At 64.4% G+C, this 57,671-nt stretch carries 43 protein-coding genes (1 of these 43 running past the window's edge); 7 read left to right on the plus strand and 36 right to left on the minus strand.

The genetic code is table 11. From position 1 onward, the window contains the following. Nucleotides 1-441: 441 nt before the first annotated feature. A complete protein-coding gene (locus JFN93_RS23275; RefSeq protein WP_199386788.1) occupies nucleotides 442-1,731 on the minus strand; it encodes a homocysteine synthase in 1,290 nt (429 codons plus the stop codon). A 129-nt stretch (nucleotides 1,732-1,860) separates the two neighbouring features. Further along, nucleotides 1,861-3,354: a 4-alpha-glucanotransferase gene (gene malQ / locus JFN93_RS23280; RefSeq protein ID WP_199386789.1), complete on the minus strand. Its 1,494-nt coding sequence runs from the start codon at nucleotides 3,352-3,354 to the stop codon at nucleotides 1,861-1,863. A gap of 57 nt (nucleotides 3,355-3,411) precedes the next feature. On the opposite strand from malQ, the gene JFN93_RS23285 reads away from it, so the two are divergent. Then, a complete protein-coding gene (locus JFN93_RS23285) occupies nucleotides 3,412-3,633 on the plus strand; it encodes a hypothetical protein (RefSeq protein WP_199386833.1) in 222 nt (73 codons plus the stop codon). 223 nt (nucleotides 3,634-3,856) lie between these two features. Here the strand turns inward: JFN93_RS23285 and JFN93_RS23290 are convergent, their stop codons facing one another. From JFN93_RS23290 to JFN93_RS23370, 8 genes are all read right to left on the minus strand, one after another. After that, nucleotides 3,857-4,426 (minus strand): hypothetical protein, encoded by a 570-nt coding sequence (locus JFN93_RS23290; protein WP_199386790.1) that lies wholly within the window; start codon nucleotides 4,424-4,426, stop codon nucleotides 3,857-3,859. Nucleotides 4,427-4,498: 72 nt separating this feature from the next. Further along, nucleotides 4,499-13,741, minus strand: a complete 9,243-nt coding sequence (locus JFN93_RS25675; protein ID WP_236021939.1) for a chitobiase/beta-hexosaminidase C-terminal domain-containing protein — start codon at nucleotides 13,739-13,741, stop codon at nucleotides 4,499-4,501. A gap of 76 nt (nucleotides 13,742-13,817) precedes the next feature. Further along, nucleotides 13,818-14,171: a hypothetical protein gene (locus tag JFN93_RS23345; protein ID WP_199386791.1), complete on the minus strand. Its 354-nt coding sequence runs from the start codon at nucleotides 14,169-14,171 to the stop codon at nucleotides 13,818-13,820. Nucleotides 14,172-14,622: 451 nt separating this feature from the next. Continuing rightward, nucleotides 14,623-16,473, minus strand: a complete 1,851-nt coding sequence (ftsH, locus tag JFN93_RS23350; protein ID WP_199386792.1) for an ATP-dependent zinc metalloprotease FtsH — start codon at nucleotides 16,471-16,473, stop codon at nucleotides 14,623-14,625. A gap of 118 nt (nucleotides 16,474-16,591) precedes the next feature. Then, nucleotides 16,592-17,461 carry a CRISPR system precrRNA processing endoribonuclease RAMP protein Cas6 gene (cas6, locus tag JFN93_RS23355; protein ID WP_199386793.1) on the minus strand — a complete coding sequence of 290 codons (870 nt, stop codon included), beginning with the start codon at nucleotides 17,459-17,461 and terminating at the stop codon, nucleotides 16,592-16,594. Nucleotides 17,462-17,754: 293 nt separating this feature from the next. Further along, entirely contained in the window at nucleotides 17,755-18,495 is a 741-nt protein-coding gene (locus JFN93_RS23360; RefSeq protein WP_199386832.1) for a succinate dehydrogenase/fumarate reductase iron-sulfur subunit, read from the minus strand. Between the two features lie 23 nt (nucleotides 18,496-18,518). Continuing rightward, a complete protein-coding gene (locus JFN93_RS23365) occupies nucleotides 18,519-20,432 on the minus strand; it encodes a fumarate reductase/succinate dehydrogenase flavoprotein subunit (protein ID WP_199386794.1) in 1,914 nt (637 codons plus the stop codon). 9 nt (nucleotides 20,433-20,441) lie between these two features. Further along, the gene (locus JFN93_RS23370; protein ID WP_199386795.1) at nucleotides 20,442-21,107 is read right to left on the minus strand and encodes a succinate dehydrogenase cytochrome b subunit; all 666 of its coding nucleotides are present in this window, start codon (nucleotides 21,105-21,107) and stop codon (nucleotides 20,442-20,444) included. A gap of 458 nt (nucleotides 21,108-21,565) precedes the next feature. On the opposite strand from JFN93_RS23370, the gene tgt reads away from it, so the two are divergent. The 3 genes from tgt to mazG all read left to right on the plus strand — a co-directional run bounded on the left by tgt (nucleotide 21,566) and on the right by mazG (nucleotide 24,017). Next, complete coding sequence (tgt, locus tag JFN93_RS23375; protein WP_199386796.1) at nucleotides 21,566-22,678, plus strand: tRNA guanosine(34) transglycosylase Tgt; 1,113 nt, start codon at nucleotides 21,566-21,568, stop codon at nucleotides 22,676-22,678. Nucleotides 22,679-22,687: 9 nt separating this feature from the next. After that, complete coding sequence (locus JFN93_RS23380; protein WP_199386797.1) at nucleotides 22,688-23,107, plus strand: c-type cytochrome; 420 nt, start codon at nucleotides 22,688-22,690, stop codon at nucleotides 23,105-23,107. Nucleotides 23,108-23,225: 118 nt separating this feature from the next. Further along, complete coding sequence (mazG, locus tag JFN93_RS23385) at nucleotides 23,226-24,017, plus strand: nucleoside triphosphate pyrophosphohydrolase (protein WP_199386798.1); 792 nt, start codon at nucleotides 23,226-23,228, stop codon at nucleotides 24,015-24,017. A 349-nt stretch (nucleotides 24,018-24,366) separates the two neighbouring features. Here the strand turns inward: mazG and murJ are convergent, their stop codons facing one another. The 23 genes from murJ to JFN93_RS23495 form a co-directional block, all read right to left on the minus strand. Beyond that, on the minus strand, nucleotides 24,367-25,947 hold the full coding sequence (murJ, locus tag JFN93_RS23390) for a murein biosynthesis integral membrane protein MurJ (RefSeq protein ID WP_199386799.1): 1,581 nt from the start codon (nucleotides 25,945-25,947) through the stop codon (nucleotides 24,367-24,369). A gap of 350 nt (nucleotides 25,948-26,297) precedes the next feature. Continuing rightward, complete coding sequence (locus tag JFN93_RS23395) at nucleotides 26,298-27,872, minus strand: sulfatase-like hydrolase/transferase (RefSeq protein ID WP_199386800.1); 1,575 nt, start codon at nucleotides 27,870-27,872, stop codon at nucleotides 26,298-26,300. Continuing rightward, a complete protein-coding gene (locus JFN93_RS23400) occupies nucleotides 27,862-29,274 on the minus strand; it encodes a class I SAM-dependent methyltransferase (RefSeq protein ID WP_199386801.1) in 1,413 nt (470 codons plus the stop codon). The genes JFN93_RS23395 and JFN93_RS23400 overlap by 11 nt, the downstream gene beginning before the upstream one ends. After that, complete coding sequence (locus JFN93_RS23405; RefSeq protein WP_199386802.1) at nucleotides 29,275-29,457, minus strand: hypothetical protein; 183 nt, start codon at nucleotides 29,455-29,457, stop codon at nucleotides 29,275-29,277. A gap of 58 nt (nucleotides 29,458-29,515) precedes the next feature. After that, nucleotides 29,516-29,647 carry a hypothetical protein gene (locus JFN93_RS25860; protein WP_268898858.1) on the minus strand — a complete coding sequence of 44 codons (132 nt, stop codon included), beginning with the start codon at nucleotides 29,645-29,647 and terminating at the stop codon, nucleotides 29,516-29,518. Between the two features lie 355 nt (nucleotides 29,648-30,002). Further along, nucleotides 30,003-31,352 (minus strand): sigma-54-dependent transcriptional regulator, encoded by a 1,350-nt coding sequence (locus tag JFN93_RS23410; RefSeq protein WP_199386803.1) that lies wholly within the window; start codon nucleotides 31,350-31,352, stop codon nucleotides 30,003-30,005. Beyond that, nucleotides 31,345-33,255, minus strand: coding sequence for a sensor histidine kinase (locus JFN93_RS23415; RefSeq protein ID WP_199386804.1), 1,911 nt, complete (start codon nucleotides 33,253-33,255; stop codon nucleotides 31,345-31,347). The genes JFN93_RS23410 and JFN93_RS23415 overlap by 8 nt, the downstream gene beginning before the upstream one ends. Before the next feature lie 30 nt (nucleotides 33,256-33,285). Then, complete coding sequence (locus tag JFN93_RS23420) at nucleotides 33,286-34,449, minus strand: class II aldolase/adducin family protein (protein WP_199386805.1); 1,164 nt, start codon at nucleotides 34,447-34,449, stop codon at nucleotides 33,286-33,288. 75 nt (nucleotides 34,450-34,524) lie between these two features. Next, nucleotides 34,525-36,264, minus strand: a complete 1,740-nt coding sequence (locus JFN93_RS23425; RefSeq protein WP_199386806.1) for an aldehyde ferredoxin oxidoreductase family protein — start codon at nucleotides 36,262-36,264, stop codon at nucleotides 34,525-34,527. 18 nt (nucleotides 36,265-36,282) lie between these two features. After that, nucleotides 36,283-37,353, minus strand: a complete 1,071-nt coding sequence (locus JFN93_RS23430) for a mannose-1-phosphate guanylyltransferase (protein WP_199386807.1) — start codon at nucleotides 37,351-37,353, stop codon at nucleotides 36,283-36,285. Between the two features lie 133 nt (nucleotides 37,354-37,486). Further along, complete coding sequence (locus tag JFN93_RS23435) at nucleotides 37,487-37,840, minus strand: phosphomannose isomerase type II C-terminal cupin domain (RefSeq protein ID WP_199386808.1); 354 nt, start codon at nucleotides 37,838-37,840, stop codon at nucleotides 37,487-37,489. 49 nt (nucleotides 37,841-37,889) lie between these two features. Continuing rightward, nucleotides 37,890-38,720, minus strand: a complete 831-nt coding sequence (rfbD, locus tag JFN93_RS23440; RefSeq protein ID WP_199386809.1) for a dTDP-4-dehydrorhamnose reductase — start codon at nucleotides 38,718-38,720, stop codon at nucleotides 37,890-37,892. Nucleotides 38,721-38,741: 21 nt separating this feature from the next. Beyond that, on the minus strand, nucleotides 38,742-39,806 hold the full coding sequence (gene rfbB, locus JFN93_RS23445; RefSeq protein ID WP_199386810.1) for a dTDP-glucose 4,6-dehydratase: 1,065 nt from the start codon (nucleotides 39,804-39,806) through the stop codon (nucleotides 38,742-38,744). A gap of 165 nt (nucleotides 39,807-39,971) precedes the next feature. After that, nucleotides 39,972-42,035, minus strand: coding sequence for an LPS-assembly protein LptD (locus JFN93_RS23450; protein ID WP_199386811.1), 2,064 nt, complete (start codon nucleotides 42,033-42,035; stop codon nucleotides 39,972-39,974). Nucleotides 42,036-42,083: 48 nt separating this feature from the next. Further along, nucleotides 42,084-43,307: a folylpolyglutamate synthase/dihydrofolate synthase family protein gene (locus JFN93_RS23455; RefSeq protein WP_328754568.1), complete on the minus strand. Its 1,224-nt coding sequence runs from the start codon at nucleotides 43,305-43,307 to the stop codon at nucleotides 42,084-42,086. Nucleotides 43,308-43,420: 113 nt separating this feature from the next. Then, complete coding sequence (locus tag JFN93_RS23460; RefSeq protein WP_199386813.1) at nucleotides 43,421-44,887, minus strand: sensor histidine kinase; 1,467 nt, start codon at nucleotides 44,885-44,887, stop codon at nucleotides 43,421-43,423. 121 nt (nucleotides 44,888-45,008) lie between these two features. Further along, a complete protein-coding gene (locus tag JFN93_RS23465) occupies nucleotides 45,009-45,338 on the minus strand; it encodes a cupin domain-containing protein (RefSeq protein ID WP_199386814.1) in 330 nt (109 codons plus the stop codon). Between the two features lie 44 nt (nucleotides 45,339-45,382). Further along, nucleotides 45,383-46,012: a LysE family translocator gene (locus JFN93_RS23470; RefSeq protein WP_199386815.1), complete on the minus strand. Its 630-nt coding sequence runs from the start codon at nucleotides 46,010-46,012 to the stop codon at nucleotides 45,383-45,385. Nucleotides 46,013-46,136: 124 nt separating this feature from the next. Beyond that, nucleotides 46,137-46,988 (minus strand): acetyl-CoA carboxylase, carboxyltransferase subunit beta, encoded by an 852-nt coding sequence (gene accD / locus JFN93_RS23475; RefSeq protein ID WP_199386816.1) that lies wholly within the window; start codon nucleotides 46,986-46,988, stop codon nucleotides 46,137-46,139. Nucleotides 46,989-47,104: 116 nt separating this feature from the next. Further along, entirely contained in the window at nucleotides 47,105-47,923 is an 819-nt protein-coding gene (trpA, locus tag JFN93_RS23480; RefSeq protein ID WP_199386817.1) for a tryptophan synthase subunit alpha, read from the minus strand. A gap of 91 nt (nucleotides 47,924-48,014) precedes the next feature. After that, nucleotides 48,015-50,249: a methyl-accepting chemotaxis protein gene (locus JFN93_RS23485; RefSeq protein WP_199386818.1), complete on the minus strand. Its 2,235-nt coding sequence runs from the start codon at nucleotides 50,247-50,249 to the stop codon at nucleotides 48,015-48,017. A gap of 4 nt (nucleotides 50,250-50,253) precedes the next feature. Further along, nucleotides 50,254-50,613, minus strand: coding sequence for a cytochrome C (locus tag JFN93_RS23490; RefSeq protein WP_199386819.1), 360 nt, complete (start codon nucleotides 50,611-50,613; stop codon nucleotides 50,254-50,256). Nucleotides 50,614-50,693: 80 nt separating this feature from the next. Further along, complete coding sequence (locus tag JFN93_RS23495) at nucleotides 50,694-51,983, minus strand: cytochrome C (RefSeq protein WP_199386820.1); 1,290 nt, start codon at nucleotides 51,981-51,983, stop codon at nucleotides 50,694-50,696. A 467-nt stretch (nucleotides 51,984-52,450) separates the two neighbouring features. Between JFN93_RS23495 and JFN93_RS25865 the strand changes: the two genes are divergently transcribed. The 3 genes from JFN93_RS25865 to JFN93_RS23510 all read left to right on the plus strand — a co-directional run bounded on the left by JFN93_RS25865 (nucleotide 52,451) and on the right by JFN93_RS23510 (nucleotide 54,976). Further along, nucleotides 52,451-54,127 carry a cytochrome C gene (locus tag JFN93_RS25865; RefSeq protein ID WP_199386821.1) on the plus strand — a complete coding sequence of 559 codons (1,677 nt, stop codon included), beginning with the start codon at nucleotides 52,451-52,453 and terminating at the stop codon, nucleotides 54,125-54,127. After that, nucleotides 54,124-54,657 carry an epoxyqueuosine reductase QueH gene (locus JFN93_RS23505; protein ID WP_199386822.1) on the plus strand — a complete coding sequence of 178 codons (534 nt, stop codon included), beginning with the start codon at nucleotides 54,124-54,126 and terminating at the stop codon, nucleotides 54,655-54,657. Before JFN93_RS25865 ends, JFN93_RS23505 begins: the two co-directional genes overlap by 4 nt. Before the next feature lie 115 nt (nucleotides 54,658-54,772). After that, on the plus strand, nucleotides 54,773-54,976 hold the full coding sequence (locus JFN93_RS23510) for a DUF2905 domain-containing protein (RefSeq protein ID WP_199386823.1): 204 nt from the start codon (nucleotides 54,773-54,775) through the stop codon (nucleotides 54,974-54,976). Between the two features lie 278 nt (nucleotides 54,977-55,254). Here the strand turns inward: JFN93_RS23510 and hpnI are convergent, their stop codons facing one another. The 3 genes from hpnI to JFN93_RS23525 all read right to left on the minus strand — a co-directional run. After that, nucleotides 55,255-56,397 carry a bacteriohopanetetrol glucosamine biosynthesis glycosyltransferase HpnI gene (gene hpnI, locus JFN93_RS23515; RefSeq protein ID WP_199386824.1) on the minus strand — a complete coding sequence of 381 codons (1,143 nt, stop codon included), beginning with the start codon at nucleotides 56,395-56,397 and terminating at the stop codon, nucleotides 55,255-55,257. Between the two features lie 277 nt (nucleotides 56,398-56,674). After that, nucleotides 56,675-57,250: a class I SAM-dependent methyltransferase gene (locus JFN93_RS23520; protein ID WP_199386825.1), complete on the minus strand. Its 576-nt coding sequence runs from the start codon at nucleotides 57,248-57,250 to the stop codon at nucleotides 56,675-56,677. A gap of 196 nt (nucleotides 57,251-57,446) precedes the next feature. Beyond that, nucleotides 57,447-57,671, minus strand: the final stretch of a protein-coding gene (locus JFN93_RS23525; RefSeq protein WP_199386826.1) for an MMPL family transporter. Its footprint extends 2,421 nt past the window's final position; the window shows 225 of its 2,646 coding nt (coding positions 2,422-2,646); the start codon falls outside the window, past its right edge — the gene reads right to left on this strand; its stop codon occupies nucleotides 57,447-57,449.

The following is a 57,671-nucleotide window of genomic DNA, read 5'->3' on the forward strand; positions in this document are numbered from 1 at the left end:
GCTGACTACTTTGTTTGCATGAATTCACTGTCTACTATTTAGTTTTCAAAGACCAAGCCGCCGTTCGCGACAGACTCAGCAACTTACCCGAACTCGTTTCTGCTGTCAACGATTTTTTTCGATCGTTTTTCAACCGGTCGGGATATGAAGTTGTAAAGAGCAGTCATTACTGGAGTTTTCGTTCCGAAGAACAAAGCGTCCTGTGCAGCGGAAAGTGGTTATACCAAAACGACCGGGGGCGGTCAACGACAATATAGTTAATTTCTGCCAAGGGTCGAAAAAGAGAGCGCCCCCTGCCCTCACCCCGCCCGTCACGCGCCCCCCCCCTGAAGCAGGGGGGCCGCTGCGATCAATTCCAATCCACTTTGCGGCATCACTCCATTAAAAAAGCTGCCGGGGAGGTCTCCCCGGCAGCTTTTGGTTTATCCCGATAGAAGAGGATTACTGCTGCGCGGCCTGAAGCGCCTGCTCGATGTCGGCGATGATGTCCTTGACGTCCTCGATGCCGATCGAGAGCCGGATGAAGTCCGGACTTACCCCGGAGGCGAGCTGCTCCTCGGGGGAAAGCTGCTGGTGGGTGGTCGATGCGGGGTGGATCACCAGGCTCTTCGCGTCCCCGATGTTAGCGAGATGCGACAGGAGCTTCACGTTGTCGATGAACTTCTTGCCGGCTTCGAGCCCGCCCTTGATGCCGAACCCGATGATCGCACCGCAGCCGTTGGGGAGGTACTTCTTCGCGTTGGCGTGGTCCTTGTGGCTCGCCAGCCCCGGGTAGTTGACCCAGCTCACCAGCGGGCTCTTTTCCAGGTACTCGGCGACCTTCTGGGCGTTCTCCACGTGGCGCTGCATGCGCACGTGCAGGGTCTCGATCCCCTGGATGATCTGGAACGCGTTGAAGGGCGAGATGCAGGCGCCCATGTCGCGCAAAAGCTCGACGCGCATCTTGATGATGTAGGAAATGTTCCCCAGGGCGTCCCAGAACTTCAGGCCGTGGTAGGAGGGATCCGGCTCGGTGAATTCCGGGAATTTCCCGTTGTTCCAGGGGAAGGTGCCACCGTCGACCACGCAGCCGCCGATGCTGGTGCCGTGCCCGCCTAAAAATTTCGTGAGCGAGTAGACGACGATGTCGGCGCCGTGCTTGAGCGGCTTGAAGACGTACGGGGTCGCCGCGGTGTTGTCCACGATGTAAGGGATGCCGGCGTCGTGGGCGACCTTGGCGATCGCCTCGAAGTCGTCCACGTTGTTCTTGGGATTGCCGATCGCCTCGCTGTAGACCAGCCGGGTGTTCTCGTCGATCGCCCGGCGGATGTTTTCCGGGTCCGAAGAGTCAACGAACTTGACCGTGATGCCGAGCTTCGGCAGGGTGTAGTGGAAGAGGTTGTAGGTCCCGCCGTAGAGATAGCTCGTGGAGATGATGTTCTGCCCGGCTTGGGCGATGTTCAAAACGGCGTAGGTGGTCGCCGCCTGCCCGGAGGCGACCGCCAGGGCCGCGACCCCGCCGTCCAGTTCGGCGACCCTCTTTTCCAGGACGTCGGTGGTCGGGTTCATCAACCGGGTATAGATGTTGCCGAATTCCTTGAGGCCGAAGAGGTTTGCGGCGTGCTCGGCGTTCTTGAATACGTACGAAGAGGTCTGGTAGATCGGAACCGCGCGGGAAAGCGTAGTGGGGTCAGGAGTCTGACCGGCGTGAAGTGCGATGGTGTCGAAGCCTAAGGTCTTTTCATCTGCCATTGTGGTGTCCCCCATCCTGTTTATTACCAAATTGGTAAAGAACTATACAAGAGTATAGGACCCCTGTCAACAGCTTTCCAGTAAAGAACCTCTCACTACAAACTTTACCGACCTTCTAGGGACGATCGGTTAGAGCCGCTCGGGGAACCGTCCGTACAGCTCGGTCGCGGCGGCGAGCCGGGTAGCAAGCTTGGCCGAGAAGACGTCGCCGGGGCAGCGCCACCCCCAGTTTCCGGAAGCCACGCCGGGGACGTTCATCCTGGATGAGCTGGGGAGCTCCAAAAGGTCCTGCATCGGGATCACCGCGTAGTTTGCCACTGAGGCGAGCGCCGCGTTGATCATGTGCCAGACGATGTCGTTAGCCGGCCGGTCCAGATAGGTGAGCACCGCCTTCTGCTCCTTGGCTTTGAGACCCGAGAACCACCCGGCGGTGGTGTCGTTGTCGTGGGTCCCGGTGTAGACGACCGACTCCCGGACGTGGTTGTGCGGCAGATAGGGGTTGTCCGAACCGGAACCGAAGGCGAACTGGAGGATCTTCATCCCCGGAAAGCCGAAACGGTCCCGAAGCGCCTCCACCTCGGAGGTGATGACCCCCAGGTCCTCGGCGATGATGGGAAGCTCGCCGATGGCATTGCGCATCGCGTGGAACAGCGCATCCCCCGGCCCCTTGACCCAGTGCCCGTGCTCGGCGGTGGGGGCCCCGTGGGGAACTTCCCAATAGGCCTCGAAGCCGCGGAAGTGGTCGATCCGCACCATGTCGTAGAGGGAGAGGTCGTTCTTGAGCCGGGCCACCCACCAGCCGAAACCGTCGGCGGCCATCCGGTCCCAGTTGTAGAGCGGGTTGCCCCAGAGCTGGCCGGTCTTGCTGAAGTAGTCCGGCGGCACCCCCGCCACCACCGACGGCACCCCCTGTTCGTCTAAGTGGAACAGGTGCGGATTGGCCCAGACGTCGGCCGAGTCGAAGGCGACGAAGATGGGGAGGTCCCCGACGATGGAGATCCCCTGGGCGTTGGCGTATTTCTTCAGCTTGCGCCACTGGAGGAAAAACTGCCACTGCTGGTATTTCTGCTCCCCGATCAGGGAACCGAGCTGGTCGCTCCAGTCGGAAAGGGCCTCCGGCTCACGCTTCAGGATGGGATCGGGCCACTGGTTCCAGCTCATCCCCTCGAAGTGCGTCTTGAGCGCCATGAAGAGCGCGAAATCGTGCAGCCAGAAGGTGCTGTCGCAAAAGTGCCAGAAATCCTCCTTCCTCCTGCCGCTACCGGTGGCGAAGAACTGGGTCGCCGCCCGGCGCAGCGTGCCCCGCTTGTACTCCTCAACCGCCACGTAATCGATCCGCTCCGAGGTGAGGTCGGTCCGCAGCTCCTCGGGGGCGAGGTCCCCCTCCTCCACCAGGGTCTCCAGGGAGATGAGCAGCGGGTTCCCCGCAAAGGCCGAATAGCATGAGTACGGGGAGTTGCCGTAAGCGGTGGGGCCCAGGGGAAGGATCTGCCACAGCGACTGCCCCGCCTTGTGCAAAAAGTCCACGAAGCGGCGCGCCTGCTCGCCGAAGGAACCGATCCCCCCGTCACCGGGAAGGGAGGTTGGATGCAACAGGACCCCGCTTTTTCTCATTCTTGCCATGGGCACCTCGCGTTACGGATTTTTAAGAATCGCTACTATGCCATAAAAAAAGAGGGAATGAAACACGGTATTTGCCTTTACCGCGGACCGGCGGTGATGCTATACTCCGCCCCCATGGAAACGATAAAAACCGCCCTGTTCGAAACCCTGATGGAGCTCGCCGTCCCCAACGCGGAAGGCGGCTACACCTTCACCCTGGACGGGGAGACCTTCACCATCCAGGACACCCTGGAAATTACCGGGATCGCCACCAAGAAGGGGTACATCATCATCTATTAGCCCCTTTGCCCCCATCCTCACCCTTCTCCGCCGCAAGCTCGCGCACGCCCCTTGATGAGGGGACGCAGTACGCTCCATCCCCCTTCCTTCCGCATCATTCCCGCTTAAAAAAAAACCGGCCACGCACCTGAGCACGTGACCGGCATCCTGATGGCCCTCCGTTCCACTCCGTTTCGGGTTGCCCCGAACCTCTCCTCACCTCATGCCATCCATACCCGCCTGATTACTGAAACGTGGTGACAAAGTTCAGCTTGCAGTTCGGAACGTAACTCGTGTCGTGGCTGGGAGTATCCTGCCCGATCTTGAGGTACTCGGAAGAATCGGTCGGATTGGGGACCACCCAGGTAGAGGGGAGGGTCGGAGTACTCCCGGCGGTCGGGAGCTTGAAGATGATCTTGCCGATTTCAATCCCGTTTCCGACCGAGTTCATCCGTACGTTGAGCCCGCCGTTGTTGATCATGCTGACCCGCACCAGCCCGGTACTGGTATTGTAGGTGCCCGAGAAGTTCGACGCCGGGAGCACCACCGGCCCGGAGGGGACGAACGAGGCGCTGTACAGCGGAAGATTGCCGCTGGTGACCCCGGAGGCGGTGGATACGTTGGCCAGGACGCCGTTGGGAAGCTTGAATGAGGTGTCGACGGTCGCCACCCAGGCGCTGGTGGTCATGTTCCCGAACAGGTAGACCGTGGTTACCGCTTTAGAGGCCGGGGCGCTGCTGCCGCCGCCACCACCGCCACAACCGCTCATGATGGCAGCAAGGAAAAAAGTCACAGGGATCAGGTATCTCTTCATCTCGGTATCCTCCGGTTCGATGATTGATGGAGCGGGTCCCCTCCCCCTGCCGGAGGAGGGGACCTTTTTCTTTTACAGCGGGAACAGTCCGACCGCCCGGCGCAGCAGCACGTACACGTCGAGAAGGTCGATCTGGCCATCCGGTTGCGGGACGCCGTTCACGCTCGGAGCCACGTCGGCATGGGCGAGGTCAAGCGGTCCCGGGGTCACTTGGCCCTTGGCGATCTGCAGGGCCCGCAAGGCGCTCTGCAGGTAGCTGGTGGTCCCGGGGAGGAGGCCGTCCTTGGCCCCGTAGGTGATGCTGGCGGTCACCGGGAAGTAGAGGTGGCCGCCCCCGAGGGTGGCGTCGCGGAACCGTACGTAGATGGTCTTGGGCCCTTCACCCGGGGAGAGGGTCCACTGCTTGGTGGTCGCGTACGGCTCCTCGGTGGAGTAATTCACCCCGTCGCTGGAGAACTGCATGGTGGAGACCCCCTGCGGGTCGGTGGCGGCCAGGGTGAGGGTGACCACGTTGGAAGCGGTGGTTGTCGCACCGTTGTTGATCTTCACGCTCATCACCATGTCGGCGGTGTGCAGGGTCCAGGTCCCGGACTTGACCCCCTCCACGTTGCCGGCCTGATCCACGGAGAAGTACTGGATCGTGGTGTTGGCGGTCACCGAGATGGGACCGGTGTAGACCGCGGAGGCCTGGGTCGGGGTGGTCCCGTCGGTGGTGTAGTAAATCGTCCCCGCCTCGTTGGCGGTCAGGGTGACCGCTACCGGGCCGGAGGCATATTCGCCGGGGACCGGGCTCGCGGTGGTGATCGGGGTCACGGTATCGACAACCACCGATGCGGTGACCGGGTCGTAGAGGGTTCCCCCGCCGATGGAGGCGTCACGGAACCGGACGTAGACGGTCTTCGGACCGTCGCCGGGAGTGAGGGTCCAGACCTTGGTGGCCGCGTACGGTTCTTCCGCCGTGTAGACGGCGCCGTCGTTGGAGAACTGCATCGCCACGATCCCCACCGGGTCGCTCGCCTTGAGGGAGAGGCTCACCTGCGGGTTGTTGATCCGGGGCGCCCCGGTGTTGATGACGACGCTGGCGCTGAGATCCTGGCTGTGTACCGTCCAGGTCCCGGTCTTGACGCTTTCGACGTTACCGGCGGCGTCGACGGCGAAGTAGCTGATGGTGTTGCTCGTGGAGACGGAGATCGGCCCCTGGTAGACACTGGATGCGGTGGTGGGGGTGGTTCCGTCCACGGTGTAGTAGATGTTCGCCCCTTCGTTCGCGACCAGGGTCACCTGGACCGGTCCGGTGGCGTAGGTTCCGGCCACCGGCAAGGCGGTGGTGACCGGAGCGGTCTGGTCCAGGGTGATCGAGGCGGTCACCGGGGCATGCACGGTACCGGTGGGGAGCGCCTTGTCGCGGAACCGGGCGTAGACCTGCTTGATGCCGTCGCCGGCCGCCAAGGTCCAGGCCTTGGTCGTGGCGTACGGTTCCTCGGCGGAGAAGCTGACCCCGTCGTTGGAGAACTGCATGCTGGCGATGCCGGCCGGATCGTTCGCGGTCAGGTCGAGGGTAACCGCCAGGTTGTTGGTGACCGCGGCGCCGTTGTTGATGGTGACCGAGGCCAAGAGGTCGCCCTGGTCGATGGTCCAGGTGTTCGAGGTGACCGGGGAGCTGTTGCCGGCCAGGTCGACCGCCAGGTAGCTGACGGTGGTGGTGGCCGAAAGGGACAGCGGCCCAGTGTAGACGGCGGATGCGGTGGTCGGGGTGCTGCCGTCGATGGTGTAGTAGATGGTCGCCGCCTCGCTCGCGCTCAGGGTGACGCTGACCGGTGCCGAGGTATAGATGGCGGGCAGCGGTGTCACGGCGACCGTCGGCGGGATGGTATCCACGATGATGTTCGCGGTGATCGGGGTGTAGAGGACCCCGCCACCCAGCGAGTTGTCCCGGAACCTCACGTACACGGTCTTGAGCCCTTCGCCGGAGGCGAGGATCCAGTTCTTGGTGGTGGCGAACGGCTCCTCGGCGGAGTAGTTCACCCCGTCGTTGGAGAACTGCATGGCGGCCAGGCCGGTCGGGTCGGTGGCGGAGAGATTGAGCGTCACCCCGGCCTGGGTGGTACGTGCGGCACCGCCGTTGATCTGGACGCTCGCGGTCATGTCGTTGGTGTGGACCGTCCAGGTCCCGTGCTTCGCGGTTTCCACGTTACCCGCCGCATCGATGGCGAGGTAGTTGATGGTGCTGACGCTGGTCACCGGGATCGGGGCGCTGTAGACCAGCGAAGCCGAGGTCGGGGTGGTGCCGTCCAGCGTGTAGTAAATGGTGGCCGGCTTGTTGACGGTGAGGGTTACCTGCACCGGCGGGGCGGCATACACCCCGGGGACCGGGCTCGCGGCGGTCACCGGGACCGCGGTGTCGAGGATGATCCCGGCGGTGATCGGCGGGTAGAGAACCCCGCCGCCCAGCGTCGCGTCGCGGAAGCGGACGTAGACGGTCTTCGCGCCGTCGCCGGCCGACAGGATCCAGGACTTGGTCGCGATGGTCGCCCCGGCGGGGAACGGCTCTTCGGCGCTGTAGGTTACCCCGTCGTTGGAGAACTGCATGGTCGCCACGCCCACCGGATCGACCGCGGAGAGGTTGAGCAACACGGCGGTCGAGTTGGTGCGCAGCGCGCCGTGGTTGATCTGGATGCTCGCGGTCAGGTCGGCGGAGGCATGGATGGTCCAGGTGCCGGACTGCGGCGCCTCGACGTTGCCGGCGAGATCCACCGCGAAGTACTTGATGGTAGTGGTCGCCGCCACCGAGATCGGTGCGGTGTACATGGCCGACGCGGTGGTCGGGGTCGAGCCGTCCACGGTGTAGTAGATCTTGGCCGCTTCGTTCGCGGTCAGGGTCACCGGTACCGGAGCTGCGGCGTAGGTACCCGGGGCCGGGGTCGAGCTGACCACCGGAGCGATGGTATCCAGGGTGATGGTTGCGCTGAGCGGGCTGAAGAGCTTGCCGGCCGGCAGCGCGTTGTTACGGAACCGGACGTAGACCGTTTTCGGGCCGTCCCCGGCGGGGAGGGTCCAGTTCTTGGTGGTGGCGTACGGCTCCTCGGCGGTGAAGTTCGCCCCGTCGTTGGAGAACTGCATGGTGGCGATGGTGGCGCCGGACGGGTCGCTCGCGGCAAGGGCGAGGGTGACCGCCGTGCTGTTGGTCAGCGCGGTGCCGCCGTTGATGGTGATGCTCGCCACCAGGTTCTGGTTGCTCAAGGTCCAGGTCCCGCTCTTCACCGTTTCCACGTTGCCGGCGAGGTCCACCGCGAAGTACTGGATGGTGGTGGTCGCGTTGACCGGGATCGGTGCGGTGTAGACCGGGGAGTTGATCGTCGGGATCGAACCGTCGGTCGTATAGTGGATGGTCGCCCCCTTCTCGTTGGCGGTGAGGGTCACGGTTCCGGGCGAGGATGCGTAGATTCCCGGGACCGGCGAAGCGGAAGTCGCCGGCGCCACCGTGTCCACGGTGATGCTTGCCGTGATCGGTGCGTAGAGGGTCCCGCCGCCGGCGGTGCCGTCGCGGAACTTCACGTAGACGGTCTTGAGCCCGTCACCCGGGGTGAGCGTCCACTGCTTGGTCGTCGCGTAGTTCTCCTCGGCGGTGAAGTTCACCCCGTCGTTGGAGAACTGCATGGTGGCGATCCCGAACGGGTCGCTGGCGGCGAGGGTCAGGGTCACCGGCACGTTCTTGTTCAGGTAGAGCTGCCCACCGTTGATCGCAACCGACGCGGTAAGGTCGGAGGCGGGGATGTTCCAGGTCCCGCTCTTCACGGTTTCCGCGTTGCCGGCCAGATCGACCGAGAAGTAGCTGATGGTGGTCGTGCTGTTGATCTGGATCGGGGCGGTGTAGACCAGGGATGCGGTGGTCGGAGTGGTGCCGTCCAGCGTGTAGTAGGTGGTAGCCGGCTCGCTGGTGGTAAGGGTCACCGCGATCGGAACGTAGGTCCCCGGAACCGGGTTGGCTACCGTCAACGGCGGCGTGGTATCCAGGGTGATGCTCGCCGTAAAGGTGTAGAGGGCTCCGCCGCCGGCGGTGCCGTCGCGGAACTTGACGTAGACGGTCTTCTTGCCGTCGCCGGGGGTCAAGGTCCAGGCCTTGCCGGAGGCATACGGCTCCTCGGCGCTGTAGGTGATCCCGTCGTTGGAGAACTGCATCCCCACCACCCCATTGGGATCGGTGGCGCTCAGGGTCAGGGCGACGGCGGCGTTTTTGGTCTGGAGCGCGCCGTTGTTGATCGAGACGCTCGCGATCATGTCCGGGATGTGGAACTTCCAGGTTCCGGTATTTACCGGCTCCGCGTTCCCGGCGACGTCAACGGCGAAGTACTTCACCGTGGTGTCGGTGGTGAGGGTGAGCGGCGCGGAATAGATGGCCGAGGTCGTGGTCGGCGGGGTTCCGTCGATCGTGTAGTAGATCGTGGCCGGCTCGTTCGCGGTCAGGGTGACGTTGACCGGTGCCTGGGCGTAGGTGGCCGGGATCGGCGACGCGGTCGACACCGGCGCTACGGTATCGAGGACGATCGTGGCGGTGACCGGCGGGTAGAGCACGCCGGTGGGCAGTGCCAGGTCGCGGAACCGGACGTAGACGGTCTTCGGTCCGTCGCCGACCGGGATCTGCCAGATCTTGCTGGTGCTGTACGGCTCCTCGGCGGAGAAGGTCACCCCGTCGTTGGAGAATTGCATGGTCGCGATGCCGGCCGGGTCGGAAGCCGCCAGGGTGAGGTTCACCATGGTGTTGTTGGTCCGGGCCGCGCCGTTGTTGATGGCGACGCTTGCCACGAGGTCGGCGCCGTTCACCGTATAGGCCGCGGTTTTCACCGCCTCGGCGTTGCCGGCGAGATCGACCGCGAAGTACTTGATCGTGGTGGTGGCCGAGACCGGGACCGGGCCGGTGTAGACGGTCGAGGCGGTGGTCGGGACGGTTCCGTCAACCGTGTAGTAGATGGTGGCGGGCTCGCTGGCGGTCAGGGTTACCGTGCCCGGGGCGACGCCGTAGATCCCGGGGATCGGGCTCGGCGTGGTGACCGGGGCGACGGTATCCAGGATGACGTTCGCCGAAACCGGGGCGTAGAGCACGCCGATGCTGTCCCGGAACTTGACGTAGACGGTTTTCGGTCCGTCGCCGGCGGCGAGGGTCCAGGCCTTGGTGGTGGCGTAGGTCTCCTCGGCGGTGTACGTCGTCCCGTCGTTGGAGAACTGCATGGTGGTCACCGGGTTCGGGTCGGTCGCGGCAAGGTTCAGGGTGACCGCGGTGCTGTTCACCTGGGCCGCGCCGTTGTTGACCTTGACGCTCGCCACGAGGTCGGCCGGAGGGATGGTCCAGGTACCGGTCTTCACCGCCTCCGCGTTGCCGGCGAGATCGACGGCGAAGTAGTTGATGGTCGTGGTGGTGGCCACCAGGATCGGGGTCGTGTAGACGTAGGTCGTGGTCGAGGTCGAAGTCGGCGACGGGATCTGCGGAGTGGTGCCGTCCACGGTGTAGTAGACGGTTGCCGGCTTGCTCGTGGTGAAGGCGACCTGGGTCGGGCCGTAGGTTCCCGGCGCCGGCGAAGGGGTGGTCACCGGGGGCACCGTGTCGACGGTGATGGTCGCGGTGATCGGGGCGTAGAGGTACCCGCCGCCCAAGGACTTGTCGCGCAGCCGTACGTAGACGGTCTTGACACCGTCCCCGGCGGTGAGCAGCCAGGACTTGACGGCCGGGTTGCTCGGGAAGATCTCCTCAGGGGTCCAGACCGTGCCGTCGTTGGAGAACGACATGGTGGCGATGCCGACCGGATCCACGGCGTTGATGGTCAGATTGACCGCCGGGCTGTTGGTAAGCAGGGCGCCGTTGTTGATGGCGACGCTCGCCGCCGCATCGGGGGTATGGACCACCCAGGTGTCGGAGTGCACGGCCTCCTGGTTGCCGTTCACGTCCACCGCGAAGTAGTTGACCGTGGTGGTGACGTTGAGGACGATCGGCACCGTGTACTTGGTCGAAGCGGTGGTCGGGATCGTTCCGTCGGTGGTGTAGTAAATCGTTGCCGGCGGAGCGATGGTCGAGGCGGTCAAGGTTACGGTGACCGGAGCCGCGGCGTAGACGCCCGGCACCGGCGTCGAGACGGTGGCCGGCGGGGTCGCCGGCGGGACCACCACGTAGGCCAAGGTACTGGTGAACGGGGCCGCGGTCGGGCTGGTGCGCACGTCGACGGTGAGGGTGTAGTTGCCGACCGGGGTGGTGTCCATGAGCTGCCACTGGTTTTTGAGCGACCAATCCTGGACCAGGGTCTTGGTGGTCCCGGTGGTGAGCCAGAAGCGGTAGGAATAAACCGCGGTAGCAGAGGCACCGCTGCCGGTGGCGGTGAAGGTTACCTGGGTTCCAACCACGTGCGGGGTCGGCTTGTCCGGGGTGATGGTGAGCCCGGTCGGGTTGGTGAAGCCGTTGGTGGTGATGGTGCTGGAAACCAGCGGGGTCGAATCGCCGACGCTGTTGTAGGCGATGACCCGGTAGCGGTAGCGTGTGTTCGAGGCGACCGTGGAGTCGACGTAACTCGGGGTCGAGGTCACCAGGAACGAGGTGGTCCCCAACGCGACGTAGGTCCCCACGGTACCGGCACCGCCGCCGGTCACCGGAGCGCGTTCGATGCGGTAGGAGGAGGTGTCGGCCGCGTTATCGGTCCAGGCCAGGGTCACCTGGTTGACGCCCGGGCTTCCCGGGGTCACCGTCAGTGCGGTCGGCGCCGCCGGCACCGCCGTCGGGACGTTGAAGATCACCGGGCGCATGAAGTCGTTTTCCTCGTGCCCGAGGATGTGGCAGTGCCAAACGTACTCGAAGCCGAAGTCGAACATCGTGTTCGGCGTCGCCACCGGAAGTCCCGCCCCCTGGGTGTAGGGGTCGACGACGATGTTGATGGTCGAGTTGACCGTGGAGCTCGGGTCCAGCGGCCGGACGCTATGAGGGAGGGCGAACGGCAGGGTCTGCTTCTGCGGACGGAAGGCGACCACCACGTCCTCGAGCGGGTTCATCCGGACCGTTTCTTTCCAGCCGTACTCGTTGTCGTCCGGCAGACGGATGGCACCGTCCCAGCCGACCCGGTTGATGAGCTGGACGTCGAAGTGATGGAAGTGCACCGGGTGGGTGTCGACCCCGTTATGGGTGATCTTCCACATGGTTTCCTGCCCGTCGTTGGTGTACTCGGTGGCGAGGTCGGCGTAGCCCAGCGGCACCGTGGTCTGCACCGTGTTGTTGGTGAAGGGAAGCTCCACCCCCAGGGTGGCGTTCATGCGCCCCCAGGCATCCCACAGCTCCTGGATCGCCTTCGGGCGGAACGGGATCGTGGTCTGCAGCGGGGCCGGGTTCGCCGCGGTCGGGATCGGGGTGAGGGTGACCGAATAATCCTGGATCTTGGCGAGGATGTCGTTGGTGTAGGTGGTCCCGTAGGCGGCATTGAAGACGGTCTCCGGAACGATGGGGACCGGCTGGCTCGCCTTGAAGGCGGCCGGCAGCGCCGACTGCAGCGCGGCGAGGTTGAACGCGGGGCCGGGGGTGCCGTTCACCTGGAACTGCATCACGGTCCGGGTGTTCGGGCCGTAGCCGCGCAGGGTCGAGGGGGCGCCGCCGCTCGTGGTCTGGTCCACGTCGCCGGTGTAGTAGTCGTAGCGCGGATCGAACGCCGGGTTCGGGGCGGGACCGTCGTTGTAGAGGATGATCTTGGAGCCGGTCGGCACCGAGGAGAAATCGACGACCACGTCGGCACGCTCGGCGGGTCCCAGCATCAGGCCGCGGTTAAGGGTGTTGAGCACGACGATGTTGCGCCGGTTGTAATCGTAGCCGATCGGCTGGGGCGGGACCACCGCCACGTTGGGGAGAAAGCCCCCTTCGCTCCCGATCTGGTACCAGCTCGGTCCTGCAGTCAGCGGGTCGGGGACGCCGCCGTCCCGGCCGTCGGTGGGCCAGGTGGGGGGGAAGGTCGGGTTGGGGCCGGCCGGGACCATCTTCACCTCTTTGCCGGTCGGATCACCCGGATCGGCATAGAAGAGGCTCAGGTTGAGGGTTCGGTCGTTACAGGCGTTCAGGATCCGGAACCGGTACGCCTTGGGCTGCACCACCAGGTACGGATACGCGGTGCCGTTCACGATCGGGGTGTCCATGAAGGCTTCCGGGGTGGTCGACGGCTCGGGGATCTTGGCGTGCGCGGCATCGACGATCACCGGCGGCCAGAACCAGGGGCCGTAGTCCCAGCGGCCGAAGGGGTTGGCGCCTCCCGGGGAGTTCGGGTCCTGGTTCGGCTCGTAGACGTGCGGGAACCAGAGGTCGCCGTACTGGCCCCACTTGGTGGTGTCCCACTTGGAGTCCTGCACCGCGATGTTCTGGGGGACGAAGGTCCTGTCCTGGATGACGAGCGGGATGCCGTAGCGATAATTGCCGCCCAGGTTGGGGAGGACGCCGGAGTTGATCAGGTTGTCCTCGGTGGGATCGGTCAGAAGGTAGCCGGCCGCCTCACCCGCGTAGACGTTGAGCCGGGTGATGCCGTAGGAGTGGTCGTGGTAGAACATGAGCCGGTTGGACTGCTGATTGGTGTAGTAGAAGGTCATCTCACCCTGGCCGGTCGCCGGCATATCCGGGACGTCCTGGGTGCTCAGCCCCTTCTGGTACGGGGTGGAGTTCTCCCCCACCGGCACCGTCCACTGGTGCGGCGTGCCGTCACTGATCCAGGGGGTGTTGCCGCCGTGCAGGTGCAGGGTCCCCCGGTTCTGGGTGAACATCCCCGAGAAGTTGGTGAAGGCGGGAACGCTTCCGTTTTTGGCCGTGGTCACCACCGGCCCCCGCCCCGCCCCCATGAGCGAGGTGTCCACCGGGATGAAGAGGTTGCCGGCCGCCCCGGTCGGGAGCAGGTTGGTGAACTTCACCCGCACCGGCTTGTTCTGGCTCGCGATGATGAGCGGTCCCAGGTACTGGGCCCGCGAAGCCGCCGTGGCGCGGGTCCCCAGGGCAGGGTTCAGGTCGACGTAGCCGCGCAGCCGGGTCGCCTTGGGGAGGTCGGAGTGCATCTTCTTGGTGTACTCCACCAGACCGATCTCGTAGTAGTCATCGCCGTGCCCGGAGGGGTCGGTCATCTTGGTGGCAACCGGGATGTACTGCCCAAGATTGTTGGCGTTGGCAGCGCCCACCCCGGGGAGGGAGTCCACGAACTTGCGCAGCGCGGTACCGGTGGTCCCGCCTGACGGACTGTTCGCATAATAGGTCCCCCCGCCGGGACCGGCAGTGGCCGTGGATACCCAAACGGAAAGGACCGCCATTACAATGAACAAACTCAGGGTTCTCCGACAGTCGATCTTGAACATGTGACACCTCGTGTGATACGTCGGTTATGGTAAAAAATGCCGACTAATTCTGCTTATCCTGCGTGATCAGCTTGGCCCGTTCCGCCCGGGCCGCCTCCAGGTCCGCCGGGTTGGGGCGGCGGTGGCGCGACCAGGGCGCCATCTGCGGCGGCTGGTACGACTGCACCGTCGGTGTCGTTGCGGCTCCCGCGCCGCTCAACACTTCCTGCGGCGGCTGCACCAAAGGAGCCCCGGGCATCTGTGCGGCCGGTGCCTGCGGTACCGCCACCTGCGCTCCGGGAAGCCCGGTGCAGGAGACCTCGTACCGCTCGGGAAACTCGACCACCCGGCAAGGCTCCGCAGCGTGGGCGAAAAGGGGTGAAAGCAAAAAGAAAAGCGCACCAATCATCGTTCTCATGGCCGGACCTCCGGCTCGAAGCCCCCCCGGTTCCTCGCGGAGACCGGGGCGGTCGATGGAATCGGGGGAGCTTTAGGCTCCGCCGGCTTTGCGGCTTGGGACTGCACATGCCCGATGGAGATCTTTTCTGTCGGCATCGCTCCGGGGAAGTGGGAAAAGGATGCCTTCTGTTCATTCGGAGTTTGCTGCAGGCGGCACGCCGGATGCGCAAAAACGCCCGATGTGCAGCCAGTACCTTACAGGATGCGTGCCATCGGGCGGATCGATTGTAGCTATTTAAAACTACGGGGTTTTCTGCTGCAGGCGCATAGAGCGGGCAATGCGGAGGGGTGCAAAGAAATTAACAGGGTGAGGGGCGGGAGTTTGGCTAACCATGGGACATCATTGAGGCTATCAGGTTTTCCCTACACGGGACCGGATGATTTTTAACGACACCCCTGCAACAAATGTTTCAGGGGGCCGCGGCGAGTACCTCATCCACTCTTCTGCCGTCGAGGGTCTCCTCCTCGAGAAGCGCCGTGGCGAGCGCATCGAGCTTGGCCCGGTTGGTGTAGATCAGTTCCTTGGCTTTTTCCTCGGCACTGCGGATCAGGCCGGCGATCTCCTGGTCGATCTGCCAGGCCATCTCCTCGGAAAAGGTCTTTTCCTCGGCGAGTTTCATTCCGAGGAAAGGGTGCTCCTCGCCGCGGGGAAAGGTCATTGCGCCGATCCGCTCGCTCATCCCCCACTGGCAGACCATCTTTTCGGCAAGCTCGGTCACCATCTTCAGGTCGCTCTGGGCGCCGGTGGAGACGTCGTTGAACATCGCCTTCTCCGCGACCCTCCCCCCCAGCGCCACCGCAAGCCGGTTCATGAGGTGGGTGCGCGGGTAGTGGTAACGGTCGTCCTCGGGAAGCTGCTGGGTCACGCCGAGGGCGCGGCCGCGCGGCAGGATGGTCACCTTGTGGACCGGGTCGGTGCTCGGCAGAAGCTTCGCCACCAGGGCGTGGCCGGCTTCGTGGTAGGCGGTGATCCGTTTCTCGTCGTCCGAGATCACCATGTGCCGCTCGCCACCCATGAGGATCTTGTCCTTGGCCCGCTCCAGGTGCTGCAGGCCCACCACGGTCTGGTTCTCGCGTGCGGCGATGATCGCCCCCTCGTTCACCAGCCCCTCCAGGTCCGCGCCGGTCATCCCCGGGGTACCCTTGGCGATCACCGCCAGGTCGACGTCCGCCGAGAGCGGGATCTTGCGGGTGTGCACCTTGAGGATCTTTTCCCGGTCGCGCCAGTCCGGCCGCTCGATCACCACGTTGCGGTCGAAACGTCCCGGGCGCAAAAGGGCCGGGTCGAGAACGTCGGGGCGGTTGGTCGCCGCCATCACCACCACCTCCTCATGAGGGTCGAACCCGTCCATCTCGGAAAGGAGCTGGTTCAGGGTCTGCTCCCGCTCGTCGTGCCCGCCGCCGAACCCGGCGCCGCGGCTTCTCCCGACCGCGTCCAACTCGTCGATGAAGATGATGCTCGGGACCGCCTTGCGTGCCGAGGAAAAAAGGTCGCGCACCCGGCTCGCCCCCACCCCGACGAACATCTCGATGAACTGGGATGCCGAGATGGAGAAGAAGGAGACCCCAGCCTCGCCGGCTACGGCACGCGCCAAAAGCGTCTTGCCGGTGCCCGGGGGGCCGACCAGGAGGATCCCCTTGGGGACCTTGCCGCCGATCTGCTGGAACTTCTTGGGATCCTTTAGATAGTCGATCACCTCGCGCAGCTCCTGCTTCGCCTCCTCCAGCCCCGCCACATCGGAGAAGGTGACGTTGATCAATTCCGAGGTATAGCTCTTGGCCCCGGAGCGGGCAAAGCCGCCCATGATGGCGCCGGGGCCCTGGCTGCGCATCCCACGCATGATGAACCACCAGATCCCGATGATGAGGACCCAGGGGAGCAGGTACAGGATGAGGTTGGTGAAACCGGTGCCGTCGGTGGGGACGGCGGTGACGTCCACCCGCCGGCTGTTCAGTTCCGGCATCAAGGTGGAATCGCCGATGGCGGGGATGTAGGCGGTGAAATAGGTGGTGGGGGTCGGGGCGGCCTTGGCATCGCCCGGGGGGGGAAGTGAAACCGGGGCGTTGAACTCCCCTTTGAGGAAACCGCCCCGGATGGAGACCCGCTTCACGTTGTTATTGGCCAACTCGTCGCGAAACCGGGTGTAGGTGATCTCGGTCCCCCGCTCGGAGGCCTGTTTCATGAAGTTGCCGTAGAACAGATCAAACAGAAAGATAAGCAGGGCAGTGACCAGCAACGGTCTCCAGATCGACGGCTTCATGAGGAACTCCTTCCGGCGCGGTTTCTGAGGAAAACGACCCGTGAAGATGACCTAAGAATTGGGACCTCGGAATTTTAACGAAGTTTGCAGGGTTGACAAGGCGGGAAGTGGCGCGGTTTCACGGCTCCAGGCGGAACTGTCCCTGCCCGTAGGGGGCGTTTTTGCCCAAGTGCAGCACCTCCCCCAGGCGGAGGAGCAGGTGGAACGGCTCCAGCTCCCCGCGGAAGGTGGCGCTGCCGACCATCCCGGAAACCCGCTTCCCCCACTCGGCGAACCGCCAATCCGCCGCATCGGTGCGGACCTGCAGCGACTGCCCGGAGAGCCAGGGGTAATCGAAGGGAAGCTCGCAGCCGCCGTAGTAGGAAGCGACCGCCGAGGCGCGCCGCAGGAGCGGACGGACCAGGTGGGAAAAATCGAGCTGGCGCAGGGGACGCCCCTCCTGCAGCACCTTGACCGGGGTGAGGAACCGGACCGTGACGCGGTCTGCGGCAAGGGGGAGCGCGAGATCGCCGGAGCTTAGGATGGGAAGCGCCGCGGCGTCGGCCCCCTCCAGGCGGAGCGGTACCGCTTCCCCCCCCTGGGCGAGCGCCTCGCTGTGCAGTACGGTCAGCCCATGCTCGTCAAGAAAAAGCGCCAGCGCGGCGCAGAAGGGGCCGACGCTCTGGGTGGCGCTCCCGAACAGGGTGAGCGAGCAGGTGGACTCCGGATCGCGCCGGTTGTCCAGGACCGGAAAGGAAAAGACGAAGGGAAGCGGCGGCTTCTGGTGGCGCCGGACCGCGTCGGGGTCGCAGGAGATGCTCTGGGCGAAGTTGGCCGGATAGGGGCAGGTCCCGGTCTTGCGGCAGCCGCGGCAGTCGCCGGAGCTGCAACCGCAGGCCGTGCGGAAGGCGGCGTCGAAGCGGGCGCGGCCGGCAAAAAGGGCATAGGGATCGGGGATCGGGGCCGCGCTCCGCAGGGTGACCCGTATGGTGAGGTAATCGAACTCCACGTCTTCCTCCGCGGCACACCCTATACCCGCAGCGGGGCCGGAGGCAACCAAAAAGAGGCCGATGTTTGCCGAGGTGGGAGCAAAAAAACGTCCCTTCCCCTTCAAGGGGGAGGGACGGCTGGGGATGGGAGGGGCGGTACGTTCTCGACAGCCGCCCATCCTCACCCTGTCCCTCTCCTCGAAGGAGAGGGGACGCCGGGCTCGGCAGCCGCGTTGGTTTCCGGGATGCATAAAAAAAGGGGCGGAAGGTTTCCCCTCCGCCCCGGTTACAGCATGAATCTAACGGTGATCGACTACTTGAACAGCGCCTTCTGGAATTCGCGGTTGAGACGGGCGATGAACTTGACGCTGATCCCTTTCGGGCAGGCGGCCTGGCACTCGTAGTGGTTCGAGCAGTTGCCGAAGCCGGCCTCGGTCAGCGCGTCGGCCATGGCGGTGACGCGGGCCGCCGCCTCGACCTGGCCCTGCGGCAGGGCCGCGAGCTGGGCCACCTTGGCCGAGGTGTAGAGCATCGCCGAGCCGTTCGGGCAGGCGGCGACGCAGGCGCCGCAGCCGATGCACTCAGCGGCGTCCATCGCGTAGTCGGCGGCGATCTTGGAGATGAGGATCGCGTTGCCGTCGGCAACCCCGCCGGTGTGAGCGGAGGTGTAGCCACCGGCCTGCATGATCTTCTCGAGGTTGGAACGGTCCACGATCAGGTCCTTCTGGACCGGGAACGCCACCGCTCTCCACGGCTCGATGTAGATGCTGTCGCCGTTTTTGAAGGTACGCATGTGCAGCTGGCAGACCGTGGTACGCTCCTGGCCGCCGTGCGGGACGCCGTTGATGACCTGGGAGCACATCCCGCAGATCCCTTCGCGGCAGTCGTGGTCAAAGGCGATCGGGTCTTTCCCGGCTTTGATGAGTTCTTCGTTAACCTCGTCGAGCATCTCGAGGAAGGACTGGTCCGGGCTCACGTTTTTAGCCTCGTATTGCTCGAGACGGCCCGGCTCGTTCGGACCTGCCTGGCGCCAGACATGCAAGGTCAATGTCATGGTTTGTGCATTATGTGCGCTCATTATTTGTAGCTCCTTACCGCGAGATGGACGTTATCAAACGTCAACGGCTCCTTATGCAGTTCCGGCTCCTTGCCGACGCCTTTGAACTCCCAGGCACCTACGTAGCAGTAGTTTTCGTCGTCACGCTTCGCCTCGCCGTCCGGCATCTGGTGCTCGACGCGGAAGTGGCCGCCGCAGGACTCGTTTCTGTGCAGGGCGTCTTTGGTCATCAGCTCGGCAAACTCGAGGAAGTCCGCCACGCGGCCGGCGTTCTCCAGCTGCTGGTTGAGCTCGCCCGGGCCACCGGTGACCTTGACGTTTTTCCAGAACTCCTCGCGCAGGACCGGGATCTTCTTGAGGGCGTCCTTGAGGCTCTCTTCGGAGCGGGCCATGCCGACGTTTTCCCACATGATCTTGCCCAGTTCGCGATGGAACTCGGAGACCGTCTTCTTCCCGTTGATGGAGAGAAGCTTCTGGGTATTCGCCTTGATGTCCTCGACCGACTTCTTGCACTCGGGGTGGTCCGCCTTGACGGCACCCGGCTTGGTCTTGGCGAGGTAGTTGGCGATGGTGTAGGGGATGACGAAGTAGCCGTCGGCCAGACCCTGCATGAGGGCGGAAGCGCCGAGGCGGTTCGCGCCGTGCACCGAGAAGTTCGCCTCGCCCAGGACGAAGAGGCCCGGGACGTTGCTCTCGCAGTTGTAGTCGACCCAGAGGCCACCCATGGAGTAGTGCGGAGCCGGGTACATACGCATCGGCACCTTGTAGGCGTTCTCGTCGGTGATCTTCTCGTACATCTCGAAGAGGTTGCCGTAACGCTCGCGGATGGTCCCCTCGGAAAGACGCTTGATGGAGTCGGCGAAGTCGAGGTAGACACCGCGGCCGCCCGGTCCGACCCCGCGACCGTCGTCGCACTGCTCTTTCGCGGCGCGGGAGGCGATGTCACGCGGAGCGAGGTTGCCGAAGGAGGGGTACTTGCGCTCCAGGTAGTAGTCGCGGTCCTCGTCGGGGATCTGTGCCGGCGGGCGCTGATCGCCCTTGGCCTTGGGCACCCAGCAGCGGCCGTCGTTGCGCAGCGACTCGGACATGAGGGTCAGCTTGGACTGGTGCTCACCGTGCTGCGGGATGCAGGTCGGGTGGATCTGGGTGTAGCAAGGGTTCGCGAAGAAGGCCCCTTTCTTGTGGGCGCGCCAGTTAGCGGTGACCGAGCACCCCATGGCGTTGGTGGAGAGGTAGAAGACGTTGACGTAGCCGCCGGTGGCGAGGACGACCGCGTCACCCACGTGGGTGCGGATCTCGCCGGTCACCAGGTCGCGGACCGTGATCCCTTTCGCCTCGCCGTCGACCACCACGAGGTCGAGCATCTCGGTGCGGGCGAAGAGCTTGACGGTCCCGGCCTTCACCTGGCGGGAAAGGGCGGAGTAGGCGCCGAGCAGAAGCTGCTGCCCCGTTTGGCCGCGGGCGTAGAAGGTACGGGAGACCTGGGCGCCGCCGAAGGAGCGGTTGTCCAGGTAGCCGGCGTAGTCGCGGGCAAACGGAACGCCCTGGGCGACGCACTGGTCGATGATGTTGTTGGAGACCTGGGCCAGACGCCAGACGTCAGCCTCGCGGGCCCGGAAGTCGCCACCCTTGATGGTGTCGTAGAAGAGACGGTAGATGCTGTCGCCGTCGTTCGGATACGCTTTGGCGGCGTTGATACCGCCCTGCGCGGCGATGGAGTGGGCGCGGCGGGCGCTGTCCTGGTAGCAGAAGGCCTCGACATTGTAGCCGAGCTCACCCAGGGAGGCCGCAGCGGCGCCACCGGCAAGCCCGGTGCCGACGACGAGAATCTTGTACTTACGTTTGTTCGCAGGGTTGACCAGCTTCAGGTCGAAGCGGTGTCTGTCCCACGAGGTCTGAATCGGTCCTTTCGGACATTTTCCGTCGAGTATCACGTGAACCCCCTAGAGTGTGAGTAAGCCAGTCAGAATGACGACAGGGATGAGGACATAACCAACCATAAGAACAGCGGAGATCACCTTCCCGGCAGTGCCGAAGGTCGGGATGGTCTTGTCGTTGTTCCAACCCATGGTCTGGAGGAAGCTCGGGATACCGTGGGAAAGGTGGAGGAAAAGGACCACCATGGCCAGGGCGTAGACCAGGGCGACGAGGCCGTTGGAGAACGCGGTGACCACCATGCGGTAGACGTCGAAGCGGTTGAGCTGGTCAACGGACTGCACCACGCCCGGCAGCAGACGCGCGGTGAAGTGGAGCAGGTGGTAGACGATGAAGGCAGCCAAAAGCAGGCCGGTCCAGATCATGTTCTCCGAGGCGAAGCTCGCCTTGAGCTGACGCTTCACCGCGTAGCCGGTCGGGTTGGCCGCCCGGTTCTGCAGGGTGACGATCACGCCGTACAGGATGTGGACGCCGATCGCGGAGAGCATCACGATGCGGGCGATCCAGACCAAGGGCGGCAGAGCGTGGAGGTGTTCGGCGTAGGCGTTGATCCCGCCGCGACCGAAGAGGATGGACGAGTTCCCGATGAGATGGACGATGACGAAGATGATCATGAGCTGGCCCGTGATCGACATCAGGATCTTTCTTCCCACTGAGCTTTCGAAAATTCGCATGTGTTTTTCCCTTTTAGACGTTCTATCGATGTGGGGTAAGTTACTACTCCAGATTGGACTTCCGGGATACCAGATCCCTGGGGCCGCCTTTATCAAGGACAGCTCCCGTGAGGGGGTCGGTTATGGGGGCGCACGCCACGGGCTCAAAGCCTGCATTTTTGGTCTCCTTTATCTATCAATGATCCAGGCGTTTCCGAACCGTAAGTAGACTAAATGAGGCGAATTGTACCGGCGCATATTAAATGCCGTTATCGCAAAATGCAACAGTTTTTTGTATACAGCATACGATTAATGTTAGCGCCCGGTTCGGCCCCCAGGTTGCAGGTAACGATCCCCTTCCCCGGCGCTCGAACCGTGTTTTGCCGCCGCGCGGGGTCGGTTGCTGTTGCTTTTTAAGGCCCGCTCTGCTAATTAAGCTAGAGGGCATTTCCCTAACTACGTAAAACAACGGAAGGTACATGCAATTTAAACTCCTAGCCAAAGACCGGGGAACCCAGGCCCGCCGCGGCACGCTCTCCACCCCGCACGGCGAGATCCAGACCCCGATCTTCATGCCGGTCGCCACCCATGCCGCGATGAAGGCGATGACTCCGCTGCAGGTGCGCGAGACCGGCGCCCAGATCATCCTCTCCAACACCTACCATCTGCACCTGCATCCGGGCGAGCAGCTGGTGCAGAAGGCGGGGGGGCTGCACCGCTTCATGGCGTGGGACGGCCCGATCCTCACCGACTCCGGCGGGTTCCAGGTCTTCTCGCTCCCCAATAAGCGGATCACCGAGGACGGGGTCTTCTTCCGCCACGAGGACACCGGGGAGGAGATCTTCCTCGACCCGGCCAAGGCGATGGAAATCCAGATGGCGCTGGGCGCCGACATCATCATGAACTTCGACGAGTGCATCCCCTACCCCTGCGACAAGGGGTACGCGGAGCGCTCGACCGCCAAAACCCTGCGCTGGGCGAAACAGTGCAAGGAGGCGCACACCCGCAAGGATCAGGCGCTGTTCGGCATCGTGCAGGGGAGCGTCTTCGAGGACCTGCGCCGGCACTGTGCCAGGGAAATGGTGAAGCTGGACTTCCCCGGCTACGCCATCGGCGGGGTGTCGGTCGGCGAGGGGCTGGAGCTGCTCAAGCTGGTGGTCGGCTACACCGCACCGCACCTCCCCGAAGACAAGCCGCGTTACCTGATGGGGGTCGGCCTTCCCGAGGACATCCTGGAGAGCGTGGAGCGCGGCATCGACATGTTCGACTGCGTGATCCCGACCCGCTACGCCCGCAGCGCCACCCTTTTCACCAACCGCGGGCGGATCCGGCTCACCAACAAGAACTTCCGGCGCGACTTCTATCCCATCGAGCCGAACTGCGACTGCTATACCTGCCGCAACTTCACCCGCGCCTACCTGCACCACCTTTTCGGCGCGAACGAGGTGCTCTCCGCCATCCTGGCAAGCATCCACAACGTTCATTTCTACCTGAACATGATGTCCCGGATCCGTCAGGCGATCGAAGAGGGGCGCTACGCCGCCTTCAAAAACGAGTTCCTCGCCGAATACAAGCGGCAGGACCGGGGCTAGAGCGAGATCATGATCAAGCACGCCATCAGGATTTTGTTGTGCCTCGGAGCCGCAGGGTTCCTCTTTGCCTGCAACAAGCCCGACCCGAACCACCTGAGCTGGAAGGAGCGGCGCGCCGCCTCCCTCGCGGCGCAGCAGGCCAAGGAAAAGGGAGTCCCGGCGGTAGCGAAGGCGCCGGAACCGGTGAAAAAGAGCCCGCAGGAGCTCTTTGCCGAGCGCTGTCAGGTCTGCCACCGGCTCAAGGGGCGCGGCGGCGAGGCGGGGCCGGACCTCACCGGGATCTCCCGGCGCGCCAACAGCGACTACGTCGCGAGCGTCGTCTGCGACCCGGACACCCACTTCCCGGGCACCGGGATGCCCTCCTTCGCCGGACAGTTCACCGACCAGGAGCTGCACGACCTGGCCGAGTACGTCTGCGGGGTAAAATAAAGGCCGATCCAGCACCCACTCCCAGAGGGCGAGGGTCAATTCATACGTAGGGGCGCAGCATGCTGCGCCCTTACCTGTTTCAACGAAGACCGCAGCAACCCATTTAAGAGGAAGCAAGATGAGCGAACAGAAGGGTTTCGAGAAGCTGATGGACATCATGCGGCGGCTGCGCGCACCGGGGGGCTGCCCGTGGGACGCCGAGCAGAACCACGAGTCGCTGAAGCGCTACCTGATCGAGGAGGCCTACGAGGTCATCGAGGCGATCGACGCCAAGGATAAGGAACACCTCAAGGAGGAGCTCGGGGACCTGCTGCTCCAACCGGTCTTCCATGCCGCCATCGCCGAGGAGAACGGCGACTTCACCATGGAAGAGGTCCTGGAAGCCATCAACGACAAGCTGATCCGGCGCCACCCCCACGTTTTCGGCGACGAGGTAATCGAGTCGAGCGAGGCCCAGGTGGCGAACTGGGAGAAGATCAAGAAAAAGGAACACGGGGAAAAGCGGAAGTCCGCCCTCTCCGGCGTTCCGGCGCACCTCCCGGCCCTGATGCAGGCGCAAAAACTCACCGAGAAGGCGGCCCGGGTCGGTTTCGACTGGGAGCACACCGACCAGGTGTACGCCAAGGTGATGGAGGAGTTGCACGAGTTCGAGGAGGCGATGCTCTCCGGGAATCAGGAGGAGATGGAGGCCGAACTGGGGGATCTTCTTTTCGCGATCGTCAATCTGGGGCGCTTTCTGGCCATCGATCCGGAGGAGGCGCTGCGCAAGACCCTGAACCGCTTCGTCAACCGGTTCGGTCACGTCGAGCAGACCCTGCACGAGCGGGGGATCGCCATGCAAAACGCCACCCTGAAGGAGATGGATCTGCTCTGGGAGGAGGCGAAAAAGTTGGAGGCGGCGCGGAAGTGACTGCGTTTCCGCGCCCTTGGGCGGCTAATCCACAGCTGCTGTGCAAAACCTGTGAATAACCATGTTGAGAAGCAGGGAGGATTACCCGGTTGTAGCGGGTTTCAGGGAGGCTGCATAGTTTTTATTCACCCCTGAGCCACCAGTAAAATTCAATAGTTACGTAACCGTCCTCGGCAAGCCGGGATTTGCCCACGCCAACATTAAATGCGAAAAATTAGGTTTTTCACATAGTGGAAATCCTGTTCATAACTACCCAGAAACTTCGCGTTTCCGACCTACCTCACCCCACTGAGCCCGGAATCGAACTTCCCTTCGGCTAAAGGGAGGTAACGGGATGCCATTACCACTTCTAAGGCCCCGAGGCACTCCGGCCCAACTTCCGCTTCAGGGTCCCCAGAACGTCACGCGCCTCCTCGCTGCCGAAGACGTGGGCGCAGATGAGGAAAAGCACCATCCCGGCACCGATCGCCCCCCCCAGCACCCCCCCCTTGATTACCTTCTCCCCCGCCCGGGTCCAATCCGCCAGTTGCAACACGAAGTAGACCACCGCCCCCATCGGGACCGACGCTGCGAGCGCCTTTGACGCGGATCGGACAATGTCGCGCCCACCGAAAGGCCCGATCTTCTGCCTCAGGTAGTAGACCAGGAGGCCCATGTTCCCTACCGCCGAGAGGGAGGAGGCAAAGGCGAGGCCACCGTGCAACAGCGGCCGCATGAGGATCACGCTGAACAGGAAGTTGAGCAAGAAGGCGATGAAGGCGCAGAAGACCGGGGTCTTGGTGTCCTTGAGCGCATAGAAGGCGGGAACCAGCACCCGCACCAGCGCCACGAAACAGATGCCGAGCGAATAGTAGGAAAGGGCCACGCCGCAGTTGGCGGCCTTGGCGTAGTCGAACGCCCCCCCCATGAACAGCAGCGAGAAGATCGGCGTGGCGCAGATCAAAAGTCCGACCATGGCGGGGACGGTGATGAAAAGGGTGAGGCGCACCCCGTAGCCGAGCGACTCCTTGAGCGCCTCCAGGTCCCCCGCGGCCGCCTGCCGGCTCATGGAAGGGAGGACCGCCTGGGCCACCGAGACGGTGAAGATCCCCTGCGGGAATTCAAAGAGCCGCTGCGCGTAGTAAAGGTAGGAGACGCTTCCCTGGGCCAGAAGGGAGGCGAGGATCGACCCGACCGTGATGTTCAGGTAGTAGACTCCGACGCCGAAAATCGACGGGCCCATGAGCAGGCCGATCCGCCGCACCGCCGGATGCTTGAAATCGAAGTTGGGGCGCAGCGCGAACCCCTTGCGGTAGAGGACCGGGAGCTGCAGCAGCAACTGCAGCACTCCGCCGACGAGCACCCCCACCGCCAGGGCGACGATCGGGACCCGGAAGCGTTGGTGCAGGGTGAGCGCGCAGACGATCATCGATGCGTTGAGAAATACCGTGGAGACCGCCGGAGTGAAGAAATGGCGCACGGTGTTCAGGATCCCCATGCACAGGGCGACCATGCTCACGAAGAAGATGTACGGGAACATGAGCCGGTTCATCATGATCGTCATCGAGACCTTTTCCGGATTCGTGGCAAAGCCGGGGAACATGACGGCGATGATCTGGGGGGAGAAGACGATCCCCACGAGGGTGATGGCTGCCATCACGATGGTGAGTACGGTGAAGCAGACGTTGGCGAGGTCGCGGGCCTCGTCGGGCCCCTTATTGGTGTACCACTCGGAAAAGGTCGGGACGAAGGCAGAGGTGAGCGCCCCTTCGGCGAAGAAGCGGCGCAGCATGTTGGGGATCTGGAAGGCGGCGAAGAAGGCGTCGGTGTAGAGTCCGGCCCCGAAGAGATGGGAAACCACCATATCCCGGACCATTCCCATGATGCGGGAGAGCATGGTGGCCGCGCCGAGCACCCCGGCGGCGCGGGCAATATGTTTCTTCTCGGACATCGGCACCCTCGGATTCGGAAATCAAAGGGGAGAAAGTAGCACAGCCGGGAAGAGCTTGACAAGAAATCAGCAACGATGGGCGGCGGCCGCACCTTGTCGGCTCGCGCTCCGACTCCTTGCGCTGCCGCTTTGCATCGCTCAGCAAGGCCGCTCGCTGTGGGAGCGACATTGCTGTCGCGACCTTCTGGTGAAATCGCAGCCAGGTCCCGATCCTGGCATGACGGGAGTTTTCCCGGTGGGAGCACCTTTCCAGGCGCGATCCGCCGCAGGCGGTGCCAACGGCCTCAGGATTATCCCGCCTGGAAAGGCGCTCCCACCGGGTAATGCAGCTTCTTCCGTACGGCACGCCGCTAGTCCGCGTCGGGCTGGTTTTTCGAGAAGATCCCCTGCAGGAGATGGTTTTCGCGGGTGGCCCGGTCCAGCCAGACGGTCGCCTCCTCGGCGCTGCGCACCTTGCCATCCACCGTGGCGAGGATCAACCCCTTCGTCAACACCGTGTTGAACCGGCTGTCGTAGACCACCGGGTGGCGCTGCCCGGGAAACTTGGCGAGAAAGGGGACGTGCTCGAAGTCGATCTTCCCGTCGTAGGTGTTGGTCCGCCAGTGATGGTCCGAGGAGACGATGACCAGCGCGTCATCCCAGGTCCCCTGGCGTTCCATCTCCCGGCGCAACTCGCCGAAGAGCCGGTCGGCCAGGATGACGTTGTCGAAGTACCCCTCGCGCTTGTTCCGGTTGAAGCCGAAGCGGCCGGTGCGCCGGTCGTAGACGTTCGGGGAGTGCGGCACGCTGTAGTGGAGAAACAAAAAGCCGAAGTCGCGGTTGCGCACCGCGTCGAGGACATCTGCCTGCATGGCGGTAACGATGCCGATCTGGTTGTTGCCGAGCATGGTGTTGCTGAAGGGGAGAAAGCGCATATCCCAGACTTCCAGCGACTGATGCCACATGACGTCGAAGAGGCGGTCCGAGGTCCAGAAGTTGTAGCGGGGGTAGTCGCGGCAAAGATCGGCCGACCTGATGACCCGGGCGTAGGGATGGTACCAGCCGAAGAGAGCGCTGCTGCCGTGGCGCTGGCGGATCGCGTCGAAGATGTTTTCCTGCGCCGAGAAATCCACCCGGGCGCCGGTGTCGGCCCGGACCAGGTCGAGCCGGCGCGCCCCCGCCGCTTCGGTCGTCTTCAGCGGGATCCCGGTCAAAAGCGCCGGGAGGGAGACCTGCGTCGCGTCGCTGGGGGAGTAGGCGCGGGTCGCCTGGAGGGAGCTTTCGGCAAAGGTATCGAAGGCGGGGAGGGAGAGTCCCGCGGGACGCTCGCCAAAGCAGAGGCGGTAGTCGGTCTCGTCGAAGATCACCCAGACCACGCGCCGGGCCAGGGCGTTGGGCGGGGCGGGACGCTCCACCCGATGGGGATGGAACTGGGCCGCCGGCTCCATCCCGAAAAGCGCGGCGGTCGCGCGGCCGAAGGTGACCAAGAGAAACGGGGCCACCAGCAGCGGGATGACCCGGTACAGCCGCCCCACCCGCTCCCGCTGGGCGATGAAGAGGAGGATCGCGCCGACCGCGACGGTCCAGCAGGCGATCTCAACCAGCACCGCGTTTTTTTCCCCGAAGAGGAAGATGAACCGGGTGAAGGAGATCACCGACATTCCCGCCCCGTAGATGGCGGCGATGCCGACCAGCAGGAAGAGGCAAAGGGCCACCCAGGGGAAAAGCCGCTCCCGCTTCCGTCCCAGCCGGACCAGGCCGAAAAAAAACGTCCCCCAGATGAGGACGTTGAGCATCACCCCCAGGTAGCTGTTGAAGGGGGAGTACGGCGCCAGGTAGTTCCCCCCCGGCAGGTAGGGGAGGAGCTTCAGCCACAGTTTCAGGAACATCAGGTTGGCGAGGGAGACCGAACCGACGAAGTCGCGCCAACGGGAGTTATCGGGCATGCAGGCGCTCCAGGAGGTACAGCACCCGTCCGGCGTTGCCGGTCTCCGCCTTTGAGACGATGCGGAACTGTTTCCGGGCGGCCTGCTCGAAGAACTCCGGGGTCAGGTACCGGTACAGGTCGTCCCGGCCGCGCGACAGACGCCTGAACTGCGGGTCGTCCGGCGCCACGTATTCGATGACCAGGTGGCGGGTGGTGACCTCCGCCGCCAGGGAGAAGATCTTTTCCAGGGGGATCTGGTCCCCCACCACCAGGTGGTGCATCAGGGCCAGCATGAAGACCGCGTCGAAGTAGCCGCGCGAACGCTCCAAAAACGAAGGGGTCTCGGCGTTGCTCCACCCCAGGGCCGGGGTGGGACGGGCGAAGTCGACCACCAGGGGAAGGATGTCCAATCCGTCGCGCAGCGCCCCCTCCCAGAGGCCCCCGATGACCGCGGCGTCCTGGTCGATGGCGACCACTTTCGCCCCGCGTGCGGCGGCCAGCCGGGAGAAGTGCCCGGTGTTGCAACCGACGTCGAGCACCCGGGCGGGGCGGGACTGGTCCAGGAACCTCTTCACGAAAAACGACTTCTCCCCGAAGGACTCCTTGTCGTAGGTGCAGGTGCGGCAGTAATCGGTCCAGGCCGTCTTCTGCCGGCCCACCCGGCCCGCCCGTTCCACCGCTCGTCCCAGCCGCCGGTACAGGCTGCGCAGCACGAAGCGCGCCTGGGCGTCGGAGGAGGTCCGCCGCGGCTGGTACATCGCCGCCCCCCGCTCCTCGGCCTTGCCGGAAAGCCACACCGGCAGCGAGACCGATCCCAAGAAGGCCGGCAGCAGGCGCCGCCCCGGACCGAGCATCCGGTAGACCTCTCCCGGCTCGATCCCGTCGCGCCGCGAGAGGAAGATGGAGGAAAGGGGGAGCTCGAGGTTCTTCGCCACCAGAAGGGGCAGGAGAAAGGTCCGCACGAACTGGGCCTGGGCGCGCCAGATCGGGTCGCGCAGATCGCGCGGCTCGAAGGAGAGGAGGTCGATGAAGACCGGACGCGGCCCGCGGAACAGGACGTTGTAGGGGGTGGCGTCCTTGAGACCCAGCCCCTGGTCCAGCGACTCCTCGGCGACCTTCAGGGTGAGCCGGGCGGCGGCGAGCAGCATCTGCCGGGGCCATTCCGCCGGGAAGGACGGAAAGGGGACCACGTCGTGGGAGAGGAAGAGGTCCCCCTCGCCGGCCGGGATTTCCGGGGGAGCGGCACCGTTGCCGGCGGCGATGATGGTGGTCCCCACCACCTCGCCCGACGTGGTCAGCCGATGCAGAAACGGACTCTCCACCAGCGCCCGGTAGGTCGGCGCCTGGTCGGCATAGACCTGCCGGATCAGCTGCGGGCCGCGGAAATGGAGCTTGCCGGCCGGATCACGGAAGGAGCGCATCTACTGGTCCTTTTTGAAAAATCTGGTGAACATGCCGAGGAACTTCCGGAAGTAGAACATGACGCCGATGACGAAGGAGACCGCGAGTTGCCAGAGCATCAGCCCGGAGCCCGGATCGGAGTAGGCGTGGGCGGTGGCAGGGAACAGCAGGCACAGGTAGGCAAGAGTCAGGATCAGTTTCATAGCAGCTCTCCATTACAAGGGGATAATCCGAATAACGCAGGACATGACCACCGGTTGACTATTCGGCAAGATTGTTGGCTTCCGCGTCGTGAGGCTCGAGCGGAGCGCGGCTGAGGTAGACGGGACAGGAAGCATAGTCGCCGACGCAGTAGTCGAGCATCCGGGGGATCTTGATTCCCGAGATGTTCATGCAGTAGCACTCGGCAAAGGGGTGCTGCAGGTGGATACAGGGTTGTCGCTGGACACACCCAGCGCGCGCCGTCTCCGCAGCTTGTTGGCGTTGTAGTGACACGTGTCGGGACCTCGGTTGAAGTCGGATTGGGAAAAAAGGGCCAGGCCGACGCTCCATCCGGCAAAGGGGCGGAAAGGGCGCCGGCCTGACAAGAGAACGGGGATACGGGATGAGATATAGCAACAGCAGTGCCAGAACGGCAAAAGACGCAGCGGCGCGGGTTTGCGGGGACCGGGCCGCGCGAGGGGGTGGGCAAAACGATGAGTTGGGGGCGAAAGGGGGTGGGTAAAATGCCCACCTGTTTGGAGACTTCCTAGAGGCCGTGGCGCTCCAGCATCCGCTTGAACCGGCCGTACTCGACGTCGAGCAGGCGGGCGGCCTCCATCTTCTTCCCGCCGGTCGCCGCCAGGGCGTCGCGAACCGCGCGGGCTTCGATCTCCTCCAGGGTGAGCCGGTGCGGGGCCTCGCGCTCCGGCGTCTCCCGGTTCGACGCACTCAAAACGCCGGCGAGATCCTCGGCGGAAAGGGTTTCCCCGGCGAACAGGGCGGCGCGCTTCATGGTGCTTTTCAGCTCGCGCACGTTCCCCGGCCAGGGATGACGGTTCAGAAAAAGAAGGGCTTCCGGTGCCATCCGCGGCGGAACCCGGCCCAGTTCCAGGGAGGCATCTTCCAGAAAGCTGCGGGCCAGGACCGCGATGTCCTCGCCGCGCTGGCGCAGCGGGGGGAGCGTGATCACCAGGTCGCCAAGCCGGTAGTAGAGGTCCTCGCGGAAGCGGCCCTGCTGCGCCTCGGCTAAGAGGTCCTTGTTGCTGGCGGCGATGATCCGGGTGTCCACCTGGACCGTTTTGGTACCGCCGACCGGGAAAAAGCTCTTCTGCTCCACCGCCTGGAGGATCTTCGCCTGCACGGCGGGAGGGGCGCAATCGACGTCGTCGAGAAAGAGGGTGCCGCCGTGGGCCTCCTCGAAGAGCCCGGTCCGGGCGGCGGCCGCCCCGGTGAACGCCCCCCTTACGTGCCCGAAGAGCTGGCTCTCGATGAGGGACTCCGCCAGGGAGCTGACGGCGACGGTGACGAAGGGATGGTGCCTGCGGCGGCTCAGCCGGTGGATGAGCGAGGCGAGATGGGACTTGCCCACCCCGGTCTCCCCCTGGATGATCAGGGAGAAATCGGTCCCGGCGATCCGCTGCGCCTGCCGGCTCACCTGGCGCATCGTCTCGCTTCCCCCCAACAGCAGCTCCAGCGAGGCCTCCTCGCGCTGCCGCGCGTTCTCCAGCTCGATCCGCTGCAGGATCGGGGCGGCGGCCCGGGTGATCGCGGCGATGAGCTCCTCGCAGTCGAGCGGCTTGCGCAGGTAGGCGGAGACGCCGAGCTCGATCGCCTTCAGCAGGTACGCGGTTTCGGTGAAGGCCGTGCTCAGGATGATCGGGATCTCGGGAGCGGCGGCGCGGATCTGCCGGCTCAGCTCCAACCCGTCCATAACCGGCATCATGATGTCGCTCACCACGACGTCGGGGCGCTCGCGTTGAAAGAGCTCCACCCCGTCGCGACCGTTGCCGGCGGTCAGCACGTTCTGCACGTACAGCTCCAGGACGATCCGGATCCGTTCCCTCAGGTCGGGCTCGTCCTCGACAAAAAGCACCTTCAGCGGCAGACGGTCATCCATCCTCTTCCTCCTCGTTAAGCAAAAGGGAAATGGTGAAGCTCGTCCCAGCCGGCGAGCTGACAAAAGCAAGCCGCCCCCCCATGCTCTCCTCCACGATCAGCTTGGACATGTAAAGCCCGATGCCGGTCCCCTTCCCTTCCGGCTTGCTGGTGAAGTACGGCTCGTACACCTTTTCGGCGTATTCCGCCGGGATGCCGCAGCCGTTGTCGGCGATCTCGACCACGACGTTGCGACCGGATACGCCGTAGGAGAGCACCACCCGCCCTTCCCCTTCGGCGAGGGCCCCCGCGTACCGCTTCACCTGGACCGCGTCGAAGGAGTTGCTCACCAGGTTCAGGACCGACTGCTTGAACTCGTTCTGGTATCCCTTCACGGGAAGCTCCCGCCCCGGGGCCCGGTCCACGGTCTCCAGGCGCACCCCGGCGCCCTGAAACTGGGCCGAGACGAGGAGCACCACCTCGTCGATCTTCTCCCGCACCTCGAAGCGCTCGGCCACCTTCTCCGGCCGGAAGAAGTTCCGGAAGTCCTCGATGGTGTCGGACATGTAGTAGAGCTGCTTCTGCGCGTCGCTTTCCGCCTTCTGGATGAAGGCCTCGTCCAGCCGGCGCCGCTCCCAGGCCATCCGGATCCCCTGGATGATCGCCCCCAGGGTTGCCAGCGGCTGGCGCCACTGGTGCGCGATCGCGCCGATCATCTCGCCGATCGCCGCCAGCCGTGCATGGCGCGCCAGGAGCCGCTCGTGCTGCAGACGGCGTTCGGTCTCCTCCTCCACCCGGCGCGCCAGGCTTTTGTTCAACTCGTTCAGCTCCGCCTGGCGCGCGGCGAGCTGCCCCGCCATATCGTCGAAGGAGCGCCCCAGCGCGACCATCTCCTTTCCGGAGAGCAGATCGGCCACCCGCACCTCGAGGTCCCCCCGCGCCAGGCGCTGGGACGCCTCCTGCAGCTTCACGATCTGGTTTACGAAGCTGTAGCGCCCGACGAGCACGGCGAGGGCTACGGCGATGAGGAGAAACGGGGTCAGCAGGGCGATGTGCGCCACCTGGGCCCGCTGCGCCCGGACCAGGGTCTCCTGCAGCGGGATCCCGGCCAGGACGTAGAGATACGGGGCATCCTCGCCGCGCAGGCGGAGCTTGCCGTAGGAGTTGATCATCCGCTCGTCGCTGGTGCCGAAGTTGAGAAAGGAGACGGCGTCCTCGCTCCGTTTCATCGCCCAAAAGGCGTCCTTGTTGATCGGACTCCCGATCTCCACCTTGCGGCTGCGGTTTTGGTAGACGGCGATGCCGTTTCGGTCCGCCAGCACGAACTGCGATCCCTTGGGGAGACCGCTTTCCATGAGGAGTTCGTTGAGGTAGTCGAAATCGACGCTGGCGAGGATCACCCCGACCACCTTCCGGTCCGGGCCGAGGACGGGATAGGCAAACCCGATGTTCGGGCGTCCCGAGATCGCGCCTACCCCGTAGGCCCCGGAGGAGAAGCGCCGGCTCTGCAGCGCCTTTTGGAAGGAGAGGTTGTCGGCCACCGAGACCGCGCGGGTGATCGGGATTCCGGAGGCCCAGACCCGCCCCCGGGCATCGGCAATGAGGAGGTTGGCATACTGGCGGTTCAGCTTGAGGACCGAGCGGAGGATCGTGCTTGCCGCAGGCCCCTTCCCCTCCCGGACCGCGGGGAGGGTGGCGAGGACCGAGACCAGCTGTTCGGCATCGCCGGTGAGGTTGTACTGTTCGGTGATGATGCTGTGGACCAGCACCTTGGCGTCGGCTACCCCTTCGCTCAGGGCGTCGTTTCTCTGTTCGCGGCCGGAATAGACGATCAGGGCCACCGCGGGGAGGGACAGGAGCAGGACGATGAGAACCAGGTGGGTTCGGAAGGAAAGGGAAAAAAAGAATTTCTTCAGTGCCGCCATGTGGTCAACGCTTTCCCGAGGGGCGCGGTGTCAGCGCCGCCCGTCCAGGCGCCGGAAGTACTCCTCCCGGCAGTAGTTCTCGACCGCCACCATGAGGGAGAAGGCGGCGCCGAACCCCGCGTCCCCGATGGTGAAGACGCCGTGCCCGTAGACCACCGCGCCCCCCGTGGCGCCGATCACCGGCGGGACCCGTTTGGCGAGCCCCCCGGCCCCGATTTCCCCCGCCACGACCGGAGTTGCGTCCAGATGGCGCACCTCGGGGCACTCCTTCCAGCAGTCGCGGATCGAGCACCCCTGCTTCTCGCAGATCATGCTCATGATGACGGCGAACTTGGGGTGGCCGTGCAGGATCACCCGGGCGCCGGTCGCCTCGTAGATCTTGCGGTGGGCGAGGAGCTCGCTGGAGGCGGTGATCCCGGTGGTGGAGGAGTTGTCGGTCGGGACCGGGTCGATGCAGCCGGCCAGCTCGTCCAGGCTCGCCGCGGTCTGGGAGATGTAGATGAGTTCGCCGGCGCGGGCCGAGATGTTCCCGAAGAAGGAATCGACCAGCCCCCGCTCCACCGTGTAGCGCCCCACCCTTTCCACCTCGGCGAGGATCTCCTCCCGGTCGTCGGAGAGCTCCGGCACAAAGGCAAGGCCGTCGTCGGTCAACGGTTTCAGCCAGTCGCGGCGCAAAAGTTCCAGGGCCGCCTCCTCACCGGGGACCCGGAAGCCGTCGCGCAGGACGTCCTGGAGGTACTTGACGAAGGTGGCATGGAAGACCGAGGAGTAGTTGATGTAGGCCTGCTCCACGGTGATCGCCCCGACCGCCACGATCCCCACCCCCTCGACGATGATCCCCTTGCGGTGGGAAAGGAGCCTGGCGATCCGGCCGGGTGCGTCCTCGGCCAGGTCCTTTTGGCGCAGAAAGGGGATGTCGTGGAGGAAGGTGCGGGTTTCGGTGTCCTGGGGGACGATGCCGGTCTCGTCGGCGCCGGCCCGGGCGATCAGAAGTTCCGCAAAGGGGAGCGCGGGGCGCGCCGCCACCAGGGCGAGGGCGTTCAGCCGGGACAGGGTCGCGCCGGCGAGCTCGGCGAGTTGCGGCGCGCCGTCGGTGATGAGCAAGTCGTCCTGGGCGGCGAACGCGATGGCGCCGGGAAGCGCCGAGCGGTCCGCGCCGAGCTTGGCGGTGTATTTGGCGATCTGGTCCTTCATGGTTTCCTTTTCCCCCGCGCGGGTCGGATCGGCCTGATCCGTCGGCTCCGATCGACCGTTCCGACCGGTCCCGCGCTACGGGCAGCGCTCCAGGAAATTAGCGTCCGGGAAGCTTCCGTCGTCGTTCAGGCCGCGGATCCGGTAGTACTTGCGCCGCTCCTCTTCGAAACGGGCGCGGTCAATGGGGGGGATGTCGATCCCTTCCCCGGAAGAGCCGGGCTCGGAGAAGAAACGCTCCGGCAGCAGGTCGTCGGCCATCGAGAACCCGTTTTCGCAGTTGTAAAAGCGCTCGGTGAGACAGATCCGCTCCCCGATCGACTTGAGGGTCTCCGGGGTGTATTCGATCCCGGTCGCCGCCGAGAGGAGCTCGCCGTATTCCTCGAGGGTCGCTCCGAAGAAGGCGAACTTGCAGGCGACCAGCGAGTCGACCGCGGCGTTGACGTCCTCCGCGATCTTGATGATACGCGCCTTGCCGGAAAAGGAGAAGCGGTCGGTGGGGACCGGCTTTCTCAGGATTTCGTGGGAAATGGGATAGGCGCGCAGATGACACCCGCCCCGGTTCGAGGTGACGTAGGCGAGCGCCATGCCGTAGGCGCCGCGCGGGTCGTAGGCGGGGAGCTCCAGCCCCTTCACGGTCATGGAAAGCTCGGGATGCCCCAGCTCGCGCGCGACCCGGAGCGACCCCTTCGCCAGCAGCGTCCCCTCCCCCTGCACCAGGGCGGTCCGCTCCAAAAGCCCCTCCACCTCCTCGGCGCGCGGAAAGCGTCCCAGCGCCTCGCCGAAGGCGGCCAGGGTGGCGGCGGCGGAGATGGTGTCCATCCCGAGGTCGTTGCAAAGGGAGTTCGCTTTTACGATGGCGTGGAGGTCGGAGATGTCGTTGAGCGCGCCGAAGTGGTTCACCGTCTCGTACTCGGGAAGCGGCTCCCCCTGGTCGCTGCTTTTCTTGCATTGGATCGGGCAGCCGTAGCAGCCGTCTTTCTTCGCGCCGCAGGCGGCGCGGATGGCGGGGCCGGAGTAGTTGCCGGCTTCGGGGAAGAAGGTGCCGGTGAAATTGCGGGTCGGCGCCATGCGCCGCTGCGCCATCAGGTCGACCAGGGCCGGCGTGCCGTACTCGCCGATCCCCAGCTCCCCGAAGAGGACCGGGGAGGCGCGGAACAGCCGCAAGACGTCGCCACGGGCCGCGTCGAAGCGCTCCGGGTCGGCGAGGGTGGTCTTCCCGGTGCCGTTCACGGTGATCGCCTTGAGCCGCTTCTTGCCCATCACGGCACCCAGGCCGCCGCGGCCGACCGAGTTCCCCTCCCCCATCATGATATTGGCAAAGAGGACGCCGTTTTCGCCGGCGGGACCGATGGCGGCGACCGAGCCGCATTCCTTCAGGGCGGCCACGCTCTCCCGGACCCCTTTCCCCCAGAGCTCGCCCGCGGGGTGCAACTCGGCCCGGTCGTCGGCGATCTCCAGGCGGACCGGCTGCGCGCTCTGGCCGGTGATGACGAGCAGGTCGATACCGCTTGCCTTCATGCGCCAGGCAAAACGGCCGCCGGCGGAACAGTCGTAGATGGTGCCGGTCAGGGGGGAACGGGTGACGACGGAAAGACGGGCGGAGGTCGGAGCGGGAGTGCCGCAAAGCGGACCGACCGCGAAGATGAGCGGGATCTCCGGATCGAAGGGGTCGAGCCGGAAGAACTCCCGCATCATCCGTACCCCGAGCCCTCTCCCCCCCAGGTAGGCCCGGAGGAGTTCCTCCGGGATCTCGTCCCGGCGGCAGATCCCCCGCCCCAGGTCAACGTGCAGCATCCTTCCGGTCCAGCCGTGCATAAAACCTCTGGTTACCTGTTAGAGCAGCTCGACGAGCCCCTTTTTCTCCAGTTCGTCGGCCACCTTCTTGACCTGCTGGGCGGCGGACTTGTCGCAGACCAGCACCGCATCCGGCGTATCGACGACGATCAGGTCCTTTACCCCGACCAGGGCGACCACTTTGCCGCTGCCGTAGGCGAGGCAGTTCTCGGCATCGACGGACAGGGCCTCGCGGACCTCGATCAGGACGTGCCCGTGGTCGGAGGGCTCGATCACCTCGGGGAGCGCGCTCCAGGAGCCGACGTCGCTCCAGCCGAAGGAGGCCGGTATCACCTGTACGTTCTCCGCCCGCTCCATCACGCCGAAATCGATGGACTCGCCGGTGATGCCGCCGTAGATCTCCGCGATCTGGGGCTTGAGATCCGAGATCGCCCAAAGCTCATCCTCGAACACGAGCTTCGCCAGCGCCTCGGAAAGCGCCGGCATGTAGCGCCGGATCTCGTCGAGGATGGTGCAGGCCCCCCAGATGAACATGCCGCTGTTCCAGTAGAAACGGCCGCTCTCCAGAAATTCGAGCGCCTTCTCCAGCGGGGGCTTTTCCACGAAGCGGGCCACCTTGGCCGCCGCGCCGGCGCCGTTTTCCGCCTCGATGTAGCCGTAGCCGGTTTCGGGACGGGTCGGGGTGATGCCCAAGGTGACCAGCGCCCCTTGCGCGGCGAGCAGCTCCCCCTTGAGCAGGGTCTCCCGGAAGAGCTCCTCGTTCACGATGTAGTGGTCCGCGGGGAGGACCGCCATGATCCCGTCCGGATCGAAGCGGGCAATGAGCGAGGCGGCGAGACCGATGGCCGGGGCGGTGTTGCGCCCCACCGGTTCCTCGATGACGTCGATCGGGACCTCGGTCAGGTACGCCAGCTGATTGCGGCTCTCGGCCGCCTGCAAGGCGTTGGTGACCACCAGGACCCGCTTCGGTTTGAGGGGAAGCACCCGCTCGACGGTCCGCTGCAGCATGGACTTGCCGCCGAAGACCGACATCAGCTGCTTCGGCGTACGCTTGCGCGAAAGCGGCCAGAACCGCGTGCCGGAACCTCCGGCGAGAATGACGACGTACATGCTCCCTCCTCAGCAATCCCCAAAAGCATCACGGGGACCGGCACCGCCAGGTGTCGGTCCCCTTTTCCGGCTCACAAGAGGGGGACAGGCACCTGCGGAGCCAGTCCCCGACCCATTTCCCCTAACCCTGTCCTTACGCCGGCTCCTCGACCCGGTTGTAATCGTCCTGGAACCGGACGATGTCATCCTCGCCCAGGTACTCGCCGCTTTGCACCTCGATGATCACCAGCGGGATCACCCCCGGGTTCTCCAGGCGGTGGTTCGCGCCGATCGGGATGAAGGTCGATTCGTTGATGTTGACGATCCGGACCGTGTCGTCGCAGGTCACCTTCGCGGTGCCGGAAACGACGATCCAGTGCTCGCTGCGGTGGTGGTGCTTCTGCAGGGAAAGGCGCTGCCCCGGTAGGACTTCGATTCGCTTGATCTTGTAACCGTTACTTTCGTCCAGGACCGTGTAGGTCCCCCAGGGACGTTCTCCGCGTTCCATGCTTCCTCCCGCTCTGATATGGTATGCGGCCGCCCGGCGGCGCATGTTGCTACTTCCCGCGCAATTCCAGGTAACGCCGCAGCGCCTCCTGCCACGGCTGCGGCTGGAACCCGGTGTCCTGCAACAGCTTGCCGCAGTCCAAAACGGAATGGAGCGGCCGGGTCGCCGGACGCCCGAGCTCTGCGGTTGTCATCGGCCGTACCTCGACGTCGAGCCCCGCCAGCCGGAAGATCTCTTGGGCAAAACCGTTCCAGGAAACCGCCCCGGCGTTGGCGACGTGGTAGGTCCCCCGGCACCCCTTGTCCAAAAGCGCCTTGATCCCAAGGGCGAGATCGTAGGTCCAGGTCGGCGAGCCGATCTGGTCGTCCACCACGGAAAGCTCCTTGCGCGTCTGCGCCAGGGAGAGCATGGTCTCCACGAAGTTCTTCCCGGCGTGGCCGTAGAGCCACTGGGTGCGGACGAGGAGATGGTCCGGATTGAACCAGCTGTTCATCTCCCCGGCGAGCTTGGACTCCCCGTAGACGTTCAGCGGCGAGGCAAGGTCGTCCTCCAGGTAGGGGGTCTCCTTCTTGCCGTCGAAGATGTAGTCGGTGCTGACCTGCACCAGGGTCGCCCCGATCTCCTTGGTGATCATGGCGAGGTGGGCCACCCCCTCCCCGTTGACCTGCATGGCGAGCTCGGTGTTTGCCTGGCAGCCGTCGACGTCGGTGTAGGCGGCGGCATTGATCACCACCCGAGGTTTGAGGGTCATCAGGACCCGCTGTACCGATTCCAGGTCGGCGATGTCGATCTCGCCGACGTCCACCCCGCGCGCCGCCCCGGCAAAAAGCGCCATGAGCTCCCGCCCGAGCATCCCGTTGTTGCCCACTACTAAGATCATGAGATTCCCCCCGGGAGCCGGCTATGCCCCGTACTGCTGCTGGTAATACTCGCGGTAGCTCCCGGAGACGATTTCGGTCACCCACTCCTGGTTGGCGAGGTACCAGTCGATGGTCTCGGCGATGCCGCGCTCGAAGGTGTAGGACGGTCCCCACCCGAGCTCGCGCTTGGTTTTCGCCGCGTCGATGGCGTAACGGCGGTCGTGGCCGGGGCGGTCTTTGACGAAGGTGATCAGCTTCCGGCTTTCCCCCGCCGCGCGTCCGAGCCGCTCGTCCATCAGGTCGCAGACCAGGTGCACGATGTCGATGTTGCGCCACTCGTTGTTCCCGCCGATGTTGTAGACCTCGCCCGGCTTGCCCTGCTTCAGGACGCGCTCGATGGCCGCCGAGTGGTCCTTCACGTGGAGCCAGTCGCGGACGTTGAGCCCGTCACCGTATACCGGCAGCGCCTTTTTTTCCATGATGTTGTGGATCATGAGCGGGATGAGCTTTTCCGGGAAGTGGTACGGACCGTAGTTGTTGGAGCAACGGGTGTTGAGGGTGGGGAGCCGGAAGGTCTCGAAATAGGCGCGCACCAGGAGGTCGGCCCCCGCCTTGCTCGCGGAGTAGGGGGAGTTCGGCGCCAGCGGCGTCTCCTCGGTGAAGAACCCCTCCGAACCGAGGCTGCCGTAGACTTCGTCGGTCGAAACCTGCAGGTAACGGAATGCGGGGCGGGTCGCGGCGTGGGCGCGGCTTGCCTCCAGCAGGGTCTGGGTCCCCAGCACGTTGGTGCGGACGAAGATCTCGGGGCCGGTGATGGAGCGGTCCACGTGCGACTCGGCGGCGAAGTGGAGCACCGCGTCGATTTTTTCCTCGGCGAGGAGCTGCGCGACCAGCGGCGCGTCGCAGATGTCTCCCTTCACGAAGCGGTAGTGCGGGTTGTCCTGAACCGCGCGGAGGTTCTTGAGGTTGCCGGCGTAGGTGAGGATGTCGAGGTTGACGACGCGGCAGTCGGGATTTCCGGCCATGAAGTTATGGATGAAGTTGGATCCGATGAACCCGGCCCCTCCGGTGACGAGGACCGCGGCGGGAGCAAACGTGTCTGACATGAAACCTCCATATCGGCGCCAAGGCCGGCATTGAAAAAAGGGTCGGTGACGCGCCGAGAGCTCGTGCGGCTCATCCTTGATACACCGGCAGGCGCAAACGTGTCAACCACTTACGCGGAAAACGAAAACGTGGCGCACCGTTGTTGCCCGGCCGTCACTTAGGCATTAGAAAAGGCGGACCGACCCGAGGGAGCCGACCCCGCTCAAGGTGAAGTTGACCATGAACTCGCGGTCACTGATGCGGTCGGAGTAGGAGAAGGTCAGGCTCCAGCATTGCTGCCGGTACTCGAGCGCGTAGCGGGACTCCAGGAAGGCGCCGCGGTCGATGGAGTACCGCTCCAGCGCGGAGGCAACGAACGGCTTGAAGATCGGGTAGGTGAAGCTCCCTTCCAGGTAGTTGACCTGGCCGCGCGAATAGCGGTACCCAAGGGTGCCGCGGTTTCCCGCTTCGCCGGTGGCGGTGGCCGAGACGTTGCCGGTGGAGAGGTTGCCGTCAATCGGGTTGATCCGGCCGTCGGCGCCGAAGGTGACGTCCTTGAACGGGCTCACCCGGGTCTCGACCATGAGGTCGGTCAGGTGATGTCCCGGGTCCACCAGGGTGAGGAGGTCCCGGGGCGGAATCCGGTTCTGGTCTCCGGCGCCGCCGGGGCGGCGGGCCCCGGTGAAGTCGTATCCCTGGGAGATCCGCAAAAAGACGAGGTCGCGATAGGATGGGATCCCGCTTTCCAGATACTCCTTGCGGGTGATGGTGTTGGTGACGGACCAGGTGGCCATGTTGCGCGGGAGCACCCGGTCGTCCCAGTCGAAAAACGGCAGGCGGTCCTGATCCTTGTCCTCGACGAAGGTGTAGCCGACCGAAGGGGTGATCACGTGGCGCACCGAACCGTTGTATACCCGCTCCAGCGGCAGCGAGACCGCGCCTCCGGCGTCGCCGACCCCTACCCCCTGGCTGCCGTTTTGGTCCCCGCCGTAGGTGTTGTAGAAGCGCTGCCGGTAGCCGCCGAACAGGGACAGGTCGAACAGCGAGGCGGGACGGGAGTAAAGCGAGAGCCGGGGCTCAAGCACCAGGCGCTGCCCGTTGGTTCCCTCGCCGCGCTCGAAATTGGTGACGCCGCTGTACAGGGAGAGGAAGGTGGGGCCGATCTTTTCCCCCGCGCCGACGAAATTCACCGCCGGCAGCCGCTGCAGCGACTGCTCGTTGTTCGGTGAGACGAGGTCCTCGACGTAGCTCAGCAAGCCGGTTACGTTGTAGCGCTCCCATTTGTGATCGATGGAGAGGGTGGACTCGAGGTACTGCCGGTTGTACTCCCCGGCTACCTCGCCGAAGTCGCGGTAATACTTGCGGTCGGTGAGGAAGTGCAGGTCGGAGGCGAAGGTGGTGTCGGGGGAGAAGACCTCCAGGTGCTTCTGATTCAGCTCGCCGCGAAAGCCCGGGGCAGCCGGGCCCGAGAGCTGGTTGACCCCCTGGGCCGGCGGGTTCTCCGTCTGGAAGTCGTAGATCCCGTAGGCCTGCAAGGACCCTTCGCTCCCGTGGGCCCGGAGGTAGCGGTAATCGACGGCGGTCCCGACCCCGCGGGAAGACTGCAGGTCGAGCGCGAAGGTCGCCTCCTGGCTCGCATCGATCGCCCAGTAGTAAGGTTGGGTGTAATAAAGCCCTTTCTTGCTGGAGCGGCCGATCCTCGGGAGCAGCAGACCGGACTGCCGGTCCCGCTGCACGGGAAATACCAGGTAGGGGAAGTAGAGGAGGGGGATGTCGCCGGCGTAGAAGACCGCGTCCTTGCCGGTTGCGTACTCGTCCAGGGCGATCTTGATGTCGCGGGCCTCGAAGCGCCAGCTCGGGTGGTCACCGTTGCAGGTAGTGAAGGTGCCGCGGTGGACCTCGTAGTCACGGTCGCCGGTCTTGTCCACCCGCTGTCCCAACAGGCGGAAGTTCGACTTCTTGATGAACAGGTCGCCGTTGAGCAGTTCCCCCTGCTGGGTGTCCAGGTTGATCCGGAGCCGGTCCCCCTTGACCAGATCGTCCCCCTTCTCCAGCCGCACCGCCCCGAGCGCCGTCGCCTCCGCAGTCAGGCGGTTGTAGACGACGCTGTCGGCCATGAGGCTCACCCCCTCGCGCAACAGGCGCACCTTCCCCCGGGCGACATAGCTGTCGCTGGCCGTGTCGAGGGTCAGGGTGTCGGCGTTGAGGGTGACCTCGTCGGCCCGTCCGGAAACGGGGGAGAGGAGCATGCCGACGACTAGGGCACTGGTGCATAGATACGAGGTCGCGGACAGAAGTTACCCCCGAAACGGCTGGACGCCGCGGGAAATGAGGATGCCCCTCGCTTCGCCGACGGTGAAGAGGGAGCCGGCGACCAGGATGAGGTCGTCGGGGGCGGCCGCGGCGCGGGCACGGGCGATGCCGTCGGCAACGGACCCGGCGTCCTCGGCGGCAAAGCCGACGGCGCGACAGTAGCGGGCAAGTTCCGCCGCGGGAAGCGCCCGCTCCAGGGCGGGAGCGACGGCGAAAACCTGCGCCGCGAGGGGAAGCAAAGGAGACAGTATACCGGAGAGCTCTTTGTCGGCCATGACGCCGACCACGAGCAGCAGCCGCCCCCGGGGTACCGCCCGCAGCGACTCGGCGAGCGCGACGGCACCGGCGGCGTTGTGGGCCCCGTCCAGGATGATGTCGGGCGAGCCGGGAAAACGCTCCATCCGGCCCGGCCAGCGCGCCTGTTCCGTGCCGGCGGCCAGGTCGGCCGCAGAGACCGGGAAACCCCGTCCGGAAAGCGCCTCGGCCGCAGCCAGGGCGCAGGCGGCGTTTCCCGCCTGGTAGCGTCCGGGAAGCCCGGGGGCGAGACCGTCCAGCTGCAGCGCCAGGCCGCGGTAGTTCAGCACGTTGCCGTCCCAGCGGCCTTCGAAGTCGGTTCCTTCGACGAGGAGCTCGGCGCCGACTTCGGCGGCCCGCGCGGCGATGGCGCCCGCGGCGTCAGGGTGCTGCCGGGCCGACACGACCAGGCTTTCCGGCTTCACGATTCCCGCCTTCTCGGCGGCGATCTCCGCGATGGTCGCGCCCAGATAGTCGCAATGATCCAGGGAGACCGGGGTGACCACGGTGAGGATCCCGTCGACCACGTTGGTCGCGTCCAGGCGTCCCCCCATTCCCGCCTCGACGATGGCGATTCGGACCCCGCTTTCGGCGAAGTAAAGCAGCGCCAGCGCGGTCACGATCTCGAAGAAGGTGGCTTCCGGCGGAGCCGCCGCAAGAACCCGTTCCGCGAGCGGGGGAACCGCCGCTTCGCCGATTTCGGCCCCGTCGATACGCAGTCTTTCGGTGAAGGAGATCAGGTGGGGGGAGGTGAAAAGGCCGGTGCGGTGTCCGGCGCAGCTGAGCATGGCAGAAAGGAAGGAAGCGGTAGATCCCTTGCCGTTGGTACCGACGACGTGGACCGAGGCGAAAGCGTCCTGGGGGTTACCGAGGCGTTGCAGGAGCGGAGCGATCCGCTCCAGCCCCGGTTTCATTCCGAAACGTCCGAGGGAGAAGATGTGGGCAAGGGTTTGCTGGTAGGTCATGACAGCGGGGGATTATATGTAACCGCTGGCGAAAAGTCCACCTTACAATGAACAATGAAGCTTCACCCTCCCAGGGTGAAGCTGAACGTCGCTCCCTCGTCCGGCACCCCTTCCCCCTGCACGTGGCCGCCGTGGCGGTGTACGATTCGCTGCACGATGGCCAGCCCCACCCCGCTCCCCTCGAAGTCCTCCTGGCGGTGCAGCCGCTGAAAGGCGCCGAAGAGCTTCCCGGCATAGCGCATGTCGAACCCGGCGCCGTTGTCCCGCACGAAGAAGACCTGCTGCCCGTCCTTCAGCTCCGCGCCGAATTCGACCACGCCGCAATCCTTCTTCCCGGTGTACTTGTAGGCGTTCCCCAGCAGGTTCTGCAGCACCAGGCTGAGCAGCGTCTCGTCTCCCAGCGCCTGCACCCCCGGCTGGATCCGGAACTCCACCGCGCGATCCCGGTCGGACTGTTTCAGTTCCTCGGCCACTTTTTCGGCCATGGCGCTCAGGTTGACCTTCTTCAGATGCATCTCGGAACGGGTGATCCGCGCCAGCTGCAGCAGCTCGTCGATCAAAACCCCCATGGTCTCGCACCCGCGGGTGATCCGGTCCAGGTAGTTCCGGCCGGTCGGATCGAGCCGGTCGGCATGCTCTTCCTGGAGGATCTTGGTAAAGCCGTGGATGTGGCGCAATGGCGCCCGCAGGTCGTGGGATACCGAGAAGCTGAAGGCCTCCAGCTCGCGGTTGGCGGCCTCCAGATCCGCCTTCTGGCGCATCAGGTCCGCGTTGAGCCAGGAGATCTCCTCCTCGGCATGCACCCGCTGGGCAATTTCCTGCTTGAGCTGTTCGTTCGCCTCCACGTACTGCGCGGTTCGCTCGGTGACCCGTTCCTCGAGAGCCTCGTGCAGCTTCTTGAGTTCGGTTTCGACGATCCGCTTTTCGGTCACGTCGGAACAGACCACGGCGACCCGTCCCTCGTCGACGGCAAAGGCGCTGACCTCGAAATACCGCCCCAGATCCTTGAGATAGCCGCCGAAGTGCGAGGGGACGCCGGTGCGGGCGACTCTCCCGTAGGTTTCGATCCAGAACGGCTCGATGCCCGGGAAGACTTCCCGGGCCCTTTTACCGACCACGTCTTCGGCCTTGAGCCCGGTGATGTTTTCGTAGCCGGGGTTGAACTGGACGAACTGGTAGTCCACCGCGCGGCCCTCCGGATCGAAGATGATGTCGTGCACCGCAAAGCCGTTTTCCATCTTTTCGAACAGCATGCGGTAGTGCTTTTCGCGGGCGGCGAGGAGCGCGTTGTTGTGGGCGAGGAGGGAAAGTCCGTGGCGGATGAGGACGTACAGCAGCGTCCCGGTTACGGCGAGGAAGGACCATCCTTTCAGGATCTCCAGCCGGGTCAGGAGCGACCGGTCCGGGACCAGGGCGTCGAGCAGGGTGTCGGAGAAAAGGATCCAGAGCGCGCCGACCACCACGTAGGAGCCCACCACCTTGTACGGCAAGCGGGTTATCTGGTCCTGCGTCTGTTGTTGTTCCGGCATCGGCTTCACCCTGTAGCAGTTGGAGTCAGGCGGCACCCCGTCGATGTCATGGCGTGTTCTTGGATGTATCGGCTGCGATCCGTTTTGCTTGAGCGATTTGGCGCTCCCGACTCCGGCGCGCTCAGACCGGCAGGTTGACCGAGAGGAGCACGAGGTATCCGGCACCGCAGTTGCGATAGGAATGGGGGAGCCCGGCGGGAATCCGGAGCACGATCCCCGGGGACATGGCATATTCCTGAGCCCCCACCGTGGCGACGCCTTCCCCCTCCAGCACCTGCATGAGGTGCCCGTACCGGTCGACATGGGTGGCAAACCCACCGTCCGGTTCGACGCGGGTCAGGACGATCTTGGTCGCCCCGTCCAGGAGGGTCTTGCCGAAAACCCCGGTGGCGACGCCGGGACGGACCGGCACCCAGGGGAGCTCGTCGAGATGCGAGGAAACGTTTTCCATGGCGACCTCCGGGCCGGGGGGATGATCCACCGCGGCCAAAACGGTCAACGCTGCGGCCAGGCCAGGCGCAGCCCGAGACCGATCAAGACGCATCCGGCGGCACGGGTGATCCGGTCGCCGAGCGAGCTTCTTTGGTGCAGCCAGGAGCCGATGCTGCCGGCGCCGAGGGCGACCACTCCGAAGCAGAAGAAGGTCAGGATAACAAAAGTGGTTCCCAAAGCCAACATCTGCAGCGGGACGCCGCCCCGGGCCCGGTCCAGGAACTGGGGGAAGAACGCCAGGAAGAAAAGGGCGACCTTCGGGTTCATCACGTTGGCGACGATGCTCTGCCGGAAGATGCTGCGGCACTGCATCTCCCCGGCCGCGGTCCCCTCGGGGAGCAAGCCGGAGCGGCTGCGGATCATGCGGACGCCGAGCCAGGCGAGGTAGAGGGCCCCGGCGTACCTGACGATGGCGAAGGCGGTGGCCGAGGAGACGATGAGGGCCGAGAGCCCGATCACGGCAAAGAAGGTATGGACGAAATTGCCGAGGGCAAAGCCGGCGGTTGCGGCGAGCGCGGCACGACGGCCCTGGGCCATGCCGCGGGTGACGACATAGATGATGTCCGGCCCGGGGGTGAAGATCAGGACGATGGAGGCCAGGGAGAAAAGGGTGAGTTGGGAAAGAGTGAGCATAGGATCCAATGAAACAATGAAACAATGAAACAATAAGGTTAGGCGCAGCCCCCACATAAAACAAGAGACAATGCCGGTTGCCGTCATTGTCTCTTTGTTTCACTGCCTCATGGTTTCATTGTTCTTACGCTTGCCTCATCAACATCTTCAGGATGCTGGAGAGTTGCGCTTTCATCTGCGCCCGATCGACGATCACGTCCACCATCCCGTGGTCCAGGAGGTACTCGGCCCGCTGGAACCCTTCGGGGAGTTTCTGGCGGATGGTCTGCTCGATGACGCGCGGCCCGGCAAAGCCGATCAGCGCCTTGGGCTCGGCCATGTTGATGTCGCCGAGCATCGCGAAACTCGCGGTGACCCCGCCGGTGGTCGGGTCGGTAAGGATGGAGACGAAAGGAAGGCCCGCCTCGCGCAGCTTGGCCAGCGCAGCCGAGGTCTTCGCCATCTGCATGAGCGACAGGATGCTCTCCTGCATCCTCGCCCCGCCGGAGGCGGAAACGATGATCATCGGGGTCTTGCGCTCCAGGGCGCGCTCGATGCCGCGGGTGATCTTCTCACCGACGACGCTCCCCATGCTCCCCCCCATGAAAGAGAAGTCGAACACGCTGATCTCGACCGGCATCCCTTCGATGTTCCCCTGACCGCAGACGATGGCGTCCTTGCTCCCGCCTTTGGCGACCGCCTGGTTGATGCGGTCCTGGTAGCTCTTGGAGTCCTTGAATTCGAGGAAGTCGACCGACACCATGCCGGCGTCGAATTCGACGAAGCTCCCCTCGTCCAACAGGAGTTCCAGGCGCTTCTTGGTGGAGATGCGGTAGTGGTGGTTGCACTTGGGACAGACGTTGAGGTTCTTCTCGATGTCCTTGGTATAGATGGTCTCGCCGCAGCTGGTGCACTTCGTCCAGAGCCCCTCGGGAACCCTCGATTTATGATCCGGCCCCTTCGGCATCGGGGGGTTGCTTCTTTTAAACCAAGCCATATTTTGCCCTCACCAGGGTAATACCCTTTTCCTTAAGATTCTAAAATTCGAAGTTAATTAGCAGATCGGAAAACCAATGTCAAACACTCGCTGGCAATCCCCTGCAAAAACCGGTACTACGAGGCGGATTTAGCGCCGCGGGCGTTTTGCATCCCTTCCTTGAGCGCTTTCACGAAGGAGCCGGCCTGCGCCAGCAGCTCCGCACCCTGGTAGCGCTCGAAATGCTTCACCAGCGCGCTCCCCACCACGACGCCGTCGGAGACCTTGGCCACCTCACCCGCCTGGGCGGGATCGGAGATGCCGAAGCCGACCACCAACGGCACGCTGAGTTCCCCCTTCACCTGGGTCACCCGACCGGCCAGGGTGTCGGCGATTTCGCTGCGGGCGCCGGTGACCCCGGTGACCGAAACGTAGTAGACGAAGCCGCTGGCGAGCCCGGAGACGGTCTCGATGCGGGAGCGGTCCGAGGTGGGGGTGAGCAGGAAGATCAGGTCCATGCCGTGCCGGCCGGTCGCCTCCTTGAGCTCCGCCGACTCCTCGGGGGGGAGGTCCACGATCAAAAGGCCGTCAACCCCGGCCGCCGCGGCGTCGGCCGCGAAACGTTCCGCGCCGTAGATGAAGATGGGGTTGTAGTAACCCATGAGGACGATGGGGATCTGGGTGGAGCTTCGCAGCTCGCGCACCAGGTCCAGGATGGCCGGCAGGGTGGTCCCCCCGGCCAGGGCGCGCTCGGAGGAAAGCTGTATGGTCGGGCCGTCGGCCATCGGGTCGGAGAAGGGAACCCCCAGTTCGATGACGTCGGCGCCGGAGCGCTCCAGTTCGAGCACCACCTCGGCGGTCGTCTTCAGGTCGGGGTCCCCGGCGGTCACGAAGGTGACCAGCGCCGATTCGCCCCGTTTGCCCGTCTCCTCGAATTTGTCAGCAATGCGCCCCATGGGGCCTCCTTGTTCCTGGCAGAAAATAGCTGAGGGGGGAACCGATCCGACGGATCGGTCCCCCCCTGCAAAGTAATAGCTGGTAAAAACTCTAGACCGCCGGCTCCACCGCGGGCTTGATCACCTCGGGAAGCTGCTCGTGGTGCACATGGGACGAGATCTTGAACGCCTCCATCTCTTTGCGCAAAAGGTCGACCTGGCGGAACAGCTTGTAGACCGCCTCGTCCATGACCCGGGTTGCCTCCAGGTTCGCCTCGGTCGCGTGCTGGATGTCCTCCACCGAGACCACGATCTGCTCGCTGCCGCGGCTCTGCTCGTCGCAGGCCCGCTTGATGTGGCGGATCATCTCGGTGATGCTCGCCGTCGACTGCGCGATCAGGCTTCCCACCTTGTTCTGCTCCTTGGTGGAGGCCAGCACCTGCGCGGCAAGCCCCTTCATGTTCTCGACCGCCCCCATGATCAGCTCGCTGCCGACCCCCTGTTCGCGGGTCGCCTTGGCGATCTGGGCCACCATCTCGGAGACCTGCTCCATCGCCTCGCGGATCATGTGACTCCCCTTGGCCTGCTCGACGGTGGTGCGGGCGATCTCGCCGACCTGCGCCGTCGCCTCGGAGACGCCGACCACGATCTTGGCCAGCGCCTCGCCCGATTTCTGGGAGAGGAGCTCCCCGTCGGCAATGGAGCGCTCGGCCTGCTCGATCGCCTCGACGGCACGCCGGGTCTCTTCCTGGACACCGCGGATCACCTGGGAGATCTCGCGGGTGGAGCTGGAGGTCCGCTCGGAGAGTTCCTTGATCTCGTCGGCCACAACCGCGAATCCCTTGCCGTGCTCGCCGGCCTGGGCCGCGATGATCGCCGCGTTGAGGGCGAGGAGGTTGGTCTGCTCGGCGACTTCGTCAATGACGGAAAGGATGTCGCCGATGTCCCCGGCACGGTCGGAGAGGGTCGCGATGACCTCGGAGGTGATCAGCGAGGCGCGTTTGATTTCCTGCATCCCCTCGATCACCGCCTCGACCGCCTCTTTGCCGGTCTCCGCGTCGAGGCGGACCGCCTTGGAGATGGCCGCGGTCTCGTTGGCGTTTCTTTCGACCTGCTTGATGGAGCTGTCCATCTGCATGACCGAGGACGCCGTCGAGGTAGCCACTTCCATGAGGCTCACCACGCCGTTACCTACCTGCTTGATCGATACCCCCATCTCGACGATCGAGGAACTGACTTCGCCCACCGACTGGGAGAGGTGCTCCATGTTCTGCACCACCTCTTCGACGCTGGAGGCCATCTCCAGGATGGAGGAGGCGCTCTCCGAAGCGGAGAAGGAGAGGGAATCGACCCCTTGGGCGACCCCCTTCACGGAGGCGCCGATCTGGACGATGGCCGAGGAGGTCTTGGAAACGCTCCCGGCCTGCGTTTTCGCCGCCTGCACCACCGAGTGCGACGCCTTGGACATGGTCTCGGAGATGCCGGCCAGTTCGTTGGAGGAACGGGATACCTTGCCGATCATCCCGGAGAGCTTCCCCACCATCTCGTTGAAGTCGTGCCCCAGGCGGCCGAGCTCGTCTTCGGAATCGACGGTGACCGTGGCGGTGAGGTTCCCCTCGGCCCCCAGGTTTACCGCGCTCGCCATCACCTTGATCCGCTGCACCATGTTGCGGGTCGCCAGCATCCCCAAAACCAGCGCGATCACGATCGCGCCGAAGATGACCGCCGCGAAGGTGAGTCCCGCCGAGCGCTGGATCTCGGTGATCTGGTTGTTCGCCTCGTTGATCTTGCTGACCACCTCGAGCAGGATGTCGTCCAGGTTGGTCTTGGCCTTGTCGGTTGCCTCGTTGAGCTCCTTGGTGGCCAGCCGGTTCAGCTGCGCATCGACTCCGACCCCCGACTGCATCAGCTGCGTCTTGCGCGCGATCAGCTGGTCGGCGACCTTCTCGAAATCCTCCCAGCTCGCCAGGAACTTGCGCGTCCGCTGGTCGACGATGCTTCCCTTGTTGACCGGACGCAGCCCGAGCTTGCGGTTCCCTTCCAGGATGTTCTTCACCTGCGCCTGCAGGATGTCCCGCTGCATGCGGTAGTCCTCGACGTGATCGCTGAGCTCCTCCGGGTTGGAACTCACCATCGCCGCCTCCATCAGGCTCACGTGGCAGTTCTTCTGGGAAACGGAGATCAGCAGGACCTGCTTTTGCTGCACGTAGAGCTGCTGCAGGATGTTCTGCACCTGCCCCACCACCCGCTTCATGCTCATCGCCCCGAAGATGCCGGTGAAGGCAACGATCAGGGCCATGACCAAGAAGGAGGCGATGAGGCGGGAGCCGATGCTGGTATTCCTCATCTGGTTAGCGCTCCGCTTGGATCAGAAGGTAGTTGAGCAGATCGACGGCTGCCTTTACCTCTGCTTTGGACATGTTGGAGTCCGGCTTTCGCAACATCTTCACCCCGTACGCCTTGGTGGCGCTGCGGTCGAAGGGCTGGCCGGAGATCGGGGCTACGCCGGTCTTGATGGCGACGATGGTCCGTTCCAGGGTATGGCACTTGACGCAGCGGACCCGGACGATGTCGTAGTTCGCCTTCATCTGGGGGGTAAACCCGGACGGGTCGAGACGCATCGCGTCCCCCCTGCCGACGATGGGGAGTCCGGCATGGGCAAGCCCGGACGAAAGTGCAACGAGGAAAAAAGCCACAACAATCCTTCCCATTGAGCATCCTCCGTTTTGCGCTGCAGCCAGTGATGGCGTGCCGCGGCCTGTGCCGCGGGGCCTGGGGTCTGGTTCCCCGTTTAGAAGCTGAAAGAAAGGGACGCGAGGGTGATCCGGTTGCGCCGCTCCGGGGTCACCTCGTAGTTGTACTGCAGTGACGTCCGGACGTTTTGCAGCGGGGCATACACGATCGCGGGTATGTAGCGGCGGGTCACCCCCACCGCGTCGTCCTGCAGCTCGTACCGAAGGACGGCTGCAAAGTTCACCGGAGCCCCGAAGAGATATTCCCCCTCGAAGGCGAAGGCGTGGGTCTCGTTGTCGGCGGCCGGGCGCACCGGGGTGAAGTCGGGGTTGCGGTCGGCGCCGAAGACGCCGCTCCCCTTCAGGCGCAGCCGCTTGTAGATGAGATCGGCCTCGGTGCCGGCCCGATAGAAGCGGTTGCCGTTCTGGCCGATCCCGTTCAACCCTGCGATGTCGGCATCCCGCCCGACGTAGTAGAAGCCCCCCAAGGTCAGGGAGAGGTAATCCCACACGCTCTCCTGCTCGAGGTCGAGCTCCGGCTCCTGCCCCTTGAGATCGGTCCCGCCGAATTTGACGGAGATGTGCCCGTAGCCGTCCTTGGTGTTCTGCCCCTTGCGGTCGACCACGCCACCGGCGACGAACACCCGGTTCCCGAGGATGGCGTTCGCTTCCAGCGCGTCGGAACGGCTGTCGACACTGAACTGGGAACGCCCCACGGTGTACGCGGTCGAGGCGAAGGAAGGAACCGGAATCAACCGGTCGCTTCGCTTCCAAAGCGAGAGTTTCGGCTCCATCCGGCCGATCCGGAAGTTCACCGGCGTACCCAGCGCATGGCGCCAGAGCGCATAAAGCTCGTCGATGTCGGGGCGGTTGGTGTTCGGCGTGAGGACGGCCCCGTTCTGCGTCCCCTGCGAGTAAAGGTTGTAGGTGACAAAGAAGCCGGCCGCCTCGCGGAAGGCTCCCCCCGCCTGCAGCCTGAGCGCACGGGCCGCGAGGTCGAGCTGGTCCTTGTCCGAGGCATCCTTGTCGTAGGTCACGTTCAAGGTGCCCGTGAAGGAAATCGGGATCTGTTCCGGGATTCCGGCAAGCCAGAGCCCCTCGCTGCGCGGCTTGGCCGGCGCCCCTTCGGCCGGCGCCTCGGCGGCGCGGGGCTTGCCGGGGTAGACGTAGCCGTTTTTCAGAAATGCATCGCCGAATTCGTTGAGTTCCGGGTAGATCGTGTGGCAGGTGGAACACTCGGTGTTGTGCTGGCGGGCGAACGCGGGGATGGCGTGGGCAGTGCCGGGGCGCAACAGCGGCGCCAACGCGACCGCAAACGTCAGCACCGCCAACAGAGTACGGCTTTTCATTTGACCCCCCAAGGGCAATTTGCAATGCAATTGAAACAGGATGAGACCGTGCGGAGAAAAAAGGCTGTTCCCCTGTTAAAGGGATAGGCTGGCCCCGCCGATTATTACAGGAATGCAGGCGTGAAGTCAACTTATGATCATCTTTCAGGATTAACCGGACCGGCCGGAAACCGGCAGGTTGCGTGGATGTGGCAGCGACATGGTAGGAGCGACATTTCCGTCGCGACCGGTTCGGTCCGGATAAAGCAGGGTAGCGGCTTTCCTGTGGGAGCGCCTTTCCTGGCGCGATCACCGATCACCGCCTTCGGCGGATCGCGCCAGGAATGGCGCTCCCACAGCAAAAACTGATGGCGCTCCGCGCGCCGGCTGAGTCGTGCTGGGATCGCAGACCGCTCTTTTCCCTACTTTTTTCCTCGTGAAAGTGCTAATTTCACCGGGCGATGTTCTCTTGATGGAGGGGTTTTGCAATGAAGCTGAAAACGGCACTCCCATTTCTGCTGTTGCCGCTGGCATTGACCGCCTGCGGCGGTGGCGACCCCAGGCCCGCCGACGTCTCCGCCGTGCAGGCGGCCCAGTCCTGCATCGGCTGCCATAGCGACGCGGTCTCCCCGGGGACGGGACAATCGATCGTCCAGGAGTGGAGCGCCTCAGCCCACGCCGCCGGCAACGGCGCCTCCTGCGCCGACTGCCACGAGCCCGCTCCGGGCCATCCAAACCAGTGCAGCACCTGCCACGGCGGCGGGACCCCCACCGGCTACGAAGTCACCATCAATCCCGATCAAAGCGGCAAGTGCGTCAAGTGCCATGCGCCGAACGCGGCGCGCCATCCGCTGGGCGCCGGCATGTTCCACTTCGACACCCATCTCGTCGCCAACACCAACTACTCCACGGCGCGGTACGTCTCAACCCAGTATCAAAACCGCTGCACCGCGTGTCACAACCCGCATTACAACACGCTGCTTCCCCAACACCGGCAATGGAGCCAGTCGCTGGGGGACGTGACCAAAGCCCCCTGGAATCAATACGACTTCAAGACGCGCGGCAACCCCATCCCGGGTGCCACCCCCGAGAACTCGACCGGGTCGAACTGCGTCCGCTGCCACACCAGCACCGGCTTCATCCGTTACGTTTCCTCAGGATTCACCGACATCCGCCCCTTCGGGGCCCCCGGGGACAAGACCCACGAGGTCATCGCCTGCGACGCCTGCCACCTCGGCAGCACCGGAAGAAGCTACGACTACAGTAAGATGCGCTCCGTGCCGGCGGCAGTCGGCTTCTACAACTTCTCCAACGCCACCGCGAAGAAGGTCCTGACGTCGTACCAGTTTCCCGACGTGGGGGTGTCCAACCTCTGCGTTGTCTGCCATACCGGTCGCGGAACCGGAGACCTGATCAAGGCCGTGGACCAGCGCGGCGAGAGCTTCAGCAGCCTCGCCCTGATCAACGCCCACCACCTCCCTGGGGCCGGGGTGGTATTCCGGGAGGTCGGCTTCCGGTTTTATACCAGCGCGGAAAAGTATGCGGTGGGGGACTACCTTCACGACCAGATCGGAACAGGCAATTTCCGAGGGACCGGGACCGTCGGCCCCTGCGTCGGCTGCCATATGAACACCGACCAGACCCACCTGTTCTCCCCCGTCGTATTGAACAGCGACGGAAGCATCCAGTCGATTGTCAGCGCCACCTGCGCGCATTGCCACACCGGCACTACCGCCTGGACCCCGGCCCTGCTCGAGGCGAAGCGGCAGGGATATCTGAACGCCCTGGGCGCGCTGAAAAAGCTGTTGGTACAAAACGGCATCAACGTCGGCGCGGCTTCCTGGTATCAGACCGCCCGCAACTGGAACCTGGCTCCGCTCGGCTCCTCGGTACTCGGCTCGACGGTGGTCCCCGGCTCCGGCGGGGTCAAGGCCCACGCCTACACCATGGGGAGCGCGGCGAACTACTATGTGTTAACCGAGGACGGCGGGAGCTTCGCGCACAATCCCGACTACACCAAGCGGCTCCTCTACGATTCGATCGACTGGCTGCTTTCCACCAACGGCAACCTCGGCAACGACGTGGCCGGCTACCTTGCGACCAACGGGTTCACCGACGCCGCCGCGTACCTGTTCGACGACCCGCAACATCCGGGAAGACCATGAAACTATTGCTGCACATGTGCTGCGCCCCGTGCTCGATCTACCCGGTGCGGGAGCTTCGCTTCGCCGGGGTCGACGTGACCGGCTATTTCTACAACCACAACATCCACCCCTACACCGAATTCCGCTCCCGGCTCGACGCGGTGAAGAGCTATGCGGAACAGATCCAGTTGGAGGTCGTGATCCGCAAGGATTACCAACTGGAGGAATTTCTCGGCGCGGTCGCGGCCGACCCGAAATCGCGCTGCGGCTACTGCTACCGCTCCCGGCTGGAGGAAACCGCCCGTGCCGCCGCCGAGATGGGCTTCACCCACTTTTCCTCGAGCCTGCTCTACAGTAGGTATCAGCAGCACGAGGCGATTAAAGCCGCTGGGGAGGAGTTCGGCGCGCGCTACGGCGTGCAGTTTCACTACGACGACTACCGGCGCGGCTGGCAGGCGGGGATCGACATTTCCAAGGAGATGGGGCTGTACCGTCAGAAATACTGCGGCTGCATCTACAGTGAGAAGGAGCGGTACTACAAAGGCAAATGAACAATGAACAATGGACAATTGACAATGGACAATGCCTATACCTCCCTCCCCTTCAAGGGGAGGGTCGGGGTGAGGAGGGGGTTAGTTGTCAATTGTCCATTGACTTGAGGTTCTCTTGGGAAAAAGCCTGATCATAATGGGGCTGCTCATCGCGCTGATCGGCGTGGTGATCACCTTTGCCGGAAAGATCCCCTGGCTGGGACGTCTGCCGGGAGACATCTATATCAAGAAGGAGAACTTCACCTTCTATTTCCCTCTCGCCACCAGCATCATCGTCTCGGTTATCCTTTCGTTCATCCTCTGGCTGCTGCGCAAGTAGTTTCCGATAGCAAATAAAGAAAGGGCACAGCAAGCACGCTGCGCCCTTTCTCTTTTCATTCATGTAGGGTGGGCAGCCCTCTGCCCACCGTCATCGTCCGCGTGGGCACAGAGTGCTCACCCTACGAGCTCATCCAATATTCCAGACAAAACCAAAATGCGCTACCCCGTGTCAGGAGCGACATTCTTGTCGCGATTGCCCACCGGGGATCGCGGCAGGAATGCCGCTCCTACAAGTGGAATCCGCACCGCGGTGGTTTTGGAAGAACCCAGACTCGTCTAGGGCCCGATCTCGGTAATCTTCCCCCCCTTGGAGAGCTGGAAGAGATGCCCCCGCCAGTGAACCTTGTTCCCCACCAGCGACAGCGCCCAGACGAAGAAACCACAAGCATCGCGAAACGGTAAAAGCCACAACCACCCCGGCAGCAGGTCATCCTTTACATATCTTCTGCTGTAAATGGTGCAGACCACGGAGCGGACGACATACAGAAGCGCAGCCGCGGCAAACCCGGCCGCGGAGAAGCCGGAAACGATCACGGCCAGCGCCGCTCCGAGGAAAGGAAGCGTAATGCCTGAAGCCAGGTATCCTCCCGGCCGCGACACCCGCATGGTCCGCCCCCACCGGAGCTGGCGCACCAGCACTTCTTTCACGCTTTCCACGCCGTGCATGATGCTTTCCACGAACATCGGGGAGAGCTCCAGCCGGTATCCCGCCTTGAAGATCTTGTTCCCCAACTGGTAGTCGTCAGCCAAGTAATCGACCAGCGCCTCGAAACCGCCGATCGCCTCCAGCGCGGAGCGACGAAAGGTCATGGATGCCCCGAGGGCGAAGCTGAGCCCCTCCAGCTTGAGCGCCACCAGCACGTTCGGGATCATCTCACAGGAAAAGCCGAGCGCCTCGATGGCGCAGCCGGTCCCGACGATCCCGGAGCTGCGATAGGGGGACGTGACGAGCCCGACCTCGGAATCGGCAAACGGGGCGCAGACCGTTCTGAGGAAGTTCGGCTCCACGCGGATGTCGCTGTCGCAGACGATCAGGATGTCGTGCTTGGCGCGCGGGAAGGCATGCATGAGGTTGCAGACCTTGTAATTGGCGCCGTGGATGGCGCCGTCGATGACGAGCTCGATATCGAGGTGCGGGAAGGCCTCACGCACCCGCTCGATGACCGTAATGACAGGATCGCTCGGGGATGCGACGGCGAAGACGATCTGGTGGAGGGGGTAGTCCTGGCGGCAGAAGGAGGCGAAGTTCTCGAAGCTGTCCGCGTCCATCCCCTTGACCGGCTTGAGGATGGTCACCGGCGGAGTGAAGGCCGGATCGACGATGAGTTTTCTGGTGAAGAAGCTACGCCCGCAATACAGGGTGATCAGGGAATAAGCCAGTGCGGGAAGAACCAGAACGAACGGCAGTAGTAAATGCAATGGACAATTGGCAATGGACAATTGACAGAGAACCCCGCTGTTGAGTTAGGAGCGGCTACCGCTCGCTGTGAATAAACTACCCTCCCCCCAGCCCCCTTTGACAGAGGGGGCTGGGGGGATTTGCCTTTGAGTTCTTGCAGACCCTTTTCATTGCAATGAACCTGGAACCTTACAACCAAATCCCCCTAAATCCCCCTTTTTCAAAGGGGGACTTCAAACCCCGGTGATCCAACGACTCCCCCCTTTGAAAAAGGCGCGCCGGGGGGGATTCGCCTTATCAATTCGCCTCGACCATTACCAGGTACGGTGCGTACTCCGGCCGGTTCAGTTGGCGGTGGCGCCAGACGTTGAACTTCTTGGGGGGCAGGGCCGAGCACCATGCTTCCACCGCGCGGGCTTCCTCGTCGCCTCCGGGATGCCCGGTATATACGGCAATGGTCAGAATCCCTCCGGGGAGCAGGAGATCGAGCGCCTGCTGCAGCGCCGCCACCGTGCTTTCCGGGCGGGTGACCAAAGAGGGGTCTCCCCCCGGCAGGTAGCCGAGGTTGAACACCGCCGCCTGCAGCGGCCCGGCGACATGATCGGCAATACCTTCGTGCCCGGATTGCAGCAGCTCCACGCGGCCGGCCACCCCCTCCCGTTCCAGCAGCTCCCGGGTCGCCGCGATGGCGCTCTCCTGCAGGTCGAACGCCCAGACCTTTCCCGATGGCCCGACCAGTTGAGCCAGTAAAAGCGTGTCCTGCCCGTTGCCGCAGGTGGCGTCAACGACTCGGTCCCCCTCCCCTACTCGTTCCCGCAGGAAGTGATGGGCCAGCGGCACCGCTCCGCGCAGGGGAATTCTTCGGACAGACATACCCCATCCTCACCCTGTCCCTCTCCTTGAAGGAGAGGGGACGTTGAAAGCTACCTTGTCGAAATAGCACCGGCTCCCATCGGAAGGCACCAGCCCTGTGGGAGCACCTTTCCAGGCGCGATTAAACCGGCCAAGGGTCCAGTCGAACCAGCAAAGGCAAATCCCCCCTTGTCAAAGGTGGAGTGAGGGACCGCTGTTACTTTTTCCCCGCCAGGGTCAGCACCGCCGGCAGGGTGATCATGAAGGCGACCTGGCAGGCGAGCATCCCCAGCGACATGACGGCGCCGATGCTGAAGACCCCCTGGTGGTGGGCCACCATCAGCGCGCCGAAGCTCGCCATGATGGTGAGCGTGTTCAAGAGAACGCCCAGCCCGGTGCTGCTGGCGATAACCGACGCCGGACTCCCCTCCTCGCGCCGGTA

It is taken from the genome of Geomesophilobacter sediminis, from assembly GCF_016458275.1.
In the GTDB taxonomy this organism is placed as follows: Bacteria; Desulfobacterota; Desulfuromonadia; order Geobacterales; family Geobacteraceae; genus Geomesophilobacter; species Geomesophilobacter sediminis.

Bases quoted from the DNA above. Each gene is read 5' to 3' on its own strand.
- murJ (WP_199386799.1), bottom strand. From the start codon at position 25,947: ATGTCCGAGAAGAAACATATTGCCCGCGCCGCCGGGGTGCTCGGCGCG.
- JFN93_RS23285 (WP_199386833.1), top strand. From the start codon at position 3,412: ATGAAACACGGTATTTGCCTTTACCGCGGACCGGCGGTGATGCTATAC.
- JFN93_RS25860 (WP_268898858.1), bottom strand. From the start codon at position 29,647: ATGAACATCTCGGGAATCAAGATCCCCCGGATGCTCGACTACTGCGTC.
- JFN93_RS23415 (WP_199386804.1), bottom strand. From the start codon at position 33,255: ATGGCGGCACTGAAGAAATTCTTTTTTTCCCTTTCCTTCCGAACCCAC.
- JFN93_RS23485 (WP_199386818.1), bottom strand. From the start codon at position 50,249: ATGAGGAATACCAGCATCGGCTCCCGCCTCATCGCCTCCTTCTTGGTC.
- malQ (WP_199386789.1), bottom strand. From the start codon at position 3,354: ATGGCAAGAATGAGAAAAAGCGGGGTCCTGTTGCATCCAACCTCCCTT.
- JFN93_RS23410 (WP_199386803.1), bottom strand. From the start codon at position 31,352: ATGGATGACCGTCTGCCGCTGAAGGTGCTTTTTGTCGAGGACGAGCCC.
- JFN93_RS23520 (WP_199386825.1), bottom strand. From the start codon at position 57,250: ATGTCTGTCCGAAGAATTCCCCTGCGCGGAGCGGTGCCGCTGGCCCAT.
- JFN93_RS23435 (WP_199386808.1), bottom strand. From the start codon at position 37,840: ATGGAACGCGGAGAACGTCCCTGGGGGACCTACACGGTCCTGGACGAA.
- tgt (WP_199386796.1), top strand. From the start codon at position 21,566: ATGCAATTTAAACTCCTAGCCAAAGACCGGGGAACCCAGGCCCGCCGC.
- JFN93_RS23380 (WP_199386797.1), top strand. From the start codon at position 22,688: ATGATCAAGCACGCCATCAGGATTTTGTTGTGCCTCGGAGCCGCAGGG.
- JFN93_RS23470 (WP_199386815.1), bottom strand. From the start codon at position 46,012: ATGCTCACTCTTTCCCAACTCACCCTTTTCTCCCTGGCCTCCATCGTC.
- JFN93_RS23455 (WP_328754568.1), bottom strand. From the start codon at position 43,307: ATGAAACCGGGGCTGGAGCGGATCGCTCCGCTCCTGCAACGCCTCGGT.
- JFN93_RS23420 (WP_199386805.1), bottom strand. From the start codon at position 34,449: ATGAAGGACCAGATCGCCAAATACACCGCCAAGCTCGGCGCGGACCGC.
- JFN93_RS23505 (WP_199386822.1), top strand. From the start codon at position 54,124: ATGAAACTATTGCTGCACATGTGCTGCGCCCCGTGCTCGATCTACCCG.
- JFN93_RS23495 (WP_199386820.1), bottom strand. From the start codon at position 51,983: ATGAAAAGCCGTACTCTGTTGGCGGTGCTGACGTTTGCGGTCGCGTTG.
- JFN93_RS23395 (WP_199386800.1), bottom strand. From the start codon at position 27,872: ATGCCCGATAACTCCCGTTGGCGCGACTTCGTCGGTTCGGTCTCCCTC.
- JFN93_RS23370 (WP_199386795.1), bottom strand. From the start codon at position 21,107: ATGCGAATTTTCGAAAGCTCAGTGGGAAGAAAGATCCTGATGTCGATC.
- JFN93_RS23460 (WP_199386813.1), bottom strand. From the start codon at position 44,887: ATGCCGGAACAACAACAGACGCAGGACCAGATAACCCGCTTGCCGTAC.
- JFN93_RS23430 (WP_199386807.1), bottom strand. From the start codon at position 37,353: ATGTACGTCGTCATTCTCGCCGGAGGTTCCGGCACGCGGTTCTGGCCG.
- mazG (WP_199386798.1), top strand. From the start codon at position 23,226: ATGAGCGAACAGAAGGGTTTCGAGAAGCTGATGGACATCATGCGGCGG.
- JFN93_RS23360 (WP_199386832.1), bottom strand. From the start codon at position 18,495: ATGACATTGACCTTGCATGTCTGGCGCCAGGCAGGTCCGAACGAGCCG.
- JFN93_RS23345 (WP_199386791.1), bottom strand. From the start codon at position 14,171: ATGAGAACGATGATTGGTGCGCTTTTCTTTTTGCTTTCACCCCTTTTC.
- ftsH (WP_199386792.1), bottom strand. From the start codon at position 16,473: ATGAAGCCGTCGATCTGGAGACCGTTGCTGGTCACTGCCCTGCTTATC.
- accD (WP_199386816.1), bottom strand. From the start codon at position 46,988: ATGGCTTGGTTTAAAAGAAGCAACCCCCCGATGCCGAAGGGGCCGGAT.
- rfbB (WP_199386810.1), bottom strand. From the start codon at position 39,806: ATGTCAGACACGTTTGCTCCCGCCGCGGTCCTCGTCACCGGAGGGGCC.
- JFN93_RS23405 (WP_199386802.1), bottom strand. From the start codon at position 29,457: ATGAAACTGATCCTGACTCTTGCCTACCTGTGCCTGCTGTTCCCTGCC.
- trpA (WP_199386817.1), bottom strand. From the start codon at position 47,923: ATGGGGCGCATTGCTGACAAATTCGAGGAGACGGGCAAACGGGGCGAA.
- JFN93_RS23400 (WP_199386801.1), bottom strand. From the start codon at position 29,274: ATGCGCTCCTTCCGTGATCCGGCCGGCAAGCTCCATTTCCGCGGCCCG.
- rfbD (WP_199386809.1), bottom strand. From the start codon at position 38,720: ATGATCTTAGTAGTGGGCAACAACGGGATGCTCGGGCGGGAGCTCATG.
- JFN93_RS23290 (WP_199386790.1), bottom strand. From the start codon at position 4,426: ATGAAGAGATACCTGATCCCTGTGACTTTTTTCCTTGCTGCCATCATG.
- JFN93_RS23275 (WP_199386788.1), bottom strand. From the start codon at position 1,731: ATGGCAGATGAAAAGACCTTAGGCTTCGACACCATCGCACTTCACGCC.
- JFN93_RS23490 (WP_199386819.1), bottom strand. From the start codon at position 50,613: ATGGGAAGGATTGTTGTGGCTTTTTTCCTCGTTGCACTTTCGTCCGGG.
- JFN93_RS23450 (WP_199386811.1), bottom strand. From the start codon at position 42,035: ATGCTCCTCTCCCCCGTTTCCGGACGGGCCGACGAGGTCACCCTCAAC.
- JFN93_RS23425 (WP_199386806.1), bottom strand. From the start codon at position 36,264: ATGCACGGCTGGACCGGAAGGATGCTGCACGTTGACCTGGGGCGGGGG.
- JFN93_RS25865 (WP_199386821.1), top strand. From the start codon at position 52,451: ATGAAGCTGAAAACGGCACTCCCATTTCTGCTGTTGCCGCTGGCATTG.
- JFN93_RS23465 (WP_199386814.1), bottom strand. From the start codon at position 45,338: ATGGAAAACGTTTCCTCGCATCTCGACGAGCTCCCCTGGGTGCCGGTC.